51 protein-coding genes and 1 tRNA gene are annotated in these 52,113 nt (G+C 68.6%); 27 read left to right on the top strand and 25 right to left on the bottom strand.

The window, feature by feature from the left end; all coding sequences use genetic code 11:
* From IWC96_RS00935 to IWC96_RS15855, 3 genes are all read right to left on the bottom strand, one after another.
* Positions 1–747: outer membrane protein (locus IWC96_RS00935; protein ID WP_196838195.1), on the bottom strand; the 747-nt coding region annotated here is incomplete at its 3' end.
* A 249-nt stretch (positions 748–996) separates the two neighbouring features.
* Positions 997–1,800 carry a hypothetical protein gene (locus IWC96_RS15860; protein ID WP_231378743.1) on the bottom strand — a complete coding sequence of 268 codons (804 nt, stop codon included), beginning with the start codon at positions 1,798–1,800 and terminating at the stop codon, positions 997–999.
* Positions 1,801–1,846: 46 nt separating this feature from the next.
* On the bottom strand, positions 1,847–2,284 hold the full coding sequence (locus IWC96_RS15855) for a hypothetical protein (RefSeq protein ID WP_231378742.1): 438 nt from the start codon (positions 2,282–2,284) through the stop codon (positions 1,847–1,849).
* A gap of 155 nt (positions 2,285–2,439) precedes the next feature.
* Here IWC96_RS15855 and IWC96_RS00925 point away from each other — a divergent pair.
* The 4 genes from IWC96_RS00925 (at position 2,440) to truA (ending at position 6,680) form a co-directional block, all read left to right on the top strand.
* Positions 2,440–2,516: transfer RNA gene (locus IWC96_RS00925), tRNA-Arg, on the top strand.
* A 149-nt stretch (positions 2,517–2,665) separates the two neighbouring features.
* The gene (gene katG / locus IWC96_RS00920) at positions 2,666–4,906 is read left to right on the top strand and encodes a catalase/peroxidase HPI (RefSeq protein ID WP_021696252.1); all 2,241 of its coding nucleotides are present in this window, start codon (positions 2,666–2,668) and stop codon (positions 4,904–4,906) included.
* Positions 4,907–5,013: 107 nt separating this feature from the next.
* Positions 5,014–5,928 carry a methionyl-tRNA formyltransferase gene (gene fmt, locus IWC96_RS00915; RefSeq protein ID WP_021696251.1) on the top strand — a complete coding sequence of 305 codons (915 nt, stop codon included), beginning with the start codon at positions 5,014–5,016 and terminating at the stop codon, positions 5,926–5,928.
* The gene (gene truA / locus IWC96_RS00910) at positions 5,928–6,680 is read left to right on the top strand and encodes a tRNA pseudouridine(38-40) synthase TruA (protein ID WP_021696250.1); all 753 of its coding nucleotides are present in this window, start codon (positions 5,928–5,930) and stop codon (positions 6,678–6,680) included. Before fmt ends, truA begins: the two co-directional genes overlap by 1 nt.
* A 4-nt stretch (positions 6,681–6,684) precedes the next feature.
* Here truA and IWC96_RS00905 read toward each other — a convergent pair whose 3' ends face one another.
* Positions 6,685–6,819 carry an entericidin A/B family lipoprotein gene (locus tag IWC96_RS00905; RefSeq protein ID WP_021696249.1) on the bottom strand — a complete coding sequence of 45 codons (135 nt, stop codon included), beginning with the start codon at positions 6,817–6,819 and terminating at the stop codon, positions 6,685–6,687.
* A gap of 30 nt (positions 6,820–6,849) precedes the next feature.
* Here IWC96_RS00905 and IWC96_RS00900 point away from each other — a divergent pair, with 30 nt between their 5' ends.
* Positions 6,850–8,595: a thiamine pyrophosphate-binding protein gene (locus IWC96_RS00900; protein ID WP_231378741.1), complete on the top strand. Its 1,746-nt coding sequence runs from the start codon at positions 6,850–6,852 to the stop codon at positions 8,593–8,595.
* A gap of 38 nt (positions 8,596–8,633) precedes the next feature.
* Here IWC96_RS00900 and secA read toward each other — a convergent pair whose 3' ends face one another.
* Positions 8,634–11,555, bottom strand: coding sequence for a preprotein translocase subunit SecA (secA, locus tag IWC96_RS00895; RefSeq protein ID WP_021696220.1), 2,922 nt, complete (start codon positions 11,553–11,555; stop codon positions 8,634–8,636).
* A gap of 265 nt (positions 11,556–11,820) precedes the next feature.
* Here secA and IWC96_RS00890 point away from each other — a divergent pair, with 265 nt between their 5' ends.
* The 4 genes from IWC96_RS00890 to IWC96_RS00875 are packed head-to-tail and all read left to right on the top strand — an operon-like array spanning position 11,821 to position 14,734.
* The gene (locus IWC96_RS00890) at positions 11,821–12,753 is read left to right on the top strand and encodes a peptidylprolyl isomerase (protein WP_021696219.1); all 933 of its coding nucleotides are present in this window, start codon (positions 11,821–11,823) and stop codon (positions 12,751–12,753) included.
* The gene (gene argJ / locus IWC96_RS00885; protein ID WP_021696218.1) at positions 12,750–14,123 is read left to right on the top strand and encodes a bifunctional glutamate N-acetyltransferase/amino-acid acetyltransferase ArgJ; all 1,374 of its coding nucleotides are present in this window, start codon (positions 12,750–12,752) and stop codon (positions 14,121–14,123) included. The genes IWC96_RS00890 and argJ overlap by 4 nt, the downstream gene beginning before the upstream one ends.
* Positions 14,120–14,530 carry a (deoxy)nucleoside triphosphate pyrophosphohydrolase gene (locus IWC96_RS00880; protein WP_021696217.1) on the top strand — a complete coding sequence of 137 codons (411 nt, stop codon included), beginning with the start codon at positions 14,120–14,122 and terminating at the stop codon, positions 14,528–14,530. Before argJ ends, IWC96_RS00880 begins: the two co-directional genes overlap by 4 nt.
* Before the next feature lie 21 nt (positions 14,531–14,551).
* The gene (locus IWC96_RS00875; RefSeq protein ID WP_021696216.1) at positions 14,552–14,734 is read left to right on the top strand and encodes a Flp family type IVb pilin; all 183 of its coding nucleotides are present in this window, start codon (positions 14,552–14,554) and stop codon (positions 14,732–14,734) included.
* Here IWC96_RS00875 and fliP read toward each other — a convergent pair.
* Both fliP and IWC96_RS00865 read right to left on the bottom strand, forming a co-directional pair.
* Positions 14,731–15,513: a flagellar type III secretion system pore protein FliP gene (gene fliP, locus IWC96_RS00870; RefSeq protein ID WP_370541063.1), complete on the bottom strand. Its 783-nt coding sequence runs from the start codon at positions 15,511–15,513 to the stop codon at positions 14,731–14,733. The genes IWC96_RS00875 and fliP overlap by 4 nt on opposite strands.
* Before the next feature lie 38 nt (positions 15,514–15,551).
* Complete coding sequence (locus tag IWC96_RS00865) at positions 15,552–15,827, bottom strand: flagellar biosynthetic protein FliO (protein WP_021696214.1); 276 nt, start codon at positions 15,825–15,827, stop codon at positions 15,552–15,554.
* 134 nt (positions 15,828–15,961) lie between these two features.
* On the opposite strand from IWC96_RS00865, the gene flgB reads away from it, so the two are divergent.
* The 3 genes from flgB to fliE are packed head-to-tail and all read left to right on the top strand — an operon-like array spanning position 15,962 to position 17,127.
* Entirely contained in the window at positions 15,962–16,375 is a 414-nt protein-coding gene (flgB, locus tag IWC96_RS00860; protein WP_021696213.1) for a flagellar basal body rod protein FlgB, read from the top strand.
* Positions 16,376–16,386: 11 nt separating this feature from the next.
* The gene (gene flgC, locus IWC96_RS00855; RefSeq protein ID WP_370541061.1) at positions 16,387–16,806 is read left to right on the top strand and encodes a flagellar basal body rod protein FlgC; all 420 of its coding nucleotides are present in this window, start codon (positions 16,387–16,389) and stop codon (positions 16,804–16,806) included.
* A gap of 12 nt (positions 16,807–16,818) precedes the next feature.
* Positions 16,819–17,127 (top strand): flagellar hook-basal body complex protein FliE, encoded by a 309-nt coding sequence (gene fliE, locus IWC96_RS00850; RefSeq protein WP_021696211.1) that lies wholly within the window; start codon positions 16,819–16,821, stop codon positions 17,125–17,127.
* A gap of 10 nt (positions 17,128–17,137) precedes the next feature.
* On the opposite strand, the gene IWC96_RS00845 is transcribed toward fliE, so the two are convergent.
* Positions 17,138–18,040: a 2OG-Fe(II) oxygenase gene (locus IWC96_RS00845; RefSeq protein ID WP_148291401.1), complete on the bottom strand. Its 903-nt coding sequence runs from the start codon at positions 18,038–18,040 to the stop codon at positions 17,138–17,140.
* 126 nt (positions 18,041–18,166) lie between these two features.
* On the opposite strand from IWC96_RS00845, the gene IWC96_RS00840 reads away from it, so the two are divergent.
* Positions 18,167–21,571, top strand: coding sequence for an amidohydrolase family protein (locus tag IWC96_RS00840; protein WP_196838194.1), 3,405 nt, complete (start codon positions 18,167–18,169; stop codon positions 21,569–21,571).
* 42 nt (positions 21,572–21,613) lie between these two features.
* Here IWC96_RS00840 and folE read toward each other — a convergent pair whose 3' ends face one another.
* On the bottom strand, positions 21,614–22,195 hold the full coding sequence (gene folE / locus IWC96_RS00835; protein ID WP_196838193.1) for a GTP cyclohydrolase I FolE: 582 nt from the start codon (positions 22,193–22,195) through the stop codon (positions 21,614–21,616).
* A 162-nt stretch (positions 22,196–22,357) separates the two neighbouring features.
* Here folE and fliQ point away from each other — a divergent pair, with 162 nt between their 5' ends.
* From fliQ to cckA, 4 genes are read left to right on the top strand one after another with little or no spacing between them, the layout of a single operon-like run.
* Entirely contained in the window at positions 22,358–22,621 is a 264-nt protein-coding gene (gene fliQ / locus IWC96_RS00830; protein WP_021696206.1) for a flagellar biosynthesis protein FliQ, read from the top strand.
* A gap of 7 nt (positions 22,622–22,628) precedes the next feature.
* On the top strand, positions 22,629–23,399 hold the full coding sequence (gene fliR, locus IWC96_RS00825) for a flagellar biosynthetic protein FliR (RefSeq protein WP_021696205.1): 771 nt from the start codon (positions 22,629–22,631) through the stop codon (positions 23,397–23,399).
* Positions 23,392–24,465 carry a flagellar biosynthesis protein FlhB gene (flhB, locus tag IWC96_RS00820; RefSeq protein ID WP_021696204.1) on the top strand — a complete coding sequence of 358 codons (1,074 nt, stop codon included), beginning with the start codon at positions 23,392–23,394 and terminating at the stop codon, positions 24,463–24,465. Before fliR ends, flhB begins: the two co-directional genes overlap by 8 nt.
* Before the next feature lie 49 nt (positions 24,466–24,514).
* Positions 24,515–26,593, top strand: coding sequence for a cell cycle histidine kinase CckA (gene cckA / locus IWC96_RS00815; protein ID WP_021696203.1), 2,079 nt, complete (start codon positions 24,515–24,517; stop codon positions 26,591–26,593).
* On the opposite strand, the gene IWC96_RS00810 is transcribed toward cckA, so the two are convergent.
* The gene (locus IWC96_RS00810) at positions 26,594–26,959 is read right to left on the bottom strand and encodes a hypothetical protein (RefSeq protein WP_021696202.1); all 366 of its coding nucleotides are present in this window, start codon (positions 26,957–26,959) and stop codon (positions 26,594–26,596) included.
* 205 nt (positions 26,960–27,164) lie between these two features.
* On the opposite strand from IWC96_RS00810, the gene IWC96_RS00805 reads away from it, so the two are divergent.
* Positions 27,165–28,985 carry a DUF885 family protein gene (locus tag IWC96_RS00805; RefSeq protein ID WP_021696200.1) on the top strand — a complete coding sequence of 607 codons (1,821 nt, stop codon included), beginning with the start codon at positions 27,165–27,167 and terminating at the stop codon, positions 28,983–28,985.
* A 7-nt stretch (positions 28,986–28,992) separates the two neighbouring features.
* Here IWC96_RS00805 and IWC96_RS00800 read toward each other — a convergent pair whose 3' ends face one another.
* Both IWC96_RS00800 and IWC96_RS00795 read right to left on the bottom strand, forming a co-directional pair.
* Entirely contained in the window at positions 28,993–29,898 is a 906-nt protein-coding gene (locus IWC96_RS00800; protein ID WP_196838192.1) for an NAD(P)/FAD-dependent oxidoreductase, read from the bottom strand.
* Positions 29,895–30,305, bottom strand: coding sequence for a DUF4282 domain-containing protein (locus tag IWC96_RS00795; protein WP_196838191.1), 411 nt, complete (start codon positions 30,303–30,305; stop codon positions 29,895–29,897). The genes IWC96_RS00800 and IWC96_RS00795 overlap by 4 nt, the downstream gene beginning before the upstream one ends.
* Positions 30,306–30,461: 156 nt before the next feature.
* On the opposite strand from IWC96_RS00795, the gene IWC96_RS00790 reads away from it, so the two are divergent.
* Positions 30,462–31,673 carry an NADP-dependent isocitrate dehydrogenase gene (locus IWC96_RS00790; RefSeq protein ID WP_021696197.1) on the top strand — a complete coding sequence of 404 codons (1,212 nt, stop codon included), beginning with the start codon at positions 30,462–30,464 and terminating at the stop codon, positions 31,671–31,673.
* 99 nt (positions 31,674–31,772) lie between these two features.
* On the opposite strand, the gene IWC96_RS00785 is transcribed toward IWC96_RS00790, so the two are convergent.
* Positions 31,773–32,474 carry a helix-turn-helix domain-containing protein gene (locus IWC96_RS00785; RefSeq protein WP_045318671.1) on the bottom strand — a complete coding sequence of 234 codons (702 nt, stop codon included), beginning with the start codon at positions 32,472–32,474 and terminating at the stop codon, positions 31,773–31,775.
* A 268-nt stretch (positions 32,475–32,742) separates the two neighbouring features.
* Between IWC96_RS00785 and IWC96_RS00780 the strand changes: the two genes are divergently transcribed.
* Positions 32,743–33,651 carry a DUF3883 domain-containing protein gene (locus tag IWC96_RS00780; protein ID WP_231378740.1) on the top strand — a complete coding sequence of 303 codons (909 nt, stop codon included), beginning with the start codon at positions 32,743–32,745 and terminating at the stop codon, positions 33,649–33,651.
* Here the strand turns inward: IWC96_RS00780 and IWC96_RS00775 are convergent.
* The gene (locus IWC96_RS00775; protein WP_148291532.1) at positions 33,590–33,841 is read right to left on the bottom strand and encodes a hypothetical protein; all 252 of its coding nucleotides are present in this window, start codon (positions 33,839–33,841) and stop codon (positions 33,590–33,592) included. The genes IWC96_RS00780 and IWC96_RS00775 overlap by 62 nt on opposite strands.
* 22 nt (positions 33,842–33,863) lie before the next feature.
* A complete protein-coding gene (gene dinD, locus IWC96_RS00770) occupies positions 33,864–34,709 on the bottom strand; it encodes a DNA damage-inducible protein D (protein ID WP_021698239.1) in 846 nt (281 codons plus the stop codon).
* Between the two features lie 81 nt (positions 34,710–34,790).
* On the opposite strand from dinD, the gene IWC96_RS00765 reads away from it, so the two are divergent.
* Positions 34,791–35,483: a hypothetical protein gene (locus IWC96_RS00765; RefSeq protein WP_158332142.1), complete on the top strand. Its 693-nt coding sequence runs from the start codon at positions 34,791–34,793 to the stop codon at positions 35,481–35,483.
* 17 nt (positions 35,484–35,500) lie between these two features.
* Here IWC96_RS00765 and lepA read toward each other — a convergent pair whose 3' ends face one another.
* On the bottom strand, positions 35,501–37,309 hold the full coding sequence (lepA, locus tag IWC96_RS00760) for a translation elongation factor 4 (RefSeq protein WP_196838190.1): 1,809 nt from the start codon (positions 37,307–37,309) through the stop codon (positions 35,501–35,503).
* Positions 37,310–37,539: 230 nt separating this feature from the next.
* Between lepA and IWC96_RS00755 the strand changes: the two genes are divergently transcribed.
* The 5 genes from IWC96_RS00755 to IWC96_RS00735 all read left to right on the top strand — a co-directional run bounded on the left by IWC96_RS00755 (position 37,540) and on the right by IWC96_RS00735 (position 44,254).
* Entirely contained in the window at positions 37,540–38,712 is a 1,173-nt protein-coding gene (locus IWC96_RS00755; protein WP_262422547.1) for an efflux RND transporter periplasmic adaptor subunit, read from the top strand.
* Between the two features lie 9 nt (positions 38,713–38,721).
* Positions 38,722–41,808 (top strand): efflux RND transporter permease subunit, encoded by a 3,087-nt coding sequence (locus tag IWC96_RS00750; protein WP_196838189.1) that lies wholly within the window; start codon positions 38,722–38,724, stop codon positions 41,806–41,808.
* A gap of 308 nt (positions 41,809–42,116) precedes the next feature.
* A complete protein-coding gene (locus IWC96_RS00745) occupies positions 42,117–42,653 on the top strand; it encodes an RNA polymerase sigma factor (protein WP_021698243.1) in 537 nt (178 codons plus the stop codon).
* The gene (locus IWC96_RS00740) at positions 42,653–43,027 is read left to right on the top strand and encodes a DUF6768 family protein (protein WP_021698244.1); all 375 of its coding nucleotides are present in this window, start codon (positions 42,653–42,655) and stop codon (positions 43,025–43,027) included. The genes IWC96_RS00745 and IWC96_RS00740 overlap by 1 nt, the downstream gene beginning before the upstream one ends.
* Positions 43,028–43,090: 63 nt before the next feature.
* Entirely contained in the window at positions 43,091–44,254 is a 1,164-nt protein-coding gene (locus tag IWC96_RS00735; protein ID WP_021698245.1) for an aminotransferase class V-fold PLP-dependent enzyme, read from the top strand.
* A gap of 6 nt (positions 44,255–44,260) precedes the next feature.
* Here the strand turns inward: IWC96_RS00735 and IWC96_RS00730 are convergent, their stop codons facing one another.
* The 9 genes from IWC96_RS00730 to hppD all read right to left on the bottom strand — a co-directional run bounded on the left by IWC96_RS00730 (position 44,261) and on the right by hppD (position 51,329).
* Positions 44,261–45,157 (bottom strand): hypothetical protein, encoded by an 897-nt coding sequence (locus IWC96_RS00730; protein ID WP_196838188.1) that lies wholly within the window; start codon positions 45,155–45,157, stop codon positions 44,261–44,263.
* A 148-nt stretch (positions 45,158–45,305) separates the two neighbouring features.
* On the bottom strand, positions 45,306–46,079 hold the full coding sequence (locus IWC96_RS00725) for a hypothetical protein (protein WP_148291534.1): 774 nt from the start codon (positions 46,077–46,079) through the stop codon (positions 45,306–45,308).
* Positions 46,076–47,083 (bottom strand): fumarylacetoacetate hydrolase family protein, encoded by a 1,008-nt coding sequence (locus IWC96_RS00720; protein WP_021698246.1) that lies wholly within the window; start codon positions 47,081–47,083, stop codon positions 46,076–46,078. Before IWC96_RS00720 ends, IWC96_RS00725 begins: the two co-directional genes overlap by 4 nt.
* A gap of 39 nt (positions 47,084–47,122) precedes the next feature.
* Entirely contained in the window at positions 47,123–47,785 is a 663-nt protein-coding gene (locus IWC96_RS00715; RefSeq protein WP_196838187.1) for a hypothetical protein, read from the bottom strand.
* 95 nt (positions 47,786–47,880) lie between these two features.
* Positions 47,881–48,156: a hypothetical protein gene (locus IWC96_RS00710; RefSeq protein ID WP_021698249.1), complete on the bottom strand. Its 276-nt coding sequence runs from the start codon at positions 48,154–48,156 to the stop codon at positions 47,881–47,883.
* The gene (locus IWC96_RS00705) at positions 48,147–48,623 is read right to left on the bottom strand and encodes an isoprenylcysteine carboxylmethyltransferase family protein (RefSeq protein ID WP_196838186.1); all 477 of its coding nucleotides are present in this window, start codon (positions 48,621–48,623) and stop codon (positions 48,147–48,149) included. The genes IWC96_RS00710 and IWC96_RS00705 overlap by 10 nt, the downstream gene beginning before the upstream one ends.
* Before the next feature lie 163 nt (positions 48,624–48,786).
* The gene (locus tag IWC96_RS00700; protein WP_021698251.1) at positions 48,787–49,851 is read right to left on the bottom strand and encodes an isoaspartyl peptidase/L-asparaginase family protein; all 1,065 of its coding nucleotides are present in this window, start codon (positions 49,849–49,851) and stop codon (positions 48,787–48,789) included.
* A 178-nt stretch (positions 49,852–50,029) separates the two neighbouring features.
* Entirely contained in the window at positions 50,030–50,212 is a 183-nt protein-coding gene (locus tag IWC96_RS00695) for a hypothetical protein (protein ID WP_196838185.1), read from the bottom strand.
* A gap of 13 nt (positions 50,213–50,225) precedes the next feature.
* On the bottom strand, positions 50,226–51,329 hold the full coding sequence (gene hppD, locus IWC96_RS00690) for a 4-hydroxyphenylpyruvate dioxygenase (RefSeq protein ID WP_196838184.1): 1,104 nt from the start codon (positions 51,327–51,329) through the stop codon (positions 50,226–50,228).
* Positions 51,330–51,465: 136 nt separating this feature from the next.
* Between hppD and IWC96_RS00685 the strand changes: the two genes are divergently transcribed.
* The coding region (locus IWC96_RS00685; RefSeq protein WP_231378739.1) for an exopolysaccharide biosynthesis protein at positions 51,466–52,113 on the top strand (648 nt) is incomplete at its 3' end.

Raw genomic sequence — 52,113 nt, 5'->3', positions numbered from 1 at the left:
CGGGGGAGGCGGCGGAGGCGCCGCGACCGGACCGAACGCATAACGCAGACCCACGGTCACCGTGTGGCTGAAGTCGTAGTCGCCTTCGAACGAACCCAGAGCCGGAGCGCCGACCGTGGTCGTGTCCCAGCTGGTGTCACCGGTCAGGTAACGGTAGGTCAGGTCGATGTTGGCGCGTTCGCCAACGGCCCAGGCGAAGCCGGCGAGGGCCTGGAAGGCCAGCTCGGTGGTGTCGTCGTCGGCCGCCAGGGTGGCCGAACGGTCACCACGAAGATTGCCGATGGTGTCGATCGAAACCATGTTCGCGCCGACGCCCAGACCCACGAACGGACGGAAGGCCCAGTCAGGCGAACCGATGTCGTAGATGGCGTTGATGAACAGGGTCTTGGACTCGATGTCACCCTCGGGGGAGTGGCACGGGCCGGTGGCCGGCGTCAGGTTGCACAGGCCGGACGGAACCGCGTCGGTGAACCGGCGAACAGTGCCGATGTCGCCCGAGCGATGGCCGCCTTCCAGCTCCACACGCCAGTTGGGGTTCAGCCGATAACCGAGGCGCGCGAACGCGGCCCAGCCGTCATTGACTTCCCATTCCCAGGCCGGACCGGCGTCGGAACGAGCGTTGATGCCGTCCTCCATCCAGTGACCGCCCAGGTCGATCGCGCCATACCAGCCGTCCGGCTCCGCCGACGCACTGGTCGCCGCGAAGAGCCCTGCCGCCGCAACACCGGCGAGAAGCTTCAACTTCATTTTGGATCCTCATCGTCTAAAAAATGTTTGCCCAAACCCCGACGCATTGCGCGGTGCTCGAACCGACCGAACGAGCCACGGGCCGTGCGGTTCCCTGTAATAAGCCGGGATTGCGACAACTGTGGCGCCATTCCAACACAAAACGCCCAAGCGGCCGAAAATCGAGCCTTCAGGGCGTGAGTGACGTCACAGTCTCGATACCGTAAAGCGGCCGTACGGGCAACTGACGCCGTCTGACCGCAGGCGGTCTTATCTGGAGAGATCAGTCGGGAGGGTCTGGGAGGACAGCAATTGTTCGGTCACCTCCCAGCGATCACCCAGCTGACTCTCGATCCAGGCCTGCACCATGTCGCGGCCAAGGCCGTAGTTGATGACGTAGCTGCGATAGCGCTCGATGAAGCTGAGCCTCTGTTCGGCCCTGTCGCGGGCCACCAGGGAATAGGCCTGCAGCTGGTCCAGCGCCGTGTCACGGTCGATGCGGCCGGCCAGATAGTCTGACGCGATGGTGTACTCCGCCCGCTGCAGGCCCCGCATCAGGCCCAGCAGCTCGGCCTGGGCTTCTGCGGTCGCGGGATCCAGCCCGGCGAGCGGATACAGAACCTCGCGCTCGAACCGCACGCGCTCCTCGCCGGGGAAGGCCAGGTCGATGCCGTAGTTGGCGCTGCCCTCGGCGATGAAGGACATGGGGCTGTAGAGCGGATAGACGCTCATCTCCATCCAGCCCTTCTCGTCCACGAAGGTGCGCTCCAGCAGGGCGTTGTAGACGTGGTGTCCGGGATAGCCCTCGTGACACCCCAGATCCACGGCCCGGTCTATATAGATGGGCAAGTCGGTGTTGATCTGGATCAGGCTGACGGCGTCGCCCTGATACCAGTTGTAGCCGGACCAGGGCTGATCGGTGACGAACTCCAGGGTGAAGCGCTCGTTCTCGGGCAGGTCGAAATGGCGCACGGTGCGGGCGCGGCACTCGTCGATGGCAGCGCGCATCACGGCATCCAGCCGGTCCGTCGGGATGACGTAGTCGTTCCGGAAGGCGGCCACCCGCTCATGCAACGGTCCGTCGCCCGGGATCAGGGCGTCGATGCGCGCCAGGGTGTCGTCATAGGCGGACAGGGGCGGCGTGTCGGGCCGGACGCCGAAACAGGCCCTCGGCCTCGTCGGCGAAGGCCGGCTCCTCGCCCGCGATCATGCGCAGGCGCGTGTTGGCCGCGTTCACATGGGCGATCAGATAGGCCCGCCGCTGGACCTCCTCGTCGGACAATCCGCGCGTGGGAAACTGCTCCAGACGTTGGGACAGCGCGGCGGCGGCGGCGCGCAGCTGCTCCACAGTGCGGGGATTGGTCCGCGCCGTTTCGGCCCATTCCGGCGGACCATGATAGGCGTCCACATAGCCGTCTTCCCGTTCGCCGATCTCCAGGGTCATGATGACATAGTCCTGGGCGATGGCGTTCAGGGTGTCGTCGCCGCGTCCGGAGCAGGCGGCCAGGCCCAGGGCGCCCGTCAGGCACAGGGCGGCGATGATGCGGGTCCGCCTCATGGCGCGTCTCCTTCATATGATCTTTCGCACAGGCTAGGCCGCGCCCCACCTCCCGCCAAGTCCGCAGCGAACAACGCGCCGCGCGATTTGCGGATTGAGCGCCTGCCGCCCATGCTGTAAGCACCGCCCTCGCGACGGGCCCTGCGCCCGCTCACGCACCCGTAGCTCAGCTGGATAGAGTACTGCCCTCCGAAGGCAGGGGTCACAGGTTCGAATCCTGTCGGGTGCGCCATTCTTCTTTTCCCGGTCCCGTTCCCGCGCCGGCCTCGTCTGCGCCTCCCCATAGATTTTTTGATCACTGGAGAAAAAGTTTATCGATTTTCCTTTTGCGCTCGCCTGGCCTAGGGTTGCGGCCTGACCAGCGATAAACGGAGGAAAATCATGGACGGTGAACAGGACGGCGGTTGCCCGATGAAGAAGCAAGGGGCCATGCGCTCCCTGCTGGGACGCACCAACCGTGATTGGTGGCCCAACCAGCTTTCGCTGGAGATTCTGCATCAGCAGGGGATCAACGGCGATCCCATGGGCGACGACTTCGACTACGCCGAGGCTTTCAAGGCCCTGGACTATGATGCGGTCAAACGTGACCTGCACGCCCTGATGACCGACAGCCAGCCCTGGTGGCCGGCGGACTACGGCCACTACGGCCCCTTCTTCATCCGCATGGCCTGGCATTCGGCCGGCACCTACCGCACCGGCGACGGCCGCGGCGGCTCGAGCTCGGGCTCGCAGCGCTTCGCACCCCTGAACAGCTGGCCGGACAACGCCAATCTGGACAAGGCCCGGCGCCTGTTGTGGCCCATCAAGCAGAAGTACGGCGCCCAGCTGTCCTGGGCGGATCTGATGATCATGGCCGGCAATGTGGCCATTGAATCCATGGGCGGGCCCGTATTCGGCTTCGGCGGCGGCCGCGCTGACATCTGGGAGCCCGAGAAGGACATCTACTGGGGCACCGAGGAGGAGTGGGTCGGCTCGGAAGGCGCCCCGACCCGCATCCAGCCCGACAAGGAAATGGTGCTTGAGAACCCGCTGGCCGCCATCCAGATGGGTCTGATCTACGTCAATCCGGAAGGCCCGGGCGGCAATCCCGACCCGCTCCAGTCCGGCCGCGACATTCGCGAGACCTTCGCCCGCATGGGCATGAATGACGAGGAGACCGTCGCCCTCACCGCCGGCGGCCACACCTTCGGCAAGTGCCACGGGGCCGGCGACGCCTCCAAGATCGGGGCCGAGCCCGAGGGCGCCGATATCGCCCAGCAGGGCCTGGGCTGGCAGTCCGGCCACGAGAGCGGCATGGGCGACCACACCATCACCTCGGGCCTCGAAGGCGCCTGGACCCCCACGCCGATCCAGTGGGACATGACCTATTTCGAGATGCTGCTGGACCACGAGTACGAACTGGTCCGCAGCCCGGCGGGCGCGCAGCAGTGGCAGCCGGTCGGCAATCCCGAGGACACGCTGGCCCCGGCCGCGCACACCCCTGGCAAGCGCGTCCCGACCATGATGACCACGGCCGACATGGCCATGAAGATGGACCCGGAGTATCGCAAGATCTCCGAGCGCTTCCGCGCCAATCCGGACCAGTTCGCCGACGCCTTCGCCCGCGCCTGGTTCAAGCTGTGCCACCGCGACATGGGCCCCAAGGCCCGCTACCTGGGCCCGGAAGTCCCGGCCGAGGACCTGATCTGGCAGGACCCCATCCCGCCGCTGGACCACCCGGTGGTGGACGCCAACGACATCAGGACGCTGAAGGGCAAGATCGCGGACTCGGGCCTGAGCGTGTCCGAGCTGGTCACCACCGCCTGGGCATCGGCCTCGACCTATCGCGGATCGGACCACCGGGGCGGCGCCAACGGCGGCCGCATTCGTCTGGAGCCGCAGCGCAGCTGGAAGGTCAATCAGCCGGAGCAGCTGGCGAAGGTTCTGCAGGTCTATGAAGGCATCAAGGCCGACTTCGACGCCTCGGCCGCGGGCGGCCGCAAGGTCTCCATCGCCGACCTGATCGTCCTGGGCGGCTCCGTCGGCATCGAGCAGGCGGCGAAGGCCGCGGGTCACGAGGTGGAGGTTCCCTTCACCCCCGGCCGCACCGACGCCAGCGCCGAACAGACCGACGCCGACGGCTTCGACGTTCTGGAGCCGAAGGTCGACGGTTTCCGCAACTATCTGGGCGTGCGCTACACCGTGCCGACCGAGGAAGTGCTGATCGACCGGGCCCAGCTGCTGGGCCTCAGCGCCCCGCAGATGACGGTTCTGGTGGGCGGCCTGCGGGTGCTGGGGGCCAACCATGGCGGCTCGAAGCACGGCGTGCTCACCGACCGTCCCGGTCAGCTGACCAACGACTTCTTCGTCAACCTGCTCGACATGGGTACGGCCTGGAAGGAAGTGGACGACCGGGGCGACGAGGTCTTCCTCGGCACCTGCCGCAAGTCCCACGAAGAGAAGTGGACCGCCACCCGTACGGATCTGGTGTTCGGCTCCAACTCGCAGCTGCGCGCCCTGTCGGAGGTCTATGCGGCCTCGGACGCCAAGGCGAAGTTCGTCAAGGACTTCATCGCGGCCTGGGTGCAGGTCATGAACGCCGACCGCTTCGACCTGGCCCCGGCCCTGCGCCGCGCGGCCTGATCCGGATCCGCCGCCGCGTCGGGATCGTCCCGGCGCGGCGGTGATCAGGGTGGAGCGCCGCCGCCCCTCGCCTTGTGGCGGACGTCCGCATGAGGCAAAGCCCCGCCATGCGCATCGCCTTCATGGGAACCCCCGACTTCGCCGTGCCGTCGCTGGCCGAGCTGATCGCCGCCGGACACGAGATCGTGGCCGTCTATTCACAGCCGCCCCGGCCCCGGGGGCGAGGCCAGAAGCTGACCTCCTCGCCGGTCCACGCCTTCGCCGAGAGCATGGGCCTGCCGGTGTTCACGCCAGACAGCATGAAGGCGCCCGACGCCATCGAGACCTTCCGCTCGCTGGATCTGGATGCGGCGGCGGTGGTGGCCTACGGCCAGATCCTCAAGACCGGGGTGCTGGAGGCGCCGCGTCTGGGCTGTTTCAACCTGCACGGCAGCCTGCTGCCCCGCTGGCGGGGCGCGGCGCCCATCCAGCGCGCCATCATGGCCGGCGACCGCCAGACCGGCGTTCAGATCATGCGCATGTCCGAAGGTCTGGACGAGGGCCCGATCCTGCTGTCCGAGGTTATGGACATTCGCGACGACGATACCGCCGCCACCCTGTCGGACCGCATGGCCCACGTTGGCGCCGGGCTGTGGCCCCGCGCTCTGGCGGCCATCGAGCGCGGGGGCGCAACTCCGGTGGAACAGACGGGCGAGCCCACCTATGCGAAAAAGATCACCCCCGCTGAGGCGCGCATCGACTGGTCCCGTCCGGCGGCCGAAGTCGACTGTCACATCCGCGGCCTCTCACCCTTCCCCGGCGCCTGGTTCGAGGGGCCGGACGGCGCCCGCATCAAGGCGCTGATGTCCCGCGTAGAGGATGGCTCGGGCCCGGCCGGACACGCGCTGGACGACCGTCTTCTGATCGCCTGCGGGACCGGCGCGGTGCGCCTGGCGCGGGTCCAGCGCGAGGGCAAGGGGGCGCAGGCGACCGAGGAGTTTGTGCGCGGTTACGCCATCGCGTCAGGAACGGTGCTGGGCTGATGCCGCGCTATCGTCTGACGCTGGAGTACGACGGCTCGGTCTTCAACGGCTATCAGGCCCAGGACAACCTGCCGACGGTGCAGGGGGTGGTGGAAGCGGCGATTCTGGCCTTCTGCGGCCAGGCCATCCGGTTGCAGGCCGCGGGGCGGACAGACACCGGCGTCCACGCCACAGGTCAGGTGGTGCACGCGGACCTGGACAGGGACTGGCCCGCCCGGACCGTGATGAACGCGCTCAACGCGCACATGATCGCGGCGCCCGTGTCCGTGCTGGCCTGCGAGATCGGCGGGCTGGATGACCGGGGCGAGGAGTGGCACGCCCGGTTCTCGGCGCGCGAGCGGCGCTATCTGTACCGCATCCTCAACCGCCCGGCCCCGCCCGCCCTCGACAAGGGCCGGGTGTGGCATGTGAAGAAGCCGCTGGACGTGGACGCCATGCAGGCCGCGGCGCAGGTCTTCGTGGGCCACCACGACTTCACCACCTTCCGCGATGTGAACTGCCAGTCGAAGTCGCCGGAGAAGACCCTGGACGTGGCCCGGGTCACCCGCACCGGCGAGGAGGTTCACCTGACCTTCGCGGCCCGGTCGTTCCTGCACCGGCAGGTGCGCTCCATGACCGGCACCTTGGCCGAGGTGGGCGCCGGCCGCTGGACCCTCGAGGACGTGCGCGCGGCGCTGGACGCGCGTGACCGCGCCGCCTGCGGCCCCGTGGCCCCGTCCTGCGGCCTGTATCTGACCGGCGTGGGCTACTGAGCGATCAGCAGCTGCCCTGAACGGTGCACTGCACGCCCTGGCCTGCGGCCTCCAGATCCTGGCCCACGCCGCGCACGGTGTTGCAGGCGGACACGGTCAGGGTGAGGGCGGCGATGGCGAGTACGGCGATCTTGCGCATGGGAAATCTCCACGAAAATTCGATAGCGGAATGTCCAGCTTCGCCGTGGGTTCCGCAAGCGCAATAGGCGCCGCCGCACGCGATCTGCTAGTCACCGTGGCCATGACGCAAACCCGCTCCCAGCCGCAAGGCACCGCCGCCCGCCGCCTCGTCGAGACCCTCGTCGTGAACGGCATCGACACCGTGTTCTGCGTGCCGGGCGAAAGCTATCTGGCCGTTCTGGACGCCCTGGCCGACGTGAAGGACCAGATTCGGGTCGTCACCTGCCGCCACGAGGCGGGCGCCGCCAACATGGCCGAGGCCTATGGCAAGCTGACCGGCAAGCCGGGCCTCTGCATGGTCACCCGCGGGCCGGGCGCCACCCATGCTTCGATCGGCGTGCACACGGCGCATCAGGACTCCACGCCCATGATCCTGTTCGTGGGCCAGATCGCCCTGACCGATCGGGGACGTGGCGCCTTTCAGGAGGTGGACTACCGCGAGGTGTTCGGCGGCCTGGCCAAATGGGCCACCGAGATCGAGACGCCTGCCCGGACGGTCGAGATCGTGGAGCGCGCCTTCGCCACCGCCCTTCAGGGCCGCATGGGCCCGGTGGTCGTGGCCCTGCCCGAGAACATCCTGCACGACGACGGCGGACCGGCCCCGGTCCGCGCCGTAACGCCCGCGCGCTCGGCCCTGCCCGCCGCCTTTGTGGCGCAGGTGCGCGAGACGCTGGCGAAGGCCGAACGCCCCCTGCTGGTGCTGGGCGGGTCCGGCTGGACACAGGAGGCCTCGGACGCGGTGGCAGGGTGGTGCGAGCGCATCGGCCTGCCGGTCAGTCTGTCGTTCCGGCGCAAGGACATTCTGAAAAACGACCACCCCTGCTACGTGGGCGACCTGGGTCTGGGCTGCAATCCGAAGCTGATCGCCCGGGCGAAAGGCGCGGACCTGATCATCGCCGTCGGCGCCCGGCTGGGCGAAAACCCCACCCAGGGCTACACCCTGTTCGAGCGCGAGGGTCTGGCCGACCGGCTGATCCATATCCACCCCGGCCCCGAGGAGCTGGGCCGGGTCTGGCCGACCCTGCTGTCGGCGGCGGCGGACAATTCCCTTGCCGCCCTGGCGCTTTCAGAGATCGATCCGGGCCGCACCTGGCATGACGAGGCCGCGATCGGTCACGGGGACTATCAGGCGTTCTCCACCCCGGTCCCGGTCACCGGCGCGGTGAACATGAGCGAATGCATGGCGCATCTCAACGACGCCGTGCCGCCCGACGCCGTGGTCACCAACGGGGCGGGCAATTTCGCCGCCTGGCTGCACCGCTTCTATCGCCACAAGGCGTGCCGCACCCAGCTGGCGCCCACCTCGGGGGCCATGGGCTACGGCTTTCCCGCCGCCATCGGGGCCAAGGCCGTGCATCCGGACCGCGAGGTCATCTGCATCGCCGGCGACGGCGACTTCATGATGCTGGCCCAGGAGCTGGCCACGGCGGTCCAGCACGGGCTGAACATCATCACCGTGGTGGTGGATAACGGGACGTACGGCACCATCCGCATGCACCAGGAAGGCCACTATCCGGGCCGGGTCATCGCCACCGACCTGAAGAACCCGGACTTCGTGAAATATGCCGAGGCCTTCGGCGCGTTCGGGGTGCGCTGTGAACGGACCGAGGATTTCCCCTCGGCCCTGACGGCGGCCCGCGCGGCGGCGAAGACCCAGCCCGCCCTGATCCACCTGATCACCGACGCCGAGGACATCGCTCCCAACCGCACCATCAGCGGGTTGCGCAAGGGGTAGGGGTTGCCCTCTCCCTCACGGGGAGAGGGCCCCGCTGTCTAGACCAGCGCGCCGTGGCAGTGCTTGAACTTGCGGCCGGAGCCGCAGGGGCAGTCGGCGTTGCGGCTGGTGCGCTCCCAGCCCGGGGGCAGGGCGTCCACCGGCAGGCGGGCGCGGTCGTCGCCCGACAGGGCGCCTTCAGGGTTCTGGGCCGCCGGGTTCTTCATCTCGTTCTCGCCGGTCAGCGGATTGAGGTGAATCTCCTGGAAGTCGCCGGCGGGCGGGGGCGGCGCCTCGAAGCGGAACTCCACCGTCATGACCCACCGGGTGACGTTGTGGCGCAGATTGGTCAGCAGCGTCTCGAACAGCGAGAAGGCCTCGGTCTTGTACTCGTTCAGAGGATCGCGCTGGCCGTAGCCGCGCAGGCCGATGACGCCGCGCAGGTGGTCCAGATGGACCAGGTGCTCGCGCCACTGCATGTCGATCATCTGCAGCAGGAACTGGCGCTCCAGGCCGCGCATCTGGCCGGCGCCGATCTGGGCCTCGCGCTCCACCGCACGGGCCTCGGCGGCGGCCTGCAGCCGCTCCTCGATCTCCTCGTTGGACACGCCTTCCTCGGCGGCCCATTCGCGCACCGGGACGTCCAGGCCCAGGGTCTTGACCACATCCTCCTCGAGCCCGTCGATGTCCCACTGCTCGGCATAGGCCTTGGGCGGCATGTGCTGTTCCACGATGTCCGACACCGTGTCCTTGCGGAACTCGCCCACCAGCTCGGACAGGTCCTCGGTGTCGAGGAATTCCTGACGCTGCTCGAACACCGCCTTGCGCTGGTCGTTCACGACGTCGTCGTACTTCAGCAGGTTCTTGCGGATTTCGTAGTTGCGCTGCTCGACCCGCTTCTGGGCGGTCTCCACCGCGCGGTTCAGCCACGAGTGGCTGATGGCCTCGCCCTCGGCGACCTTGAAGGTCTCCATGATCGAGGCCAGGCGGTCGCCGGCGAAGATGCGCAGCAGGTCGTCGTCCGTGGACAGGTAGAATTTCGACGTGCCGGGGTCACCCTGACGGCCGGTCCGGCCGCGCAGCTGGTTGTCGATGCGGCGGCTTTCGTGGCGCTCGGTGCCCAGAACGAACAGGCCGCCGGCCTCCAGGGCCGCCTGCTTGTGCTGTTCGATATCGGCCTGGAGGCGGGCGGACTCGGCGGCCTCCAGTTCGGGCGTGATCTCATTGCCCATGGCGCGCTGTTCCTGGGTCCAGCGCGACATGCGCATCTCCAGGTTGCCGCCCAGCTGGATGTCGGTGCCGCGGCCGGCCATGTTGGTGGCGATGGTCACCGCACCGGGCAGGCCCGCGTCGGCAACGATGAAGGCTTCCTGTTCGTGGTGGCGCGCGTTCAGCACATTGTGCGGCACGCCCTTGCCGCTCTTCTTCTCGACGGTGAAGGCGTCCACGCCCAGCTTGTCCAGCAGCTTGACGCCGGTGGGATCGGTCTCCAGTTCGGTGCGCGTCCAGATCGGCTTGATGCGCCGCCCGCCCGCCAGCTGACTGGCCTTTTCCAGCGCCTCGGGCTTGAGCCGCCAGACCTCGGCTTCCCAGGCGTGGGTCTGCAGCAGCTCGGACAGTTTTTCGGACTTCTCGATGGAGACGGTGCCCACCAGGATCGGCTGGCCCGCCGCGTGACGGTCGGCGATGGTCTGGGCGACGGCCAGGTATTTCTCGGCGGCGGTCCGGTAGACCTCGTCGTCGTGGTCGATGCGCAGGATCGGCCGGTGGGTCGGCACCTCCAGCACGTCCATCTTGTAGATGTCGTGGAATTCCGACGCCTCGGTGGCGGCGGTGCCGGTCATGCCTGACAGCTTTTCGTAGAGGCGGAAATAGTTCTGGATCGTGACCGAGGCCAGGGTCTGGTTCTCGGGCATGATCTTCACGCCCTCCTTGGCCTCGATGGCCTGGTGCAGGCCTTCGGACAGGCGGCGGCCCTGCATGATGCGGCCGTTGAACTCGTCGATCAGCAGGATCTCCCCGCCCTTGACGATGTAGTCCTTGTCCCGATGGTACAGGGTGTTGGCGCGCAGGGCCTGGTTCACATGGTGCACCAGGGAGACGTTGGCGGCTTCGTAGAGGTCGACGGTGCCTTCGACCAGCAGACCGCGCTCGCGCAGCATGTCCTCGACCCGTTCCGAGCCGATCTCGGACAGCAGGGCCTGACGCTGCTTCTCGTCGTGATCGAAGGTGGTCTCGTCCTGGATCATCTCCTTCACGATGCCGTCGATGATCAGATACAGCTCCGACCGGTCGTCCGTGGGGCCTGAGATGATCAGGGGCGTGCGCGCTTCGTCGATGAGGATGGAGTCCACTTCGTCCACGATGGCGAAGTGGTGGCTGCGCTGGACCATCTCGCGCCGGTCATAGACCAGGTTGTCGCGCAGATAGTCGAAGCCGAACTCGTTGTTGGTGCCGTAGGTGATGTCCGCGGCGTAGGACGCCTGACGCTGGCCCTGGGACAGGCCGTTGACGATGACGCCGACCTCCATGCCCAGGAAGCGGTAGACCCGGCCCATCCATTCGGCGTCGCGGCGGGCCAGATAGTCGTTCACGGTGATGACGTGCACGCCCTTGCCGCTGAGGGCGTTCAGATAGACGGGCGCCACGGCCACCAGGGTCTTGCCCTCGCCGGTGCGCATCTCGGCGATGCCGCCCTTGTGCAGGATCATGCCGCCGGCCAGCTGCACGTCGAACTGGCGCTGGCCCAGCACCCGCTTCGAGGCCTCTCGCACCACGGCGAAGGCTTCGTTGAGGATCTTGTCCAGGCTCTCGCCCCCGGCGACCCGGTCGCGGAACATCTGCGTCATCATGCGCAGTTCGTCGTCGCTGAGCGCCTCCATCTTGGACTCCAGCGCATTGATGCGCTGGACCTGGGCCATGAAGGACTTGACCTGGCGGTCGTTGGAGGAGCCGAGAAACTTTTTGGCGAAGCCGAGCATGAAAAATCCGGTCAGGCGGTCGAGCGGGCGCTCGTTCTGCTAGGTGAGGGCCCAGGGAGGGTCGGCGGACGACGCCGGGGGCCGGAGGTGCGAAGGACCCCGGCGGCCACGCCCGCAAGGGAATTCGAGGCCGCGCGATCCATCGAAAACCCCTCGACTTGGGCGCGGGCGAGACTTAAGCACCGGCCTATCCCCTGTCAACGCGAGGGCTTTTGCGGCACGGTCCCGGCAAGGGTCCCGCAGACCCGGATTCGAGGAGCGCCTCATGGGTCAGACCCTTCGTCCTTTCACTGTCCTGATGCTGGTCCTGACGCTTGCGGCCTGCGGCCGCGGCGCCGGGGACGAAACCCCGCCCGAGCCGGGCGACCGGGCCGTGGCCCGGGTCGAGGGGGCCGCCATCTGGGCGTCGGACGTCAAGCGCGAGGCGGTGGCCCAGGGCCTGATCGGCGAGGGCGAGCCGCTGGACGTGACCTCGGACCTGTTCCGCCGGGTGCTGGACGAGGTGATCGACCAGAAGCTGCTGGCGCGCGAGGCGGACCGGCGCGGTCTGGCGGACAGTCCGCTGGCCCAGCGGCGGCTGGAGGCGACGCGCGAGCGCATCCTGGGCGACATGCTGGTGGAGACCACGGTCAACCGGGCCATTTCCGACGAGGCGGTTCAGACCCTGTACCAGGAGCAGCTGCGCCTGGCCCGGAACTCCGAGGAGATCCGGCTGCGCCTGATCATGTCGGCCACGCGTGAGGACGCAGACGCGGTGCGCGGCATGCTGGCCGCCGGGGCCAATTTCGAGCAGCTGGCCATGCAGCGCTCCACCGACGAGGCGACCCGCTTCTCGGGCGGCGACCTTGGCTACGCCACCCTGGACGTGATGCCCGCCGTCTATGCGGCCGCCCTGCGCGACGCCGCGGCGGGCGACACGGTGGGGCCGTTCGAGGCCGAGGGCGGCTGGGCCGTGCTGCGGGTCGAGGACCGCCGGCGCGAGACGCCCCCGACGCTGGAGCAGGCCCGGCCCCAGATCGTGCGCTATCTGACCTATGAGGAGGTGCGCCGCCTGCTGGAGCAGCTGCGCGGCCGCGCCGAGGTCGAGGTGATGCTGACCGGGGACCCCCTGGCCGTGCCGGGCGCCCCGGAGGAGCCGGACTCCGCCCCGCCGGCCGCTGCAGAGGCCCAGACGCCCCAGACCGAGGACGCCGCGTGAGCAAGACCCCTTCGCCCCGCAAGGGCGTCTCCACCTCCATCGAAAAGGCGCTGGATCCGTTCGCTTCGGCCCTGAAACGGGTGACGCCCGCCAGGGCGACGCCCGCGACGCCCGCAAAGACAGGCAAGCCCGGGCTGGCTGTGTCGCCGCTGGCCGTGCCCTTCCCCGCCATCCCGCCCATCGCGGGGGTGGAGATCGCCACCGCACGGGCGGGCTTCTACAAGCATGACCGCCACGACCTGACGGTGTTCCGCTTCGCCGAGGGAACCAGCTGCGCGGGCGTGTTCACCCGGCATCAGGTGGGCTCCGCGCCGGTGGACTGGTGCCGCCGGCATCTGGAATCCGACAACGGGGGCCAGGATGTGCGCGCCCTGGTGATCAACGCCGGTTGCGCCAACGCCTTCACCGGCAAGGCGGGGGCCGACGCGGCGCGGCGCACGGCCTCGGCGGCCGCCAAGCGCTTCGACTGCCGCCAGCGCGACGTGATGCTGGCCTCCACCGGGGTGATCGGGGTGGTGCTGGACGACCGCAAGATCGCCGCGCGCATGGCCGACATCGAGGCGGGGCTGACGGCCGACGGCTGGGCCGCCGCCGGCCAGGCCATCATGACCACCGACACCTTCCCCAAGGGTGCGTTCGCCGAGGCGAAGATCGAGGGCGTGACGGTGCGCATCGCCGGCATCGCCAAGGGCTCGGGCATGATCGCCCCGGACATGGCCACCATGCTGGCCTTCATCGTCACCGATGCGGACATCCACCCCAATGTGCTGCGCGCCCTGCTGAACCTGCATGTGCGCACCACCTTCAACAGCGTGACCGTGGACGGGGACACCTCCACCAACGACACCTGCCTGCTGTTCGCTACCGGCGCCTCGGGCGCGCCGCGCATCGGGCGGGTGGGCGACCGGCGGCTGGCGGACTTCTCGAAGGCGCTGGACGCGGTGATGCTGGACCTGGCCCACCAGCTGGTGCGCGACGGCGAGGGCGCGACCAAATTCGTCAAGGTGACGGTGGAGAACGCCCGCTCGCCCGGCTCGGCGCGCAAGCTGGCCCGCTCCATCGCCGACAGCCCGCTGGTCAAGACCGCCATCGCGGGCCAGGACGCCAACTGGGGCCGGGTGGTCATGGCCGTGGGCAAGACCGACGAGCCGGTGGACCGCGACCGCCTGTCGATCCGCTTCGGGCCGCACTGGGCCGCGCGGGACGGGGCGCCGGCGTCCGACTACGACGAGGCGAAGATGAGCGCCTACATGAAGAAGCCCGAGCTGGAGATCACGGTCGACGTGGGTTCGGGTCGGGCCGCGGCCACCGTCTGGACCTGCGACCTGACCAAGGGCTACATCGAGATCAACGGCGATTACCGCTCGTGAGCACCCCTCTACCCACCCTCCTCGTCGTCGCCGCCGCCCTGATCGATGCCGACGGCCGGGTGCTGATCGCCCAGCGGCCCGAGGGCAAGCAGATGGCGGGGCTATGGGAGTTTCCCGGCGGCAAGGTGGAGCCTGGCGAGCGGCCCGAAGCGGCCCTGATCCGCGAACTGCGCGAAGAGCTGGGCGTCGAGACGAAGGAGGCTTGCCTGGCCCCGTTCGTGTTCGCCAGCCACGCTTACGAATCCTTTCACCTGTTGATGCCACTGTATCTGTGCAGACGCTGGGAGGGTGCGGTGACACGCCATGAGCACGCCGCCCTGGCGTGGGTCAGGCCGAACCGCATGTCGGACTATCCCATGCCCCCCGCCGACGCACCGCTGGTCGCCTATCTGCGCGACCTTCTGTGATCTGAACCGCGGAGGGGCGGCATGAAACGGTTTGTGCGTCGGCTGGCCTCGGACGAGCGTGGAGCCACGGCCATTGAATACGGCCTGATCTGCGCCCTGATCTTCCTGGTCATCATCGGGGCGGTGACCCTGTTCGGCGAGACCGCGACCAATGTGTTCATCGGCGCGGCCAACGCCGTGTCCGGCGCGGCGTCAGGCGGCTAACTGCCCGCCGCGCGCTGGAAGCTCTCCACCAGCGATCCGGCCACCAGCCGCCAGCCGTCCACCAGCACGAAGAAGATCAGCTTGAACGGCAGGCTGATGATCACCGGCGGCAGCATCATCATGCCCATGGACATCAGCACGCTGGCCACCACCAGATCGATGACCAGGAACGGCACGAACAGCAAGAAGCCGATCTCGAAGGCGCGCTTCAGCTCCGAGATCATGAAGGCCGGCGTGACCACCCGCAGGGGCAGATCCTGGGCGCTTTCCGGCGGATCGATGCGCGACATGCGGGTGAACAGCTCCAGATCGCGCGGCCCCACCTGATCCAGCATGAAGCCCTTGACCGGCTCGGCCGCCGCGTCGAACGCCTGGGGCAGCTCCATCTGCTGGTCCATCAGGGGCCGGATGCCGGAATCGTAGGCCGCCTGCCAGGTCGGCGCCATGACGATGGCCGACAGGAACAGGGCCAGGGACACCAGCACCGCATTGGGCGGCGACTGCTGCATGCCCAGGGCGGTCCTGAGCAGCGACAGAACCACCACAATGCGGATGAAGCTGGTGGTCATGATGACGATGGACGGCGCCAGCGACAGCACGGTGATCAGGCCCACCAGCTGGACCACCCGCTCGGTCAGGCCCGCCCCCGTGCCCAGATCGATGCTGATGGCCGACCCGGACTGGGCGGCCTCCTGGGCGATGGCCGCCACGGGCAGGATCAGGCCCAGGCTCAGGCTGACCAGGGTGACGATCAGCGACAGGCGCAGGGCGCGCTTCAGTTCGGCGCGGGTGGGCAGGGCGAGCACGGCCGGCCGGGTCACGCCCCGCCATCCTTGCCGCGAGGCTCGATCAGCTCCTTGCCCTCGCCCAGCAGGATCAGCCGCTCCTCATCGTCCACACGGACCAGAATCAGGCGGCGGGCGGGATCGAGAACGAGGGTCTCGACCACCTGCATGCGGCGCTCGCCCCGCACGCCCTGGAAGCGCACCATCAGGCCAGGCGCATAGCGGCGCAGGGCATAGGCCGCCAGACCGATCAGGCCCAGCGTGATGGCCAGGCCCAGAATCGCCCGCGCGAAATCAAGAAAACCCATTCAACCGCCCCGCCGGCCACACGCCGGATTCGCGCCTCAGCATTAAGGATCGTGGTTAACGACCCATTGAGGAAACGGCCTGTTAACCATGCACCCGGCATTTTCCGCCCAGTAGCCATTGTGGCGGGAATCTCATGCGCCTGGACAACATCCCCCTGTTCGACGCCATCCGCGGCCGACTCGGCTGGCTGGAGGAGCGTCAGCGGGTCATCGCCCAGAACGTGGCCAATTCCGATACGCCGGGATTCGCCGCCCGGGACCTGCGTGCGCCAGACGACTTCGCCCACGCCATGATGCGTCAGACGCAGGGGGTGGGCATGATGCGCACCAGCACGGCCCACATAGCCATGGAGCCCCAGCGCGGGATCAACTACGCCTCCATGACCTCCCCCGATTCCGAAACCACGCTGGACGGCAATTCGGTGGTGGTCGAGGAGCAGATGCTGCGCATGGCCGAGAGCCGCATGGCCCACGACGCCGCCATCGGCTTCTACCAGAAGTCCCTGAACATGCTGCGCATGGCCGCACGCAAGCCCGGCGCGGGCTAAAGGAGTGAGCAATGCCTGATCCCGTCCCCCCCCGGAACCCGACCATGAACATCGCGGCCTCGGCGCTGCGCGCCCAGCAATCGCGCATGCGCGTCATTGCAGAGAACATCGCCAACGCCCAGTCCACGGCCCTGGTGGCGGGGGGCGAGCCCTATCGCCGCCAGATGCCGGTGTTCCAGACCCAGGCGCTCGACGGCGGCACCGGCGTCCAGCTGGCCGCGGTGCGGCGCGACATGGGTGAGTTCCGCATGGAGTACGACCCGTCGCACCCGGCCGCCAACGAAGAGGGCTATGTGATGCGGCCCAACGTCGACACCCTGGTGGAGGCCATGGACATGCGCGAGGCCCAGCGGGCCTATGAGGCCAACCTCAACGTCATCGAGACGGCGCGGGCCATGGACACCCGCATCCTCGACCTGCTGAAGCGCTAGGAGGCTTAAGCCATGAACCCCATGATGGCGGCGCGGGCCTATGCGGCCACCCAGGGCGCGGCGGCTCCCTCGGCGGCCGGCGGAAACGTCGCCCCGGCGGGCGGCTCGGAATTCTCGAACATCCTGCAGTCGGTGATCGGCGACACGGTGCAGCAGTCGCGCGCGGCCGAGACCCAGATGTCGGCCGCCATCCAGGGCCGCGCCGAACTGATCGACGTGGTCACCGCCGTGACCTCGGCCGAGGCCTCCCTGGAGACCGTCATGGCCGTCCGCGATCAGGTCATCAGCGCCTATCAGGAAATCATGCGCATGCCGATCTGAGGCTGAGGCCTCAGCGCCGCGGCGGCCCGCTCCGGCACCACTGGGACGCCACCCATTTGACCCCTTTCACGGGCGGCAGGCCCGCATGGCGGGTGCGCGTGTCGACACGGCCGTCCGGCAGGGTGTTGGCCCACATCAGGGCGTCGCCCCGCGCGCCCCTGTGCCTCAGCCCCGTGCTCTCGAAGGCCGTTTCACCGCCTTCATAGTCCTCATTGAGATAGACCAGCAGGGTCGCGATGCGCTGACCCTTTCGGGCCATGTCCTCGGCCAGACCCGGCTGGTCGGGCGTCAGATAGTCCACGTGCCAGTCGAAGGTTTCGCCGGTGTCGTAGCGCAGCACCTGCAACGGCTCCAGGCCATGGGCCGGCAGACCGGTCACCCGGATCACCCGCTCGCGCAGCAGAACCATGACCAGATCCAGAGACCACAGGTCGAAGGCGCAGGCGCTGTTGGTTCGCGCGCCCTCGCGCCGCCCCAGCCCCGTGGCCGGGTCATAGACCTCGGCGGGCCCGACCCGTTCCGACGCCCTCTGGATGATCCAGTCGCAGGCCGCCGGGGGCAGGAACCCGGGAATGGACAGCACGTGCGGACCCGGCGAGATCATCATGGGGCGCGGCGGCGCCAGCCATGACGCCAGATCGACGGCCCGCGCGGCCTGATCCCAGGCGGCCGCATCGTCCCGTCCGGCCGCGACAGGCCCGGCGTCCGGCGCCAGCACGGCGAGCTGATCGCGGGCCGTTCCGGATCCCAGGGCCGCAGCGCGGGCCAGCTGCCCCAGCGCCAGGGTCCAGTCCGGCGGCATGCGGAATCCCACCGCCGCCAGCACAGCGAGGCGGTGGGCCGCTTCGGCGTCGCCGTCGTCGGACGCGCGGCGCAGATCGACGGGGTCGGGCGGCTGCGAGGGATCGGTCATGATCAAGCCTTAGCGCGAGCCGCCCGGGACGCCAAAATCTCTCAAAGGCTCGCCAAGCCGCGCGAAGGTCGTCTAGACATTCGGCCGCGGCGCGCGTGCCGCGAAGCTGCCCGTTGGATATTCCCCATGAAGCGCATCCTGTTGGCGAGCGTCGCCGTCCTGGCCATCAGCTGCCCCTCGTGGGCCCAGGAACCCCAGCCGGCCCCGACGCCCCAGCCGGTACCTGCCGACCAGTCCGACGCGGACAGCCCCGAACAGCAGGAGCAGGAGCCGCGGCCCCTCGAGCAGGAGCTGGCGCAACAGGAAGCCGTGGGATCAGGCCCCACCGAGCCGCCTCCCGGCGCGGGTGAGACGGACGAGGCCTGGGATGTGAACAACCCCATGGGCCCGGCGCGCGACATCCCCATCGATGTCACCCAGGGCACCTGGATGTCCGTGGATGTCAGCCCCGACGGAACCGAGATCGTCTTCGACATGCTGGGCGACCTGTATGTCATGCCCATCGGCGGCGGCCCGGCCACCAATCTCACCTCGGGCGTCGCCTGGGACATGCACCCCCGCTGGTCGCCCGACGGGCGCTCCATCGCCTTCACCTCGGACCGGGGCGGCGGGGACAACATCTGGACCATCGACCGGGCCGGCGGCGAGACCACCCAGATCACCCGTGAGACCTTCCGCCTGCTGAGCCAGCCGGACTGGACTCCGGACGGCCAGTTCATCGTGGCGCGCAAGCACTTCACCTCCGGCCGTTCGCTGGGGGCCGGCGAGATGTGGCTCTATCACCGCTCGGGCAGCGGCTCCGGGGTGCAGCTGACCGAGCGCCGCACCCAGCAGAAGGACTCGGGCGAGCCCGTGTTCTCGCCGGACGGCCGCTATCTGTATTTCAGCGACGACGCCACGCCGGGCGGCACCTTCGAATACAGCAAGGACCCCAACGGTCAGATCTATGTGATCCAGCGCCTGGACCGGGAGACCGGCGAGGTGGAGCCCTATGTGACCGGGCCCGGCGGCGCGATCCGGCCGACCCCGTCGCCCGACGGCCGCTGGCTCGCCTTCATCCGGCGGGTCCGGTACCAGTCGACCCTGTATCTGATGGACATCGAGTCCGGCCGCGAAATCCCGATCCATGACGGGCTGGACCGCGATCTTCAGGAAACCTGGGCCATCCACGGGGTCTATCCGGGCATCAGCTGGACCCCGGACAGCCAGTCCATCGTCTTCTGGGCGGGCGGCCACATCCGTCGCATCGACATCGACAGCCGCGAGGTCGCGGACATCCCGTTCCGTGTCACCGACACCCGCCGGGTGCAGGACGCCCTGCGCCGCCCGGTTGAGGTGGCGCCCGAGCAGTTCGACGTGCGCATGGTCCGCTGGGCCGAGACCTCGCCCGACGGCCGCCGCGCGGTGTTCGAGGCCCTGGGCCATCTGTGGATTCGCGACCTGCCGACCGGACAGGCGCGCCGCCTGACCCGTCAGGACGACCATTTCGAGCTGTATCCGTCCTGGTCCCGCGACAGCCGCTCCATCGTCTACACCACCTGGAGCGACGACGAGCTCGGGACCATCCGCGTGGTTCCCGCCTCGGGCGGGAACGGCCGCGTGGTCAGCCAGGGGCCGGGGCACTATGTGGAGCCGACCTTCTCGCCCGACGGCCGGACCATCGTCTACCGGACCGTGTCGGGGGGCGGGCTGCGCTCGGGTCTCTACAGCCGCGACACCGGCGTCTACGCCATGCCCGCGGGCGGCGGAGAGCCGACCCTGGTGGTCGGTTCGGGCTCGCAGCCCCAGTTCGGCGCCGACAGCGACCGGTTGTTCTTCACGGCCTCGGGCGCCGAAGGGGTGCGGGAGTTCCGCTCCATCGACCTGGACGGCTCGGACGAGCGCACCCACCTGACCAGCCAGTATGCGTCCGAGTTCTTCATCTCGCCGGACCAGAACTGGATCGCCTGGACCGAGCGCTTCAACGCCTATGTGGCCCCCTTCATCGGCACGGGCCGGGGCGTGTCGCTCAGCGCCGGGGGCGGGGCCCTGCCCCAGACCCGGGTCACCCGCGACGCGGGCGAGTGGCTGCACTGGTCCGGCGATTCCAGCCGCCTGCAATGGTCGCTGGGGCCGGAGCTGTTCTCACGCGATCTGAACGAGGCCTTCGCCTTCGTCGAGGGCGCGCCCGAGACACTGCCCGAGGCGCCCGAGCGCGGGATCAATCTGGGCTTCAGCCATCCGACGGCGGCGCCCGACGGCGTGCTGGCCCTGACCGGCGCCCGGCTGATCACCATGAACGGCGACGAGGTGATCGAGAACGGGACCATCGTCATCGACGGCAACCGCATCGCGGCGGTCGGCCCGGCCGGATCGGTCACGGTCCCGGCCGGCGCGCGGACGGTGGACGCCTCCGGCGCCACCATCATCCCCGGCATCATCGACGGTCACTGGCACGGCTCCATGGGGTCCAACGAGATCATCCCGCAGCAGAGCTGGGTGAACTACGCGTCCCTGGCCTTCGGGGTCACGACCATCCACGACCCGTCCAACGACACCAGCGAGATCTTCGCCCACAGCGAACTGGCGCGGGCGGGCAGGGTGCTGGGGCCGCGCATCTTCTCCACCGGCACGATCCTGTACGGCGCCGCCACGCCCTTCACGGCGGTGGTGGAGGATCTGGACGACGCCCGGTCGACCCTGCGCCGGATGCAGGCGGCGGGCGCCTTCAGCGTCAAGAGCTACAACCAGCCCCGTCGGGACCAGCGTCAGCAGATCATCCAGGCCGCGCGCGAACTGGACATGATGGTGGTGCCCGAGGGCGGCTCGCTGTTCCAGCACAACATGACCATGATCGTGGACGGTCACACCACCATCGAGCACGCCATCCCGCTGGCCAATCTGTACGCCGATGTGCACCAGCTCTGGAGCCAGACGGGCGTGGCCTACAATCCGACCCTGACGGTGGCCTACGGCGGCAACTGGGGTGAGAATTACTGGTACCAGGAAAGCGAGGTCTGGCGGAACGAACGCCTGCTGCGCTTCGTGCCCCGCCGCATCGTGGACGCCCGCTCGCGCCGCCCCGTGCATGTGCCGGACAACGAGCTGAACCACATCTCGGTCGCCCGGGAGGCCGCACGCCTGGCCGAGCTGGGGGTGCCGGTCCTGCTGGGGCCGCACGGTCAGCGCGAGGGGCTGGGCGCCCACTGGGAGATGTGGATGCTGGAGCAGGGCGGCATGAGCCCGCACCAGGCGCTGCAGGCCGGCACCATCCAGGGCGCCCGCGCCCTAGGCATGGATCGCGACATCGGGTCTCTCGAGCCCGGCAAGCTGGCCGATCTGGTGGTGCTGTCGCAGAACCCGCTGGAGAACCTGCGGAACTCCACCTCGATCCGCTACACGGTGATCAACGGCCGCATCTTCGACGACAACATGGACGAGGTGGGCGGCCAGCCACGCCGCCCGTTCTGGTTCGAGGGCGAGGACGGCGACACCCTGGCCCCGGACGAGGCCATCGGCCAGGTCCACGGCCATGACCACGGCGAGCACTGACCCGGAAACCCTCTTTCCCTTGAGGGGGAAGAGGGTCCGCTTCTAGCCCCGCGCCAGCCGCATGAATTCCTCGCGGGTGCGGGGGTCGTCGCGGACCACGCCGATCAGGTGGCTGGTGATCAGGCTGGCGCCCGGCACATCGACGCCGCGCATGGTCATGCAGCTGTGCTCGGCCTCGATGATCACGCCGACGCCCTCGGGACGCAGCACCTCGTGGATGGTGCGGGCGATGTCGGCGGTCATCTTCTCCTGGATCTGCAGGCGCCGCGCGAAGCCGCGCACCACCCGCGCCAGCTTGGAGATGCCCACCACCCGGTCGGTGGGCAGATAGGCCACGTGCGCCTTGCCCACCACCGGCAGCATGTGGTGTTCGCAGAAGCTGACGAAGCGGATGTCCTTGAGGATCACCAGCTCGTCATAGCCGCCCACTTCCTGGAAGGTGCGCTCCAGATATTCGCGCGGATCGACCTCGTAGCCGGCGAACAGTTCGCGATAGCTGCGGGCCACGCGGGCGGGGGTGTCGATCAGCCCTTCGCGGGCGGGATCGTCGCCGGCCCAGCGGATCAGGGTGCGCACGGCGGCTTCGGCGTCGGTCTGGGAGACGGGGGTGTTGTCGTCGGTCATGGGGCGTCCATAGCGGATCGTGGCGATGAGGGTCCAATCGAGGAGTCCTTTTCCATACGATTTCTCCGGCTGAAGGGATGCGATCAGCCGATCTTAGCCCCCTGTTAACCATGCCCCCGGCATTTTCTGCCCGGTGTATTGTCGACTGACGGGGCTGAGCGCGTGACGGGGACCGAGGTGATGGATGTGGGGCGCGACGCCCTGTGGCTGACCATCCAGCTGGCCTCGCCGGTGCTGATCGTGGGGCTGGTCGTGGGCGTCGTCATCGGTCTGTTCCAGGCCCTGACCCAGATTCAGGAAGCGACCCTGATCTTCGCACCCAAGATCATCGCCATCTTCGTGTCGCTACTGCTGCTTCTGCCGCTGATGGGCGCCCTGATGGGCGGGTTCTTCCAGCAGATCACCGAACGCATCGCGGGGATGTAGGGCGTCCATGGAGCCTTACGCCGCCGCCGATCAGGTCTGGGCCGGCGGGCTGATCTTCGCCCGCGTGGGCGCCATGCTGATGACCATCCCCGGCGTCGGTGAGGCCTATGTGCCGCCGCGCATCCGCCTGTCCATGGCCCTGGTCATCTCCATCGCCCTTGCGCCCGTGGTGGTGGGCTATCTGCCCCCCCTGCCGGCCACCATGGGCGGGGTGGCGGGCTGGGTGATCCGCGAGGTGGCGACCGGCCTGATGATCGGCGCCCTGCTGCGCATGATGCTGTCGGCCCTCGCGACGGCGGGGGAGATCGTCTCGCTGCAGACCACCCTGGCCTTCGCCCAGACCGCCAACCCGTTCCAGGCCCAGCCCGGTTCGACCCTGGCCGCCTTCCTGACCCTGCTGGGCGTGACCCTGATCTTCGCCACCGACACCCATCACCTGTTCATCGCCGGTCTGGCCGGCAGCTATGAAGTGATCCCGCCGGTCAGCCCCCTGCTGCTGAATGACTTCGCCGCCATGGCCGTGCGCACGGTGGGCGACAGCTTTCTGCTGGGGGTGCAGCTGGCCGCCCCGGTGCTGGTCTTCTCCATGATCTTCAACCTGGCCTCGGGGCTGGTGGGCCGGGTCATGCCCCAGTTCCAGATCTTCTTCGCCACCGCCCCGCTCAGCATCATCCTGGGCCTGTCGGTGTTCGCCCTCAGCTTGGGCGTGGTGGGCACGGTGTTCATCGAGCGGTTCCGCACCCTGGCCATGGGGTTCACCGGAGGCGCCGGTGGCTGAGGAAAAGGACCAGGAGTCCAAAACAGAAGAAGCCACCCCGCGAAAATTAGACGAGGCGCGGAAAAAGGGCGACGTCGCCAAGACCCCGGACCTGGCCAGCTGGCTGTCGCTGATGGGCGCCTCGGCGGTGATCCTGATCGGCGGCGGTTGGTTCACCAGCCGGATGGCGGCCGAGCTGATGCCGTTCCTCGCCCAGCCCCACGCCATGGTCGACGCCCTGCACGCCGGAGCCGGGATCGAGATCGGGACCCGCGCCCTGTGGGCCACGGTCCCCCTGCTGGGCGCCATCGCCCTGGCCACCATCGTCGGCGGCGCGGGCGGCAATCTGGCCCAGTCGGGCTTCCTGTTCACCGGCGAGAAGATCAAGCCGAAGCTGGAGAAGATCTCGCCCCTGAAGGGCGCCAAGCGCATCTTCGGTCCCGACGGCCTGATGCAATTCGTCAAGACCTTCCTCAAGCTGGTGGCCATCGTCGCCATCGCCTGGGTGGTTCTGAAGCCCCACACCCGCGAAATGGAGGCCATGGCGGCCATGAGCCCGGCGGCCATCCTGCCCATGGCCCGCGATCTCGCCGTCGCCATCCTGGGCGCGACCCTGGCCTTTCTGGGCGTCGCCGCCTTCGCCGATTTCCTGTGGCAGCGCCACCGCTTCGCCAGGCGCATGCGCATGACCCGCGAGGAGCTGAAGGACGACTACAAACAGGCCGAGGGCGACCCCCACGTGAAGGCCAAGCTGAAGCAGATCCGCGCCCAGAAGGGCCGCCAGCGGATGATGCAGAACGTGCCCAACGCCACGGTCATCGTCACCAACCCGACCCACTATTCCGTGGCCCTGAAATACGAGCCGGGCGAGGACGCCGCGCCGCTCTGCGTGGCCAAGGGCGTCGACGCCCTGGCCTTGAAAATCCGTGAAGTGGCCCGCGAGCACGAGGTGCCCATCATCGAGGACGTGCCCCTGGCCCGCGCCCTCTACGCCACGGTGGAGGTGGACGAGGTCATCCCCCGCGAGCATTTCGAGGCCGCCGCCAAGGTCATCGGTTTCGTGCTGAACAGCCGCAAGCGTCGCTGAGACTGAAACAGGGTATGCTGATGATCAGCGAATCGGCTGCGAGGCCCCCATGGAAGCCCTGACACGGGACATCCCCACCCGGATGCGCATCGACCCCTGGCTGGTGACGGCGGCGGTCTGCTTCGTCATCGCCGTGGCGGCGGCGGCCTATCCGGCCTTCCGCCACGACCCCTGGAGCGCCCCGGGGCTGATCCTGATCGTGACTCTGGCGGCGGTGGCCCTGATGGGGGTGATGGCGTTCGGCCGCGCCGATGCGGGCGAGCGGCGGCGCGCGGCGGGCGACGCGGCGGTGGACCTGCTGGACGCCATGGCCGAACCCGCGGCCCTGGTCTGGAGCGGCGGACGGGTGCTGGCCTTCAACGCCGCCTGGACCGAGGCGGGCGGGGCGACCACAGCCCTGCCGTCGGGCCGTTCTGCGAGCTCCCTCTACATGGCCTTCGCCCAGGCGCGCGGCGGCGAGCCGGGCCGCGCGATGCTCAGGATCGGCGAGCGGGACGTGGAGGTCCTGATCGGCGCGGCGGGCGACGGACGCTTCCTGGTGCGCCAGGCCCCCGAAAGCGTGCTGGCCCCCCGCGACCCGGCCCAGCCCGCACGGGCGCCGGTGGTGGAGACCGGCGACGGCCGCGCCATGGCGGCGGGTGCGCCCTTCGGGTCCGCCGTGCTGGCGGGCGAGGACCTGTTCGCCGGCAAGGTGGAGGAGGCCAATCCCGCCCTGGCCGTGCTGACCGGCCCCGCGGCCGCGCGCGACGCCGCCTTCGGCCAGCTGTTCCTGCCCCAGGGCGTGGCCGAGGCGCGCGAACGCATCGCCCAGGGCTCGTCCGGCCCCATCGAGCTGATCGCCAAGGCGTTTCCGGACCGCAGCCTGCACCTGTATGTGGCCCCCGAGGGCGAGGGACGGCGCATCTGGCTGTTCGACGTCACGGCCCAGAAATCCACAGAGATGCAGCTGGCCCAGGCCCAGAAGATGCAGGCGGTTGGCCAGCTGGCGGGCGGCGTGGCCCACGATTTCAACAACATCCTGACGGCCATGCGCCTTCAGACCGACGCCCTGCTGGAGCGCCACCCGGTGGGCGACCCGTCCTATGACGGGCTGAACGCCATCCGCCAGACCGTGTCGCGCGCCGCCAGCCTGGTGTCCAAGCTGCTGGCCTTCTCGCGCAAGGAGACGGTAAAGCGCGAACGGCTGGACCTGGGCGAGCTGGTGGCCGATTTCGCCGTCCTGCTGCGCCGCCTGCTGCACGAGGACGTGCGGCTGGAGACCGACTACGGCCGCGACCTGCCCACCGTGACCGCCGACCGGGGCCAGCTGGAGCGGGCGGTCATGAACCTGGCCGTCAACGCCCGCGACGCCATGCGCGGGGTGGTGGAGCCGGGCGCGGGGCTGGTCACCATCCGCACCCAGCGTCTGTCCGCCGATCAGGCCCGGGAGCTGGGCTGGGCCGCCGCGCCTGACGGCGACGTGGCCCTGATCGAGGTGGCCGACACCGGCCCGGGCGTGCCGCCCCAGCTGCTGGACAAGATCTTCGAGCCCTTCTTCACCACCAAGCCCGTAGGCGAGGGCACGGGCATGGGCCTGGCCACCATCTACGGCATCATGCAGCAGGCGGGCGGCCATGTGGCCGTGCAGAATCTGGAAGGCCCCAGCGGGATCGAGGGGGCGGCCTTCCGCATGTTCCTGCCCGCCGCGAACGAGAAGGATCTGGCCGAGGCTGTGCAGGAGCCCAAGCCCAAGAAATCAGCCCCGCGCGACCTGTCCGGCGCCGGCCGCATCCTGTTCGTGGAGGACGAATCCGCCGTGCGCCTGATCGCCGCCAAGCTGCTGCGTCAGCGCGGCTATGAGGTGATCGAGGCCGCCGACGGCGAAGAGGCCCTTCTGCTGGCCGAAGAGCACGCCGGCCAGATCGACATGCTGATCTCCGACGTGGTCATGCCCGGCATGGACGGCCCGACCCTGCTCAAGAAAGCGCGCATCTATCTGGGCGACGCGCCGGTCATGTTCATCTCCGGCTATGCCGAGAGCGATTTCTCGGACCTGCTGACGGACGAGGCCAATGTCTCGTTCCTGCCCAAGCCGCTGGACATCAAGACCTTGGCCGAGCGGGTCAAGCAGGAGCTATACGCCGCCTGATCAGCCCTTGCCGCCGCGCCGATCACGGCGGTCGCGGCGTCCGTCCCGATCCCGGTCCCGGCGGCGGTCGTCGCGCCACTCGCGGCGATCGTGGCGGTCCCGGCGGTCATAGTGCCGGGGGCGGGGCGTGTAGACCGGCGCCACATAGACCGGCGCCCCATAGCCGTACGTGGGCGGGCAATAGTATTCGCTGACCCCATAGGCGTTGTGCCGGTAGTAGCAGTTGGCTGTGCTGGCGGCGATGGAGTCGGCCGCCAGGGCCAGGCCCTCCAGAAAGGCCGGATCGGTGACGCAGCCGGACACCCCGGCTCCGGCGGCGCAGGCGACGGCGAGATTGCGCATCCGGCGAATGATCGGTCGGGACATCGACGACCCCTTTCAGCGGCGGCCCTCCCGCCGTCCATCAGACCCTGGGGCCGAACCTTGGTCGCTGACAAGCCGGGAAGCCCTGACCATCCCTGACGCGAGGCCCGGGCCGCCGGCCAGGATGAAAGAGTTGTAACGCGCGCCGGACTTGTTCTCCTGCCGGGGGGTGATACCCCTTCATCCTGGGTTTTTCGGGAGCTTCGCCATGATCGACCGCCGTCGCCTTCTCTTCACCGCCGCCGCGGGGGCCGGTCTGGCCGCCTCCGGCCAGGTTCTGGCCTTCGCCCGTCAGGACACCGCCGAGGCCACCCTCGAAGGCCTGATGGAGCGCATCGTCCAGCAGATGGTCATGACGTCGCCCGAGACGGTGACCATGCTGGGCCTGGACACCGGGCCGATGGCCGCCCTGAAATCGCGCCTCGACGACCGCTCCGCAGCCAAGATCGAGGCTGACAAGGTGGTGTTCCAGGGCTTCATGACCGAGATGGAGTCCATCGACCGCGCGGCCCTGCCCGCGCGCAGCCAGATCCACTACGACACGGTCAAATACTTCGGCGATACGGTCGCCTCCAGCTACGAGTTCCCTTACGGCCAGGGCTTTCCGTCGCCCTATACGGTCAACCAGCTCGGCGGGTCCTACAACAGCGTCCCGGACTTCCTGGACGCCCAGCACCGTATTGAAACGGCCGAGGACGCGGAGGCCTATCTCTCGCGCCTGGAGGCTTTCCCAACGGCCCTGGACCAGGAAACCGAGCGGATGCACGCCGATTTCGCGGCGGGCGCCGTGCCGCCCGACTTCATCATCGAGCGCACTGTGGGTCTGCTGGGAAATCTGACGGGCACGCCGGCGGGCGAGTCGGTCATGACCACCTCCATCGCGCGCCGCGCCGCCGAGGCGAATCTGCCCGGCGAATGGGGTGAGCGCGCCCGCCGCATCGTCGAGGGCGGCATCTATCCCGCCGTGGAGCGTCAGGCCGAAGCCCTGCGCAGCCAGCGGGCGAACGCCACCCATGATGCGGGCGTGTGGCGGCTGCCCCGCGGCGAAGACTATTACCGCTTCGGCCTGCGCTATTTCACCACCACCGAGATGACGGGCGCCGAGGTGCACGCCATGGGGCTGGAGCAGGTGGCCGAACTGAGCGCCCGCGCGGACCAGATCCTGCGCGCCGAGGGCCGCACCGAGGGCACCGTCGGTGAGCGCATCTCGGCCCTGGCCCGCGATCCCGCCCAGGTTTATCCCAACACCGACGCGGGCCGTGAGGAGCTGCTGGCCTCCCTGAACGCCCAGATGGCCGACATGCAGGCCCGCCTGCCCGCCTATTTCGGCCGCATCCCGGTCTCGCCGGTGGAGGTGCGCCGCGTGCCGGTCACCACCGAGGCGGGCGCGCCGGGCGGCTATTACCAGCCGCCGGCTCTGGATGGCTCGCGTCCGGGCGCCTACTACATCAACCTGCGGGACACGGCTGAATGGCCGAAATTCACCCTGCCCACCCTGACCTATCACGAGGCGTCGCCGGGCCATCACCACCAGATCGCCCTGCAGATGGAGAACGACGACGCGCCCATGCTGATGAAGCTGCTGGGCTTCTCGGCCTATTCCGAAGGCTGGGGCCTCTACGCCGAACAGTTGGCCGACGAGATGGGCGTCTATGACAACGACCCGTGGGGCCGTCTGGGCTACCTGCAGTCCTTCATGTTCCGCGCCGTGCGCCTTGTGGTGGATTCCGGGCTCCACTCCGAACGCTGGAGCCGCGAACAGGCCATCCGCTACATGGTCGAGACCCTGGGCGACGCCGAGAGCACGGTCACCACCGAGGTGGAGCGCTACTGCGTCTGGCCAGGTCAGGCGGCCAGCTACAAGGTGGGCCAGACCGTGTGGGGCAACCTGCGCACCCGCGCCATGACCCAGCTGGGCGACCGCTTCGACATCAAGGGTTTCCATGACACGGCGCTCAACGCCGGCGGCGTGCCGCTGACCGTGCTCGAACGTGTGGTGGACGACTGGATCGCGGCCCAGCGGGGCTGACGCCGCCTCAGTCCGCCGTCATCCCCTCCGCCTGTCTGAAGCGGTTGTGGATGGCGGTGGCGGCCACCGCCGCCTCGGCCGAGGCCACGGTCAGCTGGTTGAGGCCGCGCACCACATCGCCGGCCGCATAGAGGCCCGGCACGCTGGTCTGCTGGTGATCATCCACGGCCAGACGTCCGTCCTCGCCCAGGGCCGCGCCCAGATCCACGGCCAGGCCGCACTCGGGCGTGGTGCCCAGGGCCGAATAGACCGCATCGAAGCTGGTCTGCTTTCCGCCCCATGACAGGGCGATCAGCCGGTCGCCCTCGATATGCACCTGCTCGATGGTGGTCTCGATCACCGGCACGCCCAGACGCTTCAGGTCGTCGCGCCGGGTCAGGGCCACGGGCGGCCCCACATGGATCAGGCAGACCTGCTCCGAATAGGTGCGCACGAAGGCCGCCTCCCGCGCCCCCAGATCGCCGTCGCCGATCACCGCGATGGATTTGCCGATGGCCTCGAAGCCGTCGCAGATGGGGCAGATGCGCACCAGCCCCCGGGCGATGGCGTCCTCGACTCCGGGCAGGTCCGGGTGATGGTCCACCACCCCTGTGGCCAGCAGCACGGCGCGGGCGGTGATCCGCACATCCCCCAGCCGCGCGGTGAAGCCGTCGCCCTCGCGCGCCAACCCCTCCACGAACACCGGCCGGATCTGCGCCCCGTACTCCTCGGCCTGAAGCCGCATGCGGGTCAGGATGGCGTCGCCGCCGATGCCCTCCGGAAAGCCCGGCATGTTGTGGCTGAGCGGGATCCAGGCCGCGCGCGGCTCGCCCCCGTCGGCCACCAGCACCGAGCGCCGGAACCGCGCCAGATAGGTGGCCGCCGTCAGCCCCGCCGGGCCCGCGCCGATGATCAGGACATCGACCGCCGTCACGGCTCCCCGCGCGCGGGGGCGTGATCCTGCTCCACATAGGCGCGCATGACCTTCAGGTCCGCCGCGATCTGGAACAGGGCCACGTACAGCTCGCAGAACGACCGCCACAGCAGGGCCCCGATGGACAGCACCAGCAGGCCGATCACCAGCGTCGGGATCGCCAGCACCCACGACAGCCAGCCCGGCTCGTTCAGCGCCAGCCCCACGGCGCCGCCCACCACCGCGAACCCGCCCAGCACGATCAGCGCCAGCCCGGCCCAGTAGATCAGATGGATCACCGGCCCGGTCAGCAGCCGGTCGAAGGTCAGCAGATCGGTCAGGATCTCGCCCGGCGACGCCTTGCGGAAGGCCTCCAGCGACGGACGGACAGTGGGCGCCCGGGCGGGCGAAAGGGGACGACGCGGCATGGCCGGTTGCTCCGAACGAAGACCACCCAGCGCTATCAGCGCCCCCGGTTTCGCGCAACGGGCGAATGGCCCGCCGCCGCGGCGGGCTTTGCACCGGCGGCCGCGCTCGCTATACCCCGCCCGACACTTTTCTCCCCAACCGGAAGGCGACGAAGCATGACCAGGATCAAGGTCGACAACCCCATCGTGGACATCGACGGCGACGAGATGACCCGGATCATCTGGCAGATGATCAAGGACAAGCTGGTCTTTCCGCATCTGGACCTTGAGCTGGACTACTACGACCTGGGCATGGAGCACCGGGACGCCACCGACGATCAGGTGACCATCGACGCGGCCGAGGCCATCAAGAAGCACGGCGTCGGCGTCAAATGCGCCACCATCACCCCGGACGAGGCGCGGGTCGCGGAGTTCGGCCTCAAGAAGATGTGGCGCTCGCCCAACGGCACCATCCGCAACATCCTCGGCGGCGTGGTCTTCCGCGAGCCCATCATCTGCTCCAACGTGCCCCGTCTGGTGCCCGGCTGGACCCAGCCCATCATCGTCGGCCGCCACGCCTTCGGCGACCAGTACAAGGCCACCGACTTCCTGTTCCCCGGCAAGGGCACCCTGTCCATCAAGTTCGTCGGCGACGACGGCGCGGTCATCGAGCACGAGGTGTTCAAGGCCCCCTCGGCCGGCGTGGCCATGGGCATGTACAACCTCGACGACTCCATCACCGAGTTCGCCCGGGCCAGCCTGGCCTACGGCCTGGCGCGCAACTACCCGGTCTATCTGTCCACCAAGAACACCATCCTCAAGGCCTATGACGGCCGCTTCAAGGACATCTTCCAGAAGGTCTTCGACGAGGAGTTCAAGGCCGAGTTCGACGCCCGCGGCCTGACCTATGAGCACCGCCTGATCGACGACATGGTGGCCGCGGCCATCAAATGGTCCGGCGGCTTCGTCTGGGCCTGCAAGAACTACGACGGCGACGTCCAGTCCGACGTGGTGGCGCAGGGCTTCGGCTCGCTGGGCCTGATGACCTCGGTGCTGATGACCCCCGACGGCAAGACCCTGGAGGCCGAGGCCGCCCACGGCACCGTCACCCGCCACTACCGCCAGCACCAGAAGGGCGAGGCCACCTCCACCAACTCCATCGCCTCGATCTTCGCCTGGACCCGCGGCTTCAAGCACCGCGGCAAGCTGGACGGCAATCAGGCCCTGATCGACTTCGCCGAGACCCTCGAAAAGGTCGTCGTGGACACGGTCGAGAGCGGCCACATGACCAAGGACCTGGCCCTGCTGGTCGGCGACCACCAGAGCTGGCTCACCACCGAGGGCTTCCTCGACAAGGTGGCCGAGAACCTGACAAAGGCCATGGCCTGATCCACCGGCCCCGAGGACGCTTCTGGGGCCGATTTTGAGACCTGAGCAGCGGCGCCGACCCCGGTCGGCGCCGCTTGCCAATTTCAGACCCTGTCGCCCCTAGAACCCCGGCAGCGGCGCGTCCGGGTCCAGCCCCACCGCCCTGCACGCCGCCTTTCTCGCATTGGCCCGCACCCTGCGGATCTGCTCCTTGAAGGCCTCCCGCTCGGCGTACCGGTGGGACCAGTAGCGCACCAGAATCGGATCGCGCGGCCCCGGATCGTCCGGGTCCACCCGGAACCGCTCGCCCACCCGCCCGTCCTTGTTCATGACGATGTCGTACAGGGTCTCAAGGTCGATGGTCTCGATGGTCACCGCCGGCCCGCCCCGTTTCTCCGCCATCCGGCCATAGGCCTCCGACAGCCGCGCCAGCTTCTCCGCCTCCACGAACAGCCGCGCCCGCATGGCCCGCACCGAGGCCGCCATGGCCTGTTCGGCCAGAGCCGCCGGATCGCCCAGCATCGCTTCGTCGTCCGCGCCCGGCGGCCCGAACAGGCCCGCCTCCGGGTCCGGCCGCGTCTGGTCCGCCCGCTCCTCCTCGGCGATGGCCTCGGCGTGGGCCCGCGCATCCGCATCGGCGCTGCGCTTCTTGCTCCAGCCCCCCTCCCAGGCATGGCGATAGATGGAGCTGGGCGACACCTTCCACCGCACCGCCAGCTCCTTCGCCGTCGCCCCGTTCCGGTACGCCTCCCGGATCTCGTTCCAGCTTTCCTCGCTCAGCCGAAACCACGTCGGCTGCGCCTCTTCGATCTTGCGTGTCATGGGGTGATGATGGCGCAGGCCCGAACGCGTGCGGACAAATCGCCCCCAAACGACCGCCCGATCCTTGCGGATCAAGACCTTGGGGCTCCGAACGCGGCGGCGTATGGCGCGCCCCACCCCAACCCCCACCCCAACCCCAATCCCCGTCATCGTCCGGCTTGACCGGACGATCCAGACTCACGGCGCCGCGTGCGTGCGCAGCGCCCGACGAGGCGCCTGGTCAAACCCATTCCTGTCCCGCTACCCTGGGTTGGCGGGGGACAACGCATTGGCGGATCAGAACGTCACAGGCAGCAATTGGTCGGACGATGAGCTTGACGCCATCGTTGCGGACCACTTCGCCATGCTGCGCGCCCAGTCCGAGGGGGAGCCCTATGTGAAGGCGCACCACGCCCGGGCCCTGATGGAACAGACAGGCCGCTCCCACCGCTCGGTCGAGTTCAAGCACATGAACATCTCGGCCGTGCTGGCCGAACTGGGCCTGCCCACCATCCGCGGCTATCGCCCCATGGCCAACTATCAGGCCGCCATCTTCGATGCGCTGGATCGCTATCTCGACGCCCGCCCCGATGCCTGGGCCCTCGGCCTGCCCGACCAAGCCTCCGGCCTCGCCGAAGAGGGCGCGGTCTATTCCTCCCCCATCGGGGGAGGGGGACCGCCGCAGGCGGTGGAGGGGGCAGCCGCACCGGGCGCGATCCTGCCCGCCACAACCCCGCCCACAGCCAACCCCGCCAAGCCCCGCCCGCCGGGTCTCGTCCGCATCATCCGCAAGTTCGACCCCGCCGCCCGCGACCACCGCAACCGCACCCTCGGCCTGATGGGCGAACAGCGCGTGTTTGACCACGAGTGCGCCTTCCTCATCGCCAACGACCGCGCTGATCTGGCGCGGAAAATCGAATGGACCTCGCAGGAGCATGGCGACGGCGCCGGCTACGATATTCGCAGCTACGCACCCGACGGCCGCGAGCGTCTGATCGAGGTCAAGGCCACACGCGGCGGCCCCACCACCGACTTCTTCCTGACCCGCACCGAGCGCGAAGTTTCATTGGAACGCCCCGACGCATGGCGCCTCTACCGCCTGCACGATCTGCCCAAGACGCCGGGCCTTTTCCAGCTCAAGCCCCCGCTGGAGGTTGCCGTGAACCTGAGCGCGGAGACATGGCGCGCGCGGTTCTGACCGACGGGCTGCGCTCGAACCGGATCAGATCGTACTTCTCGGCGAACCATTCCAAGAACGCGGCGGGCGTTTGGCCGTCGCGCCAATAGTCGGTTAGTTGCTGTTCGTCGATCCCGGCATCTTCAATGCCGATGCACCACTCGCGGCGCATCAGTTGATCGACGGCGGCGGTCCATTGAGCCTTGTTCATTGCGGAGCCTCCTTGGGCGGCATCAGCCGCCCGACTGGTCTTTCAGGGCCTTCGCCTTGGCCCTTTCCAGTTGACCGATGCTTGTGTCCGGCGTGGGCAGGTGCTCAGGCATCACGCCGCCCAGTTCGGCGATCGTGCTGCGCACCTTCCTTCCCACGGCATGATGAATGTCGTTCGCCTGCGCCTTGGTGCGCGCGCCATCGCGCTTGAGCTTTTCCTCGGCCTGCGTGGCGCGGAACAGGTTCGCCGCAAGTTCGGTCGAGCCCATGTGATCCAGAATCTTCTGGCTCTTCTTCAGCCCCTTCAGGGTGTGAATGTCCCGCATGGTGCGGCCGCCATAAAGGCCCCGATAGCCGTGATCCTGAAAGATCGCATAGTCCAGCCCAGTCTCCACGCCCGATTGCCGCGCTGCCGATGCAAGGGCCGTATTGTGCTGGGCCATCTCCCGACGAAGCATCAGCCGCCGGTCATCTTCCGAAAGCCCGGCGAAGGACGGATCGTCCTGAATCTCCTGACGTCGAGTCTGGACGGCGAAATAGGTCTGGCCTGCCGCGATCACCGGCTTGGCCGGATCGCCATTCTGGACAATCAGGTAGCAGGCATAGCGCGATAGCCGAACGTCCGCGATCGCGCGCCGAGCGCCGGAGCCAATGTCGACCATTTTCCCGACGTCGGCAAAATGGTCGGCTTCCTCCAGCCCAGCCTGCACACATGAAACGCGCGCCTTTCTTACGACCTGAAGGAAGTTGTCATATTTCTCGTACCCCAGAACGGGCGCCAGTTGCCTGGCCAGCCAGTACTCCGCGCCCTCGTTCTCATGACGGATCGACTCGAAGGTCTGGCGGTGCGGATGAGCGATATCGGTCATCAAATGAGTATGCTCAACTAAGAACATAATGGCAACGCGCATTGCGTGCGGGGCCAAGAATCATGCGACCCTCTCTCCGCTATGGATGATCGAAGCGTTCCGCTCAATGAACTCCCGGGCTTTCTGTCAACCATTTCCATGGTTGAGGATGATGGGCGGGAGACCGTCAAAGGCTTGGTTGCCGCGGAGCGAAAATCGCCGCCCCGCTATGATGCGGCGCGGCAACTATTTTTGAGCGTATTGGAAGGGCGAATGACCCTCGCCCAAGCTCAGTCATATGCATCGGGCCTGCCTGATCCGATAGACCGCCGATGCGCTGAAGGCGTTATGGGGGCAGGGGCCATCTTTCTAAAAGAGGCTATCGTAAGCCCGATTGGCCAATTGCCTCCGCTTACCTTTCCGGTACGGGCTGACCTGACTCTCAAGATATCGCCAATCCGTGTGCGACAGCTGGAAGAGCCGCGTCTCTTATTGTTGCACTTGTGGGATCGGCCGCTCAACGAACGGCAAATCCGGGCCGCCCTGGCGATTTTAAAGCGTGGCCTTCTGGAGCAAGCACCAGATTATGCTTACTGCGACGTCGATTTTGTCATCTTATCCACTCAGCCGTTATCGGCCCATCGGTCTTGTCGCGTTTACGAATGGCCCACCCTCCCGGCCATGAAACAAGAAGAACTAAATCAGTTCCTAGAGATGTTGACGACGGCATGGGACGAATATCAACGTAAAGGGCCGCGCCTGATCAAGAGACGTCATCAGCCTAGGCTTCTTTAGAAATATCCTGACCGACATCAATCATCGTCCATCTTCAGCGCGGCGATGAACGCCTCCTGCGGGATCTCCACCTTGCCGAACTGGCGCATGCGCTTCTTGCCGGCCTTCTGCTTCTCCAGCAGCTTCTTCTTCCGCGTGGCGTCGCCGCCGTAGCACTTTGAGGTCACGTCCTTGCGCAGGGCGCGGACGGTCTCGCGGGCGATGATCTTGCCGCCGATGGCCGCCTGGATGGGGATGACGAACATGTGGGGCGGGATCAGCTCCTTCATCTTCTCCACCATGCCGCGGCCGCGCGTCTCGGCGCGGTTGCGGTGGACCAGCATGGACAGGGCGTCCACCGGCTCGGCGTTGACCAGGATGTTCATCTTGACCAGATCGCCGGGCTTGTAGCCCGACAGCTCGTAATCGAAGGAGGCATAGCCCTTGGAGATGGATTTCAGCCGGTCGTAGAAGTCGAACACCACCTCGTTCAGGGGCAGCTCATAGACCACCAGGGCGCGGCTGCCGACGTAGCTGAGCTCCACCTGGCTGCCGCGGCGGTCCTGACACAGCTTGATGACCCCGCCCAGATACTCGTCCGGGGTCAGGATGGTGGCCTTGATCCAGGGTTCGCTGATCTCGAGGATCTGCATCACGTCGGGCAGGTCGGCGGGGTTGTGCAGGTCGATCTCGGACCCGTCGCGCATGGCGATCTTGTAGACCACGCTGGGGGCGGTCGCGATCAGGTCGAGATTGAACTCGCGGCTCAGGCGCTCCTGGATGATCTCCAGATGCAGCAGGCCGAGGAAGCCGCAGCGGAAGCCGAAACCGAGGGCGGCGCTGGACTCCATCTCGTAGGTGAAGCTGGCGTCGTTCAGGCGCAGGCGGCCGATGGCGGCGCGCAGGTCCTCGAAATCGGCGGCGTCCACGGGGAACAGGCCGCAGAACACCACCGACTGGACTTCCTTGAAGCCCTTGAGCGGGGCGGCGGTGGGGCGCTTCTCGTCGGTGATGGTGTCGCCGACGGCGGCGTGGGCCACTTCCTTGATCTGGGCGGTGATGAAGCCGACCTCGCCGGGGCCCAGCTGGTCCACCGGGGTGTTCTTGGGCAGGAAGACGCCGACCCGGTCCACCAGATGGGTCGAGCCGTTCTGCATGAAGGTGACGCGCTGGCCGGCGCGCAGGTGGCCGTCGAACACGCGCACCAGCAGGATGACGCCCAGATAGGGGTCGTACCAGGCGTCCACCAGCATGGCCTTGAGCGGGGCGTCCGGGTCGCCCTTGGGCGGGGGCAGGCGGGTGACGATGGCCTCCAGCACGTCCTCGATGCCGATGCCGGACTTGGCCGAGCACAGCACGGCGTCGGAGGCGTCGATGCCGATGACGTCCTCGATCTGTTCGCGCACGCGCTCGGGCTCGGCGGCGGGCAGGTCGATCTTGTTGAGGACCGGGACGATCTCGTGGTTGTTGTCGATGGCCTGATAGACATTGGCCAGGGTCTGGGCCTCCACGCCCTGCGACGCGTCCACCACGAGGATCGAGCCCTCGCAGGCGGCCAGCGAGCGCGACACCTCATAGGCGAAGTCCACGTGCCCCGGGGTGTCCATCAGGTTCAGCACATAGTCCAGCCCGTCCTTGGCCTTGTAGGTCAGGCGCACGGTCTGGGCCTTGATGGTGATGCCCCGTTCCTGCTCGATCTCCATGTTGTCGAGCACCTGCTCGCGCATCTCGCGCACGGTCAGGCCGCCGGTCAGCTGGATCAGCCGGTCCGACAGCGTCGACTTCCCATGGTCAATGTGCGCAACGATGCTGAAGTTGCGAATGCGTTCGATCGGCGTCTGGCTCATGACCGCGCCGGTATCACGCCGCCGGGGGACCGCCAAGCGCGGTGCGGGGACGCCCTGTCGCACGGGGCCGGAAACCGCCTGCAAATTAAGATGTCGTAATACACCCTAAGATCGTTTGAGGGCGCCGGCCAAACCGTCTAATCAGCCGGTCTGTCGGTGTCGTGTGGACGCTGGCCTTTGCGCGCCCGCCTCCCCCTTGTGGCCGCGCGCCCAGATGAAGGAATCATGGCGTGGCGCAGACGACCGCGGCCGGAACCGGCGATCGCCTCAAGACAACCCTGCGCGGCGGAGCGGCCGTTCTCGGCGCCTGCGCCCTGCTGGCCCTGGCCGCGTGCAGCGGACACGGCGGCGACGATGCGGCCGAGGGCGAAGGCGCCGGCGGCGCCTCGTCCCAGACCGTGACCGTGGCCGTGGCCACGACCCAGGATCTGGCGCGCACCATCACCGCCTCGGGCACCGTCAACGCCTGGGAGGAGGTGCCGGTGGGCGCCGAGGCCGGCGGCCTGACCGCCACAGCCGTCTATGTGGATGAGGGCGAGTATGTGCGTCAGGGCCAGGCCTTGGTGCAGTTGAACAACGACCTGTTGCGCGCCCAGCTGGCCCAGCAGGAGGCGGCGGTGTCGTCGGCCGAGGCCAACGCCGAACGCGAGAGCGCCGAGCTGGGCCGCGCCCGCGAACTGCGCGAGCGGGGCTTCCTGGCCCAGGCGTCGCTGGATCTGGCGATTTCAGAACAGCGCGCGGCCGACGCCCAGCTGGCCTCGGCCCGGGCGTCCCTGTCCGAGACCCGGACGCGCCTGAACCAGAGCACCATCCGCGCGCCCGTTTCCGGCCTCGTGATCAGCCGCAGCGTCACGCGCGGCCAGATCGTCCCGGCCGGGACCGAGCTGTTCCGCATCGTCCGCGACGGCCGGCTGGAGCTGGACGCCCGGGTGCCGGAGACGGAGCTGGGCCTGATCCGCGCGGGGCAGAGCGCGACGGTGAACTCCGACGGAGTGGGCTCGGCCACCGGCCGCGTCCGCATCGTGACGCCCGAAGTGGACTCCCAGACCCGCCTGGGCGTGGCGCGCATCGCCCTGACCGGCAACAGCGGCCTGCGCCCCGGCATGTTCGCCCGCGCCGACATCGATGTGGGCGCCAGCCCGACGGTGACCGTGCCGACCCCGGCCATCCTGTACCGCGAGAACCGCGCCGGGGTGTACGTGGTCGGAAACGAGAACCGCGTCACTTTCCAGCCGGTGGAGATCCTGGCCCGGACCGACGAGCGCAGCTCTGTCGACGGCTTGCCCGAAGGCGCCCGCGTGGTGGTTCAGGGCGCCGGTTTCCTGGGCGAAGGGGACCGCGTGACGGTGGCCCAGCCGGCGCGGGCCGCGGCGCCCGCCGCCACCGCGCCTGCGGCTGAATAGGGCCGCGCCATGAACCAGATCTCCTCCTGGTCGATCAAGAACCCGATCCCGGTCATCCTGCTGTTCATCATCCTGACGCTGGCGGGGACGATCAGCTTCACCGGGATGCGGATCAACAATAACCCGGACATCGACTTCCCGTTGGTGCAAGTCAGCGCGGGACGTCCCGGCGCGGCCCCGGCCGAGATGGAGGTCCAGGTCACGCGCCTGATCGAGGATTCGATCACCTCCCTGTCCGGCGTGCGCCGCATCTACTCAAATGTGGGCGACGGCTATTCGTCCACCACCATCGAATTCGAGCTGGGCACCGACACCGAGCGCGCCACCAACGACGTGCGCAACGCCATGTCCGGTCTGCGCGCCGACCTGCCGCAGGACATGCAGGAGCCGTCGGTCCAGCGCATCGACATCACCGGCGACGCCCTGATCACCTATGTGGTCCGCTCGCCGACAATGAGCCCGGAAGAGCTCAGCTGGTACGTGGACAACACGGTCAGCCGCGAACTGCTGGCCGTGTCCGGCGTGGGCGAGGTCAATCGTCAGGGTGGCGTGGACCGGGAGATCCGGGTCCAACTGGACCCCGACCGACTGGCCTCCTACGGCGTGACGGCCGCCTCGGTCAGCCAGGCCCTCAGCAGCGTCAACTCCGACCTGCCCGGCGGGCGCATCACCGTGGCGGGCTCCGAGCGCGCCATCCGCACCCTGGGCTCGGCCGGCTCGGTCGAGGCGCTGGGCGAGACACTGATCCCGCTGTCGGGCGGCGGCACCGTGCGCCTGCGCGACCTGGGTTCGGTCGAGGACAGCTGGACCGAACCGCGCCGCATGGCCCGTTTCAACGGCCAGGAGGTGGTGACCTTCAACTTCCTGCGCTCGCGTGACGCGTCTGAGGTCCGGACGGCCGAACGGGTGCGTGAGGCGGTGGCCCGGCTGGACGAACAGAATGACGACGTCTCGATCGAGCAGATCAGCGCCAACGTCGAATACATCGAGGAAAGCTATCTGGCCTCCATCGAGGCGCTGCTGCTGGGCGCGGCCCTGGCCGTGGCCGTGGTGTTCGTGTTCCTGCGGGACTGGCGCGCCACTCTGATCGCGGCGACGGCCATGCCCATGTCGATCATCCCGACCATGTTCATCCTGGACCTGACAGGACAGTCGCTGAACGGGGTCACCCTGCTGGCCCTGTCGCTGACCATCGGCATCCTGGTGGACGACGCCATCGTGGAGATCGAGAACATCGTCCGCCACATGCGCGGCGGCAAGAAACCCTATGACGCGGCCATGGAGGCCGCCGACGAGATCGGTCTGGCCGTCGTGGCCACCACCGCCACCATCATCGCCGTGTTCGCCCCCACCGGCTTCATGCCCGGCATCGTGGGCCAGTTCTTCAAGGCCTTCGCCATTGCCTCCTGTGTCTCGGTGGCCTTCTCGCTGCTGGTGGCGCGGACCCTGACGCCGCTGATGGCCGCCTACATGCTCAAGCGCGACGAGAAGCATGAGGACAAGGATCCGTTCTGGATGCACCGCTACATCCAGGCCCTCTCGTGGGTGATGGGCAATCGGTGGAAGGTGTTCGTCATCGGCACCCTGCTGTTCGTGGGGTCCGTTCCCCTGGCCGGCGCCCTGCCGTTCGAATTCCAGCCGGCGGGCGACCGCTCGCGCGCCTCGTTCTCGGCCGAGCTGCCGCCCGGCTCCACGCTGCTGCAGACGGATGCGGTGGTCCAGCGCATGGCAAGCGACCTGCGTGAACGGCCAGAGGTCCTTTCGGTCTACGCCTCCATCGGCGGTTCGGAGCCACGCCAAGCCTACGTTTACGCCGACATCGTCCAGCCGGGCCAGCGGACCATGACGCAGCAGGAATTCGCCCGCGAAATGGTGGATCAGTGGGACTCCATTCCGGGCACCCGCATCGGCGCCGGCATCGCCCAGCAGGGCGGCGGGCCCAGCGACGGCACCAGCTACACCTTCTCCATCCTCAGCGACGACGGCGAGGCTCTGGAAGCCGCCGCCCGCCAGATCGAGGCGGAGATGCGCGGCGTGCCGGGCCTGGCCAATGTGGTGAACACCGCCGCCATCGCCCGGCCCGAGATCCTGATCACCCCCCGCACCGACCAGGCCGCCATGATGGGGGTCTCCACCGGCGCCATCTCCCAGACCGTTCGCGTGGCCACCCTGGGCGACGTTGAGCAGAACCTGCCCAAATACAATCTGGGCGACCGCCAGATCCCCATCCGCCTGCTGCTCACCGAGGACGCACGGGAGGATCTGTCGGTGCTGGAGACGCTGCAGGTGCCGACCAACACCGGAAGCAGCGTGCCCCTGTCGTCCGTGGCGGACATCCGCTTCGGCGCCGGGCCGTCCCAGATCACGCGACAGGACCGCGCCCGGGTGGCCACCATCACCGCCGAGCTGGACGGCATCCGCTCGGGCGAGGCGGCCCAGGCGGTCAACCAGCTGGAGTCGGTCCAGAACCTGCCGCCCCAGGTGCGCCAGACGCCCGCGGGCGACACCGAGTTCATCCAGGAGATGCTGACCGGCTTCATCATCGCGTTCTCGACCGGCATCCTGCTGATGTACGCGGTGCTGGTGCTGCTGTTCAAAAGCTTCGCCTATCCGATCACCATCATGGCGGCTCTGCCGCTGGCCATCGGCGGCGCCTTCGCGGCCCTGCTGATCTCCGGATCCAGCTTCTCGATCTCGTCGCTGATCGGCATCCTGATGCTGATGGGCATCGCGGCCAAGAACTCGATCCTGCTGGTGGACTACATCATCATCGCCGAGCAGGAGGGCATGAGCCGCTATGACGCCATCATGGATTCGGCGCACAAGCGGGCTCGCCCGATCATCATGACCACCTTCGCCATGGGCGCGGGCATGATGCCGGTGGCCCTGGGCTGGGGCGCGGATGTGGAGTTCCGCTCGCCCATGGCCATCGCCGTGGTCGGCGGACTGATCTCGTCCACCTTCCTGTCGCTGCTGTTCATCCCGGCGATCTTCACCATCGTGGACGACTTCTCGCGCTTCATCCGTCGTCTGCTGGGCAAGAAGCGGGAAGACGAGGTGCCGCGCGGGCAGCAGCAGCCGTTGCCGGCGGAGTGATCCCGCCGCCCGGCTCAATTCCCGGCGCAGACCCGGAAAGACGGACATCGGGGGCCGCCTGATCCCGCTTTTTCCGGGCCCAATACCTTGGCCCGCAAGGGCCGGGCGCGAAAATCGTCGCTTTTCCGCCCCCTCCCTTTCGGCCGGTCTATGATCACCGCTGCGTGGAGGGGGCGGGCCGATTTCAGACTATTCAGACTATTCAGACCCTGTTTTTTCGGCGCCGGAGTCTGAAATCCCGACGGACTCCGTGAACCTTTCTGCGCGCGGGCGCGACTATGGTCGTGAAAGCGCAACGGGGGCCGTCCGTGCCGATATCCGAACTTGATCGCGTCCATGACGAACTGCTGGTGGTTCTGGTCCAGGCCGGCGACCGCCGGGCGGGCGAGCGCCTGGCCGCCCGCTGGCAGCCGCGTCTGCTGCGCGCCGCCCGTCGCATCCTGCGCAGCGAGGACCGCGCCCGCGACGCGGTTCAGGACGCCTGGACCTCGATCTTTCGCGGCGTGGCGCGACTGAACGATCCGGCCGCCTTTCCGGCCTGGGCCTTCGGCATCCTGAACCGCCGCTGCGTCGACCGCATCCGGGGCGACAGCCGCCGCGCCGAGGCGGTCGTGGATGTGGACCAGGTTTCCGCCCCGTCGCCGGCCGAGACCGAGGGCCTGGACCTCGTCCGCGCCCTGGCCGGGCTGGACCATGATCACCGCACGGCCGCGGTCCTGCACCTCTGCGAGGGCCTGACCCTGGCCGAGGTCGCCGCCGCGGTCGGCGTGCCCCTGGGCACCGCCAAGTCCCGCATCTTCCACGCCCGCCGCCGGCTCAAGGCGGCCCTGTCCGGAGACACCTGATGACCCAAGAGACTGACCGCCTGCGCGCCGCCCTCGAGGCGGATGACGAGGCCTTCCTGAACAGCCTGGAGAAGGAGCGCGGCCTGTTCGCCCAGATCGGCGAAACCTTTCGCGGCCCCATGCGGGCCATGACCATCGCCGCCAATGTGGTGGTCCTGATCGCCACGGCGGTCGGCCTGTGGGCCGTGTGGAAGATGTTCGACGCGTCCTCGACCCGCGACCTGATCCTGTGGGCCGCCGCCGCCTGGGCCGCCTGGACCATGCAGATCGGCATCAAGCAATGGATCTGGTCGCGGGTGAACACCCTGTCGATCCTGCGCGAGATGAAACGGATGGAGCTGCGCATGGCCGCCCTGGAGGCGCGCCTGAGGTGAGGCTTGAGCGGGGCCGGGCGGAGCGATAGGGCTAGATTCGTCCTTCCTCCGCGCGAGTCGATCATGAGCTACAAGCCCCTGTTCTCCCGCGCCCTGGGCGCTGACCCCAAGCGGCTGCACTTCGCCGCCCACAGCCACCACCTGTGGCCCGACGCCAGTTTCAACGGCCAGGTGCAGGCCTGGGCCGACGCCAACCGCCACGCCGACCGCAAATGGGAGCTGATCTTCGGCGAGGTGGTGCCGGAGGCGCAGGGCCATGTGGCGCGCGAGCTCAAGCTGCCCTCGCCCGACACCGTGGTGTTCGCCCCCAACACCCACGACTTCCTGGTCCGCATCGTCTCGGCGGTGGAGAAGAAGCCGGTCCGCATCCTGTCCACCGACGGCGAGTTCCATTCCTTCCGCCGCCAGGCGGCGCGCTGGGAGGAGGCCGGCGAGGCGGTGGTGACCCGCGTGCCCATCGCCCCCTTCGACACCTTTCCGGCCCGCTTTCTGGAAGCGGCGCGTGCGGGGGGCCACGACCTGATCCTGGTCAGCCAGGTGTTCTTCCGCACCGGCTGGATGGTCGAGGCGCTGGACGAGCTGGCGGCCCTGGCCGACCCCGCCGGGCCCTGGGTGGTGGTGGACGGCTACCACGGCTTCATGGCCGCCCCCACCAATCTGTCAGCGGTGGCGGACCGGGTCTTCTACGTCACCGGCGGCTACAAATACGCCATGTCCGGAGAGGGCGCGGGCATTCTGCATGCGCCGCCCGGTTTCGGCCCGCGGCCGGTCGTGACCGGCTGGTTCGCCGAGTTCGGGGACCTGCAGGGTCCGCCGGGCGGGGTGGGCTACACCACCGACGCGGGCCGGTTCTGGGGCGCCACCTTCGACTCCACGCCCCTGTACCGCTTCAACGCCGTGCGCCGCATGCTGGACCACGAGGGCCTGACCACGGCGGACGTGGCCGCCCATGCGCGTTCGCTTCAGGCCCAGTTCGCCGAGGCCGCGAGCGCCGGGCGCTGCGGGCGGCTGAAGGAGGCCGAATTGCTCAATCCGGTGCAGGGCCACGCCCGTCGGGCGCGTTTCCTGGCCTTCCGCCACCCGGACGCCCAGGCGTGGAAAGCCCGGCTGCAGGACGTGGATGTGATCACCGACGTGCGCGACGACGTGCTGCGCTTCGGCTTCGGCCTGTATCAGAACGAGAACGACGTGGAGCGCCTCATCGAGGTCTGCCGCCGCGTTCTGTGACGCGGCTCAGAAGAAGGTGGCGTCTTCCTGCTTCTCGGCGCGCGGCGCCTCGCGCGGCGTCGTCGGGCGCGACGGCGTGGGGCGGGAAGGCTCGGCGCGGCTGCCCCCGGGCGCCGGATCGACCGGGGAGCTCATGGGCGGCTCGCCGGGCGTGGGCGCCCCGGACGGCGGGATCTCGGGCAGGTCGCCCACCTCGGGATAGGGCAGGGGCTCGGGCGCGAAGTCGTCCTCGCGCGGCGTCTCGGCCGGTGAGGTCTGGTCAGGCGCGTCCAGGTCGTCGCGGATGAAGGCCCAGGAGCGGGGATCGGAGCAGGCGCAGGCCTTCAGATAGCCCTCGCGGTCCCGCCACAGGATCAGCGGATAGCCGGCCCCCACGCCCTGGCCCCGCAACAGGCCGTTCAGCCGGTCGATGAAGTCACGCCCCGCCTGGACCACGGCGCCCCGGGCCAGATTGCCGTCGGCGCCGGGAATGCCCGCCGCGGTCCAGTTGCGGCTGGGGGTGGCGGTCCAGCGCTCGTAGAGGGTCCAGTCGCGGCTCAGCCAGATCTCGGCCACGGTGGCGCGCTCGGCGGCCGTGGACTGGGCCATCCCCTCACGGTCCGGCCGGGCGAAGACGATGATGCGAGGCTCGACCCCGGCCGCGCGCAGCTTGGGGAACTCCTCGCGCTCGTAGCGCTGGGCCGCGGCGCTGTCGCGCCAGGCCACCATGTAGAGCGGCTCGCCGCCGCCGCCGGGCGAGATCCACGAGGCCTCGTCCAGCAGGCGCTGGATCTCGGCCTGGTCCCGCTGGATCACCACCGGCTGGAACCGGGCGTAGAAGTTCCAGTAGGCCCAGTACCCGCCTCCGGCGAGCCCGAGGCCGATGATCAGCGCCAGGGCGCTCCAGACCAGAAATCGACGCATGGACGGCTCCCCCGATTCAACTGGGCCCTACATAGCGCGGGAATGAGCAAAAATCAGGCCGGACGCGTGATGGAGGATTCGTCACTGCATCCGCCAGTGGATCGGCAAGCGGATGAGCGCTTACCGCACCTGGTGTGGCGCTGTGTCATCACTCCATTCGGAAGTTCGTCGTCCAGCTGATGATCACCGTGGGGACCTCGGTCACTGAACGGTCGACGTTTCTCAGACGTCCGCTCCGTGTCGCGCGAAGGGCGGCTTGGCCAAAGCCGCCATCTGCAGGCCACTCTGTTTCGACCACGCATTCCCGCAACCGACCGTCCGGCTGCGTCAGGCAACTCACCACAGCCACGCCCCGTGTGTAGGTGGGACCCATAGGATACGAGCCACTAGGCTGACGGGCCCATTCAAGGTTTACGGGCAACCCATTCTCGGGGAGATCCTCCAGAAACACGTCGCGCGGGTCGTCCACAGGCTTGCCGCATGCCTCCAACGTCTGGTTCACGGCTGAGGCAGACGCCGGAATCTCAAAGACGTAGCGCAGGTTTTCGCCATTCGGCCCAGCTTCGCTGACAATGATGTCCAGAGTGCCTCCTTCGCGAAGGCGGCGCGCGTAGAACGCGGGCATGTAGCTGAAAGCGGTTTGCGCTTCCTCTCCGACGAACCAGCTTTGTTGACCCCAATCATCATCCTGGAACCGCACCCGCATCTGACGGGTGACGCCCTCCTCGGGAGCGAGGCCGGTCACGAGGAGATGAAAGGATTCGTCCTTGCATCTGGCGAGTACGCCCCGGCCGCCTTCATACGCCACGAAAGCGGCGGTCAGATCCTCGTCAGGATCGACAATGACCTCCCAATCCGATGTGTCCTGCGCGGCGGTCGTCATGGCGACAACAGCCAGAATGGCCGCCAATGCCTTCATCACGCCTGCTCCACCGCCTGTTCGATGGCGCCGAAGAGGGTGTGGCGGCTGTCGTCCAGCATCTCGATGCGGACGGTGTCGCCGTGCTTCAGGAAGGGGGTTTCGGCCTTGCCGCGCAGGATGGTCTCGACCGTGCGGACCTCAGCGATGCAGGAGTAGCCCAGGCCGCCGTCGCTGACGGGCTTGCCGGGACCGCCGTCGGCGTCGCGGTTGGACACGGTGCCCGAGCCGATGATGGAGCCGGCGCCGAGGGTGCGGGTCCTGGCCAGATGGGCGATCAGGGTTCCGAAGTCGAAGGTCATGTCTACCCCGGCGTCAGCCTTGCCGAAGGGCCGGCCGTTCAGGGTGACGGTCAGCTCGCCGTGCAGCTTGCCGTCCTTCCAGCGGTCACCCAGGGCGTCGGGGGTGACGAAGACGGGCGACAGGGCGCTGGCGGGTTTGGACTGGACGAAGCCGAAGCCCTTGGCCAGTTCGCCGGGGATCAGGTTGCGCAGGGACACGTCGTTGACCAGGCCGATCAGGCGGATGTGGCCCAGCGCCTCCTCGCGGGTCACGCCCTGGGGCACGTCGCCGGTCACGACCACGATCTCGGCCTCCAGGTCGCAGCCCCAGGCTTCGTCCTTCAGCGGGATGGGGTCGCGGGCGCCGAGCATGGAGTCCGAGCCGCCCTGATACATGAGGGGGTCGGTCCAGAAGCTGTCGGGCATCTCGGCGCCGCGCGCCTGACGCACCAGCGCCACGTGGTTCACATAGGCCGAGCCGTCGGCCCACTGATAGGCGCGAGGCAGGGGCGCGGCGGCGTCGCGCTCGTGGAACCGGCCGCGGGGCACGGCTTCGTGCTCGAGGCTTTCTGCCAGGGCGCGCAATTGCGGTTCACAGCGGTCCCAGTCGTCCAGCGCCGCCTGCAGCGTCGGGGCGATCAGGAAGGCGTCGGTGAACCAGTTCAGGTCGTTGGAGACGACCACGAGGCGGCCGTCACGGCCGTGCTTGAGCGATGCGAGTTTCATGCCTCAGGCTTAAAGCCCGCGCGGCCCGATGGGAAGGCGTCAGGACAGGTTCGCCCGGGCGCGGCGCAGCTCCCGCATCCGAGCCTCCTTGTCGCGCCAGTGGTCGGCGAAGGCGTGGATGGCCGCGCGCAGGCGCTCGATCTCGGCGCGGCGGTCCGGGGCGTGGCTCTCCTTCGATGGGGCGCAGGCGTCGGGCTTGTCGCCGTGGCCGGTCTCGTAGCCCTTGCCCGCTTCGCCGCCGCCCGCGTGGACCACGAGCTTGCCGGTGTTGACCACGACGAGCTCGGAGGCGCGTGCGGGCGCGGCGCGGCCATGCTCGGCGCCGGGATGGGGCTCATGCTTGTCCGGCCTGGGGTCCAGCACGTCGCGGATCGTCGCGCACGGGCCGGTGACGCCGTCGGCCAGGGCCAGGACGCCGCCGAGGCGCCGGTCGATGACAGTCAGGAGGCCGCGCGCCCTGGCGTGGACCTCGTCGCGCGAGGCCTTCAGGGCCGTCTCGGCCGCCTTGCGCACCTCGTTGTAGAGGGCGTCGCAGGGGTCTTTGGGCTTCGGCCCCATCTGCTCGCGGGCGTACCAGCCGCACAGGAGCGCGAGCAGAAGCAGGAGCAGGAACAGGAGCAGGATCACCGGCGGGACGCTGAGGAACAGGTCCGAGTCGGCGGGGTAGGCGGCGGCCGGGGTGTCGAACTCCGATGGATACATGGCGCGCCTCCCCTGATCTTCTGCGCGCCGCCATCTTGGCCCAGCGGCGCCGTGTGGCAATGGAAAAGGTTAACGGAGGTCGTCGAACGAAGGTCTCAGGGCTCCGATGCGTCCTTCGTCAGGGTCGCGCCGGCCTCGGCGCCCTCGCCGGCGCCGGGGTCGCGCACCTCCACCTCGACGCGCACGGCGCCGGGCGGGTCATGGGCCCAGATGTAGCGGCGCTCGATCTCCACCTCGCGGCCCGAGGGGGCGAAGCCGGTGAAGCTGTCGCCCCAGGGGGTGATGCGGGTCAGTTCGGGCCAGGACAGGCCGCAGGCGGCGTCCAGCTCCTCGATGGCCATGGCCGAGAGCTCGTCGTCATTCACAGCCATCGGCGCACCCTGGCCTTGTAGGCGCGGTAGGGCTCGCCGAACTTGCGTTCCAGATAAGCCTCCTCGCGGACGATGACGAAGCGGTCGATGACGATCAGGCAGGGCAGGATCATGGCCGCGGCCAGCGGGCTGTCGAGGCCGATGGCCAGTCCGGCGTAGATGATGGTGAAGCCCACATAGATCGGGTTGCGACTCAGGGCGTAGATGCCGTTCGTGACCAGCGCCGTGGAGGGCTTCCACGGCTCCACCGCCGTGCGTGCGCGCCGGAACAGGCCCGCCGCCCAGCCCTCGACGACCAGGCCCGTGACGATCAGCACAAGGGCGGCGCCGCGCCGCCACAGGTCGGGCAGGCCCAGGGAGGGCTCGCCGATCAGATTGCCCAGGGTCCAGCCGCCCGCCAGGAAGGCCAGGAAGATGATGGGCGGCGGGGCGATGACGCCGGGGATGTCGCGGGGTTCGGAGGTCATGGCGTCAGGATATCGCTCGGCTCGCGTTGGAGGAAGTTTCAGACCCGGGGCGCGAAAAACAGGGTCCGAATTGTACGAATTGTCCGAAATCGCTGTCTTGCTCCTGACGCGCCCCGGCCATTGTAAGGCGCCGGGAAGGAGCGGGATCAAATAAATCCGGAATTCAGTCCTCGTCGCCGTAGATGGCCACGCGGGCTTCGCTGTCGGAGGCAACCGCGCCCCGGTACATGCCCGAGGTATTGAGGCTGAAGACCACGTTCCCCTCGACGTCCAGGGCGATGACGCCGCCGTCGCCGCCCAGTTCGCCCACCTGCCGGATCTCCGCGTCGGCGGCGGACTGGATGTCGCCGCTGATGGCGGTTCTCAGGCAGATGTCCCGCGCGACCGTGGCGCGGATGAAATATTCGCCCGAGCCGGTGGCCGAGACGGCGCAGCCGTCGATGTTGGAGGCGTAGGTGCCCGCGCCGATCACCGGCACGTCGCCGACCCGGCCCCAGCGCTTGGCGGTCATGCCGCCGGTGGAGGTGGCCGCCGCCAGCCGCCCTTCGGAATCCAGCGCCACGGCGCCGACGGTGCCGAATTTGCGCTCGTTCAGGGGCGGGGCGGGCAGGTCGGCCTGCGCCCCGGCGGAGGGCGCGCCTGCGGGGCGCTCGGGGACCGGCAGACCCTGCGCCTCAAGGGCGTTGACCAGCCCGCGCCAGCGGCGCTCGGTGAAGAACCAGGACGGGTCCGCCTGCTCCAGATCCTGTTCGACGGCGAAGGCGTCGGCGCCCTGGCCGATCAGCATGACGTGGGGGGACCGCTCCATGACGGCGCGGGCCAGGGCGATGGGATGGCGGGTGCGGGTGACGCCCGCCACGGCGCCGAGGTTCAGGTCGGTCCCGTCCATGATGGCCGCGTCCAGTTCATTGGCCCCGGCGGCGGTGAAGACCGCGCCGCGCCCGGCGTTGAACAGGGGATCGTCCTCCATCAGCTGGACCGCCGCCTGCACCGCGTCGAGAGCCGAGCCGCCGTTGCGGAGCACCGCCGCGCCCGCCTCCAGCGCCGTGGACAGAGCCGCGCGATAGGCGGCGTCCTGTTCGGGGCTGAGATCGGCGCGCTCGATGACGCCCGCGCCGCCGTGGATGGCCAGGGACCAGCGGGGCTCCGCGTCCTGGGCCTGGGCCGCGCCCGCGCACAGGGTGAGGCTGATGATCGTGGCCGCTGCGGCCAGGGCGGTGTTTTTCATAGGAAGGCGTCCCTCATGGCTCCCCGCCGTCATCACCCGGCTTGTCCCGGTGATCCATACGCTCCGACCTTGCGAGGTGATCAGTGGCGACCTGAACACCCCGCCTTCGCCATGTCAAAGCGCGCGTATGGATGACCCGGGCGAGCCCGGCCATGATGATTGTGATGTCAGGAATCCGTCAGTGCCGCCCCGAGCGCCAGCGCCAGACGCGGCCGATGAGCCAGGGAAGGAAACCGACGACGAGCCCGATCAGCACCAGCTCCCAGTAGCCGGCGCGGGGCAGAAGGGCGTAGGCGGCCAGAACGGCCAGGCCCGCCAGCGGCGGGCCCAGCCAGGGCAGCCATCGGGGCGGCGTCCTCACCGCCGGGCCTCGATCAGGCGTCCACCTTGATGACGCCGCGCCGGATCTGGTCCAGCTCGATGGAGTCGAACAGGGCCTGGAAATTGCCCTCGCCGAACGCCTGGTTGCCCTTGCGCTGGATGATCTCGAAGAAGATCGGGCCGAAGGTGTCCTGGGTGAAGATCTGCAGCAGGATGCCGTCCTCGTCCGAGCCGTCGATCAGGATGCGGTTCTCGCGCATGCGAGCCACGTCCTCGCCGTGGTTGGGCAGGCGTTTGTCGATCAGATCGAAATAGGTCTCGATCGTATCCTGGAAGGGGATGCCGCGACGCTTCATCTCCTCGACGGTCTCGAAGATGTTGTCGGTGGCCAGGGCGATGTGCTGGATGCCCTCGCCGTTGTAGCGCTTCAGGAATTCCTCGATCTGGGAGTTGTCGTCCTGGCTCTCGTTCAGGGGGATGCGGATGGCGCGGTCCGGCGCGATCATGGCCTGGGACAGCAGGCCGGTCGCCTTGCCCTTGATGTTGAAATATTTCTGCTCCTCGAAGGCGAAGACGTCGCCGTAGAAGCCCGACCAGGTGCGCATCTGGCCGCGGCGCACATTGTGGGTCAGGTGGTCGAGGCTGAACAGGCCGACGGCGTTCTTGCGCTCGGCCTCCTGCCAGCCCTCGATCTCGGTCCAGCCGTCGTAGAGGGAGCCGGCCTCGCCGTATTTGTCGACGAGGTAGAGCAGCGAGCCGCCGATGCCTTGCAGCACATAGGGGTAGCCGTCGCCCAGCGCGCCGCCCTCGTGGCCCTCAGCCGCCTTGGCGCCGCGCGAAACGGCGCCGTCGAAAGCGGCTTTCGCATCGGCCACGCGGAAGGCCATGCCGTTGGCCGAGGGGCCGTGGTCGTCGGCGAACGCCCTGGCCTGCCCCTTGGGCGAGCGGTGGACGATCATGTTGATGTCGCCCTGCTTCAGACGCACGGCGTCGGTCCGGGGATGCACATGGGACTGGGTGAAGCCCATCAGCTCCAGCCGCGCGATCATGGCCTTGGGCTCCGGGCCGGTAAACTCGACGAATTCGAAGCCGTCCACGCCTAGCGGATTCTCGGCGTCCAGAGCCTTGGCGGCGGCGGTCTGAGGGGCGTCGTGCATGGGGGGTCTCCCTGAGTCTTGTACGTCCCGGGCGCGTTCGCCCCGGGGATTTGGCCCGGAACCTAGGCGTCGAAGCGACGCGGGACAAGAACGGGCGCCATATGGAAACCTTTGTCAGGCAGGATCGCTCCCGCTCATGACCCAGGTTCACGCAGACATGACCGACGCCGCAAGCGCGGGCGACCACTCCGGCAATGGGGGACGGCATCAGGACGACGCTCGCCGCGGCGCCATCGACATGATCGTCCACCTGGCCCGCGAAGGCGCGGCGGAGGGCCTGACCCTGCGCGACATCCGCGACCATCTGGATGAGCGCGGCTTCGGCCTGATGATGCTGATCCTGTCGATCCCGTGCCTGGTGCCGGCGCTGTACGGCGTGCCGCAGGTGCTGGGTGTTCCCATGCTGCTGCTGGCCGGGCAGATGCTGGTGGGGCGTCAGGAGCCGTGGCTGCCCGCGACGGTGCTGGACCGGCGCGTGCCCGCGTCCTGGCTGAAGCGCATGGCCGATTTCGCCGACAACCGCCTGCGCTGGACCGAACGGCTGTCGCGGGCGCGGCTCCGGGTCTTCGCCGCCGGCCCGGCCGAGCAGGTGGCGGCCTTCTTCATGATCGTGGCGATCCTGACCATCGTCCTGCCCATGACCAACACCGTGCCCTCGGTGGGACTGGCGCTGATGGCGGCGGGCCTGATCCAGCGGGACGGCCTGTTCGTGCTGGTCGGGATGGGGGTGGCGGCGGGCTGGGCCCTGTTCCTGGGTCTGGTGGTGGCGGGGGTGGTGCTGGGG

The organism is Brevundimonas sp. BAL450 (assembly GCF_015767455.1).
In the GTDB taxonomy this organism is placed as follows: domain Bacteria; phylum Pseudomonadota; class Alphaproteobacteria; order Caulobacterales; family Caulobacteraceae; genus Brevundimonas; species Brevundimonas abyssalis.
The sequence above is the reverse complement of the archived record's forward strand: the minus strand, read 5'-3'. Positions and strand labels throughout refer to the sequence as shown.

What these genes read in the sequence shown, in the direction of transcription:
- IWC96_RS15855 (WP_231378742.1), bottom strand. Translation starts at nt 2,284, where the DNA reads ATGAGGCGGACCCGCATCATCGCCGCCCTGTGCCTGACGGGCGCCCTG.
- katG (WP_021696252.1), top strand. Translation starts at nt 2,666, where the DNA reads ATGGACGGTGAACAGGACGGCGGTTGCCCGATGAAGAAGCAAGGGGCC.
- fmt (WP_021696251.1), top strand. Translation starts at nt 5,014, where the DNA reads ATGCGCATCGCCTTCATGGGAACCCCCGACTTCGCCGTGCCGTCGCTG.
- truA (WP_021696250.1), top strand. Translation starts at nt 5,928, where the DNA reads ATGCCGCGCTATCGTCTGACGCTGGAGTACGACGGCTCGGTCTTCAAC.
- IWC96_RS00905 (WP_021696249.1), bottom strand. Translation starts at nt 6,819, where the DNA reads ATGCGCAAGATCGCCGTACTCGCCATCGCCGCCCTCACCCTGACCGTG.
- IWC96_RS00900 (WP_231378741.1), top strand. Translation starts at nt 6,850, where the DNA reads ATGTCCAGCTTCGCCGTGGGTTCCGCAAGCGCAATAGGCGCCGCCGCA.
- secA (WP_021696220.1), bottom strand. Translation starts at nt 11,555, where the DNA reads ATGCTCGGCTTCGCCAAAAAGTTTCTCGGCTCCTCCAACGACCGCCAG.
- IWC96_RS00890 (WP_021696219.1), top strand. Translation starts at nt 11,821, where the DNA reads ATGGGTCAGACCCTTCGTCCTTTCACTGTCCTGATGCTGGTCCTGACG.
- IWC96_RS00875 (WP_021696216.1), top strand. Translation starts at nt 14,552, where the DNA reads ATGAAACGGTTTGTGCGTCGGCTGGCCTCGGACGAGCGTGGAGCCACG.
- IWC96_RS00865 (WP_021696214.1), bottom strand. Translation starts at nt 15,827, where the DNA reads ATGGGTTTTCTTGATTTCGCGCGGGCGATTCTGGGCCTGGCCATCACG.
- flgB (WP_021696213.1), top strand. Translation starts at nt 15,962, where the DNA reads ATGCGCCTGGACAACATCCCCCTGTTCGACGCCATCCGCGGCCGACTC.
- flgC (WP_370541061.1), top strand. Translation starts at nt 16,387, where the DNA reads ATGCCTGATCCCGTCCCCCCCCGGAACCCGACCATGAACATCGCGGCC.
- fliE (WP_021696211.1), top strand. Translation starts at nt 16,819, where the DNA reads ATGAACCCCATGATGGCGGCGCGGGCCTATGCGGCCACCCAGGGCGCG.
- IWC96_RS00845 (WP_148291401.1), bottom strand. Translation starts at nt 18,040, where the DNA reads ATGACCGATCCCTCGCAGCCGCCCGACCCCGTCGATCTGCGCCGCGCG.
- IWC96_RS00840 (WP_196838194.1), top strand. Translation starts at nt 18,167, where the DNA reads ATGAAGCGCATCCTGTTGGCGAGCGTCGCCGTCCTGGCCATCAGCTGC.
- folE (WP_196838193.1), bottom strand. Translation starts at nt 22,195, where the DNA reads ATGACCGACGACAACACCCCCGTCTCCCAGACCGACGCCGAAGCCGCC.
- fliR (WP_021696205.1), top strand. Translation starts at nt 22,629, where the DNA reads ATGGAGCCTTACGCCGCCGCCGATCAGGTCTGGGCCGGCGGGCTGATC.
- cckA (WP_021696203.1), top strand. Translation starts at nt 24,515, where the DNA reads ATGGAAGCCCTGACACGGGACATCCCCACCCGGATGCGCATCGACCCC.
- IWC96_RS00810 (WP_021696202.1), bottom strand. Translation starts at nt 26,959, where the DNA reads ATGTCCCGACCGATCATTCGCCGGATGCGCAATCTCGCCGTCGCCTGC.
- IWC96_RS00805 (WP_021696200.1), top strand. Translation starts at nt 27,165, where the DNA reads ATGATCGACCGCCGTCGCCTTCTCTTCACCGCCGCCGCGGGGGCCGGT.
- IWC96_RS00795 (WP_196838191.1), bottom strand. Translation starts at nt 30,305, where the DNA reads ATGCCGCGTCGTCCCCTTTCGCCCGCCCGGGCGCCCACTGTCCGTCCG.
- IWC96_RS00790 (WP_021696197.1), top strand. Translation starts at nt 30,462, where the DNA reads ATGACCAGGATCAAGGTCGACAACCCCATCGTGGACATCGACGGCGAC.
- IWC96_RS00785 (WP_045318671.1), bottom strand. Translation starts at nt 32,474, where the DNA reads ATGACACGCAAGATCGAAGAGGCGCAGCCGACGTGGTTTCGGCTGAGC.
- IWC96_RS00775 (WP_148291532.1), bottom strand. Translation starts at nt 33,841, where the DNA reads ATGAACAAGGCTCAATGGACCGCCGCCGTCGATCAACTGATGCGCCGC.
- dinD (WP_021698239.1), bottom strand. Translation starts at nt 34,709, where the DNA reads ATGACCGATATCGCTCATCCGCACCGCCAGACCTTCGAGTCGATCCGT.
- IWC96_RS00765 (WP_158332142.1), top strand. Translation starts at nt 34,791, where the DNA reads ATGGATGATCGAAGCGTTCCGCTCAATGAACTCCCGGGCTTTCTGTCA.
- lepA (WP_196838190.1), bottom strand. Translation starts at nt 37,309, where the DNA reads ATGAGCCAGACGCCGATCGAACGCATTCGCAACTTCAGCATCGTTGCG.
- IWC96_RS00750 (WP_196838189.1), top strand. Translation starts at nt 38,722, where the DNA reads ATGAACCAGATCTCCTCCTGGTCGATCAAGAACCCGATCCCGGTCATC.
- IWC96_RS00740 (WP_021698244.1), top strand. Translation starts at nt 42,653, where the DNA reads ATGACCCAAGAGACTGACCGCCTGCGCGCCGCCCTCGAGGCGGATGAC.
- IWC96_RS00735 (WP_021698245.1), top strand. Translation starts at nt 43,091, where the DNA reads ATGAGCTACAAGCCCCTGTTCTCCCGCGCCCTGGGCGCTGACCCCAAG.
- IWC96_RS00730 (WP_196838188.1), bottom strand. Translation starts at nt 45,157, where the DNA reads ATGCGTCGATTTCTGGTCTGGAGCGCCCTGGCGCTGATCATCGGCCTC.
- IWC96_RS00720 (WP_021698246.1), bottom strand. Translation starts at nt 47,083, where the DNA reads ATGAAACTCGCATCGCTCAAGCACGGCCGTGACGGCCGCCTCGTGGTC.
- IWC96_RS00715 (WP_196838187.1), bottom strand. Translation starts at nt 47,785, where the DNA reads ATGTATCCATCGGAGTTCGACACCCCGGCCGCCGCCTACCCCGCCGAC.
- IWC96_RS00710 (WP_021698249.1), bottom strand. Translation starts at nt 48,156, where the DNA reads ATGGCTGTGAATGACGACGAGCTCTCGGCCATGGCCATCGAGGAGCTG.
- IWC96_RS00705 (WP_196838186.1), bottom strand. Translation starts at nt 48,623, where the DNA reads ATGACCTCCGAACCCCGCGACATCCCCGGCGTCATCGCCCCGCCGCCC.
- IWC96_RS00700 (WP_021698251.1), bottom strand. Translation starts at nt 49,851, where the DNA reads ATGAAAAACACCGCCCTGGCCGCAGCGGCCACGATCATCAGCCTCACC.
- hppD (WP_196838184.1), bottom strand. Translation starts at nt 51,329, where the DNA reads ATGCACGACGCCCCTCAGACCGCCGCCGCCAAGGCTCTGGACGCCGAG.